Origin of the sequence: Agrobacterium sp. NPDC090273, from assembly GCF_044772305.1 — a bacterium.
Taxonomy (GTDB): Bacteria; Pseudomonadota; Alphaproteobacteria; order Rhizobiales; family Rhizobiaceae; genus Agrobacterium.
Map to the genome: position 1 here is coordinate 57,672 of NZ_JBIVYN010000004.1, position 53,267 is coordinate 110,938.

A 53,267-nucleotide genomic window follows, 5' to 3' on the forward strand; every position below is an offset into this window, starting at 1 on the left:
GCTGCGAACAACCGGGATAGGAGTGGGGAACCCATATGGTCCGCAGCTTGAGGATATCGGCGAAGATGTCATTGGGCAGGGAGCCGCCAAGATTGGGCAGCAACGCGGGCTTCTTGCCGGAGCTCAATGCGATGGAATCCACCGCCCAACCGACCCACGGATCATTCGGGTCGAGCCGGGTTGCACGGAAAATCTCGTCACCTGCAGCGACGATCTTCACCATGGGAAACCCCTGTCGATCGAGATGCCGGCGCACGGCCGGGACGACAGCTTCGGGATCGATGCCGACAACGAAACGCAGTTGCAGTCGCGCCCATGCCCTCGGCGGGATTGCGTTGACGGGCGAACGCGGATTACCGGTCTCGAAAGCCAGCACTTCCAGTGCACACCAGCCGAAAACCCGCTCTGCCGTGGAAAGACCGGGCTCTCCCCAATCCGCATCAATCGCGGGCCCGTCTGGCCCGCCGTCGATTTCACAATCGGCCAGAGCATCACGCACCGCCTGCGGCAAGGCGTCAGGCACCAGTTCCGGCACGCGGATCTGCCCGGTCGCGCCGACAAGGCTCGCGATGGCGTGGGCAAGTTGCACGCCCGGATTGGAAAGCGCCCCTCCCCAATTGCCGGAATGATGTCCGCCCTCTCGGGCCTCGATCACCAGATCGAACGTGATACCGCCACGCGCACCGAGAAAAATGGTCGGCCGCTCCGCGTTCAATCGCGGCCCGTCGGAAGCGATCAGAAGATGGGCCTTCAGCCGCTCACCATGGTCGCGGCAGACCTCCCTGAGCCCCGGCGAGCCGCGTTCCTCCCCCATTTCGATCAAATATTTGGCGTTGAAGCCCAGCTTTCCACGCGTCTCAATGACAGCTTTCAGTGCTGCCATATTGATGGAATGTTGCCCCTTGTTATCGGCCGTGCCGCGGCCGTACCACTTGCCGTTCAGCTCGGTCATCCGCCACGGTGAAAGTCCATCTGCCCAGCCTTCATCCAGACCGCGCACAACATCGCCATGGCCGTAACCCAGCACTGTCGGCAAATTCTCTCCCTCGAAGCGCTCAGCCATCAGAAATGGCAGACCGGAGGCAGGATCGATGACAATTTCGCTGGTAAATCCCATGTCGGTGAAAGCGGGCTTCATTTCGGCTTCGAGATAGAGTGACAGGATGTCGGCGCTCGCTTCGTTCTGGCTTTCCGTGCGCAAGCCAACCCGCCGGGCCAGGTCCCGGACGAAGCCGCCCTCATCGAAATAGGCGGTTGCGTGGTCGATTGCGGCCTGTCGCGTCATCATGAAGTTCCCGTTTCCGTTGATTTTTACTGAGACTAGACAAGCCCCGGCATTTTCCAAAGGGGGAATCAGTGATAACCCTCGACCTGTTCAAAAACAGGAAGACAGCGTGTTTCGAGTTCCATTCCTCGTCGGTATCGCCCTTCTGATCGCTTTCGGCGGCGGCATCGCGTCAACGCTGGTTGCGCTCGAAGCCACCTCCGGGTTCGGTTCGATCCGCATCGGCCCATGGGATGCGTTCCCCGAAGCACAGACGATCGAGGCCGACCCCTATGCCAAATCGCATCGCGCCGATGCAGGCAAGTTGCTGTACGGCACTGCCGAGGGGCTCAGCTTTACCGCCTCGGTCGACAGCGAAGGTCAGCGCCTGACGGGTGAGTGCCGCTACCGTCTGGCTGGCACCGTTCCACCCTCCCGCTTCTGGACGCTTTATGCGGCGGATCAACAGGGCAACGTACTTGCGGATGCATCCGGTCGGCCGTTCGCGCTCAACTCCCGCACGCTGTTGCGTGAGCCTGAGGGCGGGATTGATGTCGCAATCGCTGCAACGGCTCAGACCTATAACTGGCTTTCAGTGCCGCAAGGCCAGACCTTCAAACTGGTGATGACACTGCTCGACACGCCTGTTGCCGGAAGCTCAGGGCTTATCGATATCTCGATGCCAGAAATCCGCAAGGTGGAGTGCGGCAATGCTTAGGTTCCTGCTTGCCATTGTGACCGGTCTGGTGGGAGCAGCGGCGCTGCACCTCGTCATCCTGCTGTCGATCCCGCACTTTTCCAACCGCGATGCCAATACGCGCGCGGTGGCCGAGGGCAAGCTTCATGATTTTCATCTCCTGGAAGAGACGGTGGAAAAGCCTTCGCTAGGCAGCGGTGATCCCTTCATGCGGGTCGCGGTATGCACCTTCGACATCGAAGAAAAACCAGTGCGGCTCACCGCCATCGGCGCTGTGCCTTTCTGGTCGGTCGCTGTTTACGACAAGGCTTCCAATGAGGTTTTCAGCATGAACGACCGTACGTCAGCGGGTGGCGTTATGGACATTCTTGTTGCCGATGCGGTTCAGATCGCAGCCATCCGCAAGGCGCAACCGCCAGCGTTGTCACAGGCCATTCTGGTGGAAGCGGATCAAACCGAGGGCTATGTGGTGTTGCGGACGATGGTGCCGCAGCCGAGCTTTGGGGAAGAAGCGGAACGCTTTTTGAACGAGGCAAAATGCCAGCCGACGCCGTGGAAGTGACGCCAATAAGAGATGCGATCAGGATTTAAGCGCGGTCTCGGTGTTTGACTTGCTTTTACGCGCTGCTTTCTTCGGATGCGTATCGCGCTTTTCATAGTGCACGCCGGTAAACAGCAACACTTTAGCTGGACCGATGCCCCGCGTCCCTGCATCTACGCCGGAACGTGAACTTCGACGGGCTTCGTCCAGCGGAATAATCTCTGCCATGCTCATCTCCTCTTCGGGACATGATTGTTGTTGCTACTGGGAACCGCGCAAGCCTCGTCTTGCATCGGGAATTTCATCACCATTCACATATCAGCGCATGCCATTCGGGCTTTTTATTCCGGCGTCGAGGATAACATGGAATCCTAATATTGCCCATGAAATTACAAACACGGACAGGTTAATGATCCGTTAACCTTAATTTACGACCAATCGTTTCATCTCGGCCGCATTTCACCCGTTGGAAACCCTGCAAATCCCGCAAAGTTCCACGATTTCCGGCAATTTCAGCAGCCTTAAAATTTCGTTGTTGATAAGCATCAAACATCTCTTGCTCCCCTCCATAGTTAACAGGACGTCAACGGATTTGCTCTAACTTGAACGGATATTGTGTTCGCGTTTTTGTTGGGTAGTGCGTTGACCGACCGGTTTCGAGAACTTGAGAGGCCAAGAGCCGTGAGGAAGAAAGATGTGGTGCTGATGGCCACCGTGACGAATTTTGAAGGCGTAGCTCGTCCGTCTAAATCCGATCTGCGGCAGTTTGCCGAACTCTTCATGCCGCTTTTCAACGCCTCTACCGATGAGGCGAAACGGGAAGCGATTGCCGCCCTCTCCCAGCATCCTATGATACCATCGGCTGTCGCTTTCTTCATTGCCAGCCAGCCGATTGCGCTTGCTGCGCCTTTCCTCATTTCGTCGAAATGCCTTGACGACGATACGCTGATTACTATTGCCCGCACGCAAGGAGCAGCGCATGCGCGTGCCATCGTGCGTCGCGACGATCTTTCACCGACGGTGATCGATGCACTGGTTGGCCTGCGTCATACGCGCGATGTCACGCGGCAGACCAGCGACAACACGTTGCCCGCGGAGGAACCGGCCGCGGCCGTGACTGAAGCCGATATCGAGAAGCAGGTGGTTTCCGATCTGGAAGAGCAAATGCGTCGGCAGATCCGGGACATGGCACGCCATCTCAACCGGCCGGAACACGATGTTCTTGGTCTGCGCCGACTGACCGAGGTGCAGGAAGCGCTGCTCATCCGTTTTGCCCGTGAACGCGATGCGCGTCAGTTTGCCATTGCGCTGGCGGATTCACTGTGTTCCAGCTACTGGCTTTCCGAACGCATCATGCTCGACATCTCCGGAAGCCAGCTTGCCACGACGCTGACGGGTCTTGGTATGGAGTTTTCCGAGGCAGCCTTTGTACTGCAATGCTTCTATCCGCACCTTGCTGCCGCTGAAGGCGACATGAGCCGTGCGGAAGCGCTGATCGACCGCCTTGATATCGTGGAGTGCGAAGAGCGCGTTGAAAACTGGCGACGGGCAGACAGTTACACCCATAGCCAGCGCGGCGAACGGCAGTTCACCCCTGCCCCGCGCAAGACGGCGGCAAGTTAAGGATCAAGGGCGGTCTGACCGCCCTTATTTTTTGGGTTGATCCACCAGGGTCAGAAGTCCGGAAATGTCATCGGTCTCAAGTTCGACGATCCACAGGTCGCTGTCAAAACGACGTTCACGGTCCAGCAACGTACTGCTCTCCAACGCGTCGACGCCCGAAAGCCTGGTTTCGAAACGTCGCTCAGCCCTGATCTCGTCATCTTCCGCAAAGCTTTGCGGCGCGGGGCCATAGAGGTTTTCCGTACCGTCACGAAAACGCTGGCGGATAAAGATGGCCCCCGCTTCCTCCGCGCCTTTTTTCTCAACGGCTGCAAAACCGCCAGACGAGAAAACGCGCCGGACCAGAGCTGAAACGAATAGTTCGGATTTCAGGCGCATGATGCGAAGCCCCTTGCAGCCGTCGACGCTTACAAGGCGCCGATGGATTTCAGCTTTTTCAACACGGCTTCGCTCGGCTCACCGGTTTCGGGCAGCCGATAATGCTTTTCAAACTGACGGATGGCCATGCGGGTCTGTTCGCCAGCAAAACCGTCAACCTTCACGCCAGCATAAGCGATATTGACCAGGCCCTGCTGAATCTTTGCGACCATTTCTCGCGAGACCGGTTTTCCGGCAGGCGCCTTGCTTGTCAGCGACACCGGTTCGGCTTTGGGCGTTGATGTCTGCGCCTTGCGAATGGCGGCAGCGACCGGATCAACCTCGACCCCACCGCTTGCGACGTTATCAGAGGGGCGGTCCTTCGGAATGGCGGCGACCGTCGCACCATCGATCTTCAAGGCGGACAAGACGCGGCTGGTCGGTTCGCCGGTCTGTTCCATACCGACGGTTTCCTCGAAAAACATGATGGCGGCGGCCGTTCTTGGCCCCATCAAACCGTCTGCCTCGCCGTCATAAAGACCGCGCCGTTTCAACTCTGCCTGGATGTCGGCGACGATCTGCTGGCGTTGATGAGCAACTGGGGCTGTCTGTTGCACCTGTTGCTGCACGGGGTCTGCCCCAGCGACAGGCTGTGTCGCGGCAGCCGTTTCTTCCGGCCGTTCAATGCGGAAGGTCGTGACGTTGCCCTCGGTGCCGAGGGTTTGCGCCATACGGTAACCGGCAATGCCATTCGGATCGGCTGCATCGCGCGTTCTGAGAAATGGCGAGGGATGGACACCCGGCTGATACCAAAGTGCATTGGCGGCGACGAAACCAAAGACGACAGAAAACGCGCCTATACCGCCAACCAGTTTTGGACGACGCATGATCTCGCGCCCGATGGCCGAAACCACCAAGTAAACAACGCCTGCCCCAGTCTGGGCGGCTGTTTTCTTAGGCGATTTTCGCTTTCGCGGGGCCATCCTCAACATCCTTCTTCATAACTTCGGCAAGGTCGCCAAGCTGCCTGATACGCGGCGGAAACTCCACCATGCGGCCAGCGTCGGCGCCTTCACCTCCACCTGAGACGCCGGAGCCATCCGCAGGGAGCATGATCGTTACGACCGTACCTTCGCCCGGCTTGCTGGCGATGACGAACGTACCGCCATGCAATGCCACCAATCCCTTGACCAGCGAAAGTCCCAGTCCCGTGCCTTCATAGCGACGGGTGTATTCGTTCTGGACCTGCATGAAGGGCTGGCCCAGAAATTCTATCTTGTCGGCCGCGATACCGATACCGGTGTCGCTGACTGTCAGCTTCAGCATAGCGCCTTCGCGCGCCGCGTCCATCGAGACGACACCACCGGCGTCCGTGAACTTGATGGCGTTGCCGGCCAGATTGATCAGAACCTGACGAATTGCGCGCTGGTCAGCCGTGACCTCGCCGATACCGCGCTGGATGCGAGTGGTCAACGTGACCCCCTTCTCCTTTGCCTGAAGACCGAGCATCGCTTCACAGGATTCGATCGATTCAGCGATTGGGAAGGCTTCCATCATCAGTTCGTAGCGACCAGCTTCCAGCTTGCTCATATCAAGCATGGTGTTGACTACCGACAGGAGATGCGCGCCGGACTGACGGATGAGCGCGACATACTCGCGCTGGCGGTCATTCTCCAGCCTGCCGAAATATTCGCCGGCCAGAATATCGGAAAAGCCTAGAACCGCGTTGAGTGGCGTGCGCAGTTCGTGACTTACAGCCGCCAGAAACCGCGATTTGGCGTCGTTGGCAGATTCGGCTTCCGCCGTTTTGCGTACGGCTTCGCAGCGAAGCTCTTCAATCTCAGTGACGTCCGAAAGCTGCGCGACGATGCGGCGTAGACGTCCGGCTGCATTGCGTACGGCAGTCATTTCAGCACGCAAATGCATGAACTGGGCCGTGTTGCGTGATTTCGATCCGATTTCGACCCGCAGTTCGGCGCTCGCACTGTCTTCGCCCTGCCGAAGCAGATCGAAAGCCTGCATCAAAGCGATGCGGTCGGAGACGTAAATATGTTCGGCGAAAATCTGCCCTGCACAATCACGCAGGTAACCAGGAAAGCTTTCCCGGTCTCTGCCGGATACGCGCTCGACGATACCGTTCTCATTCAGGAAAATGAGAAGACCCGGTACCTGCGAAGCCAGAACGACATCACTCTCATCGCTGCTGGAGGCGACCGACGGCGCGCGTGCCGAATGGGAAAATGCAATCAGCAGGGCAGCGGCGGCAAGAAACAGCGCCAGGACCAGAGCAGCACCAATGGGCATGGCCAGCGCCGGTCTGAACACCAGGCTAAAGACAGCGGGAACAACCAGAAGGCCGGCGCCTGCAAAGGCGATCAGTCGGCGCAGTTGCGCAACTGTTGCGGCACGACGTTCGGCGTCCTCTTCCATGCGGGCGAGCCATCTGCCTGCAGCATGGTCAACAAATGCGACCGCTTTTTCTGTAATGTTACGCAATACCAGCACACCGAATCCCTGAGACGGATCTAACGGTGCCGACAATAGAAGAGGGCGGCTTAAGGAATGGATAAAATGAAAGCCGCCAAACGGTCGCAAATGCCTGACGAGTCCCATAACGGGGCATTCGGAACAAGCTTTGGAATTCATGGTTAATGACGGGTAAGCGACGGATTTCGCTTTATTTTTGCCGTCATGTTAACCTTTAAGGCAAACGCGCCTGCTGCTTTTGCCGACATTCTATGGCAAGCGTCGCAATTATGCTTAACATCAGTCGTTAAAATGCGAACGAATTGGCTGGCGGCACAAGGCTGCGAGGAGAATAGATACAATTTGAATTAAATTGCGCCGCTTTTTGCAATCGCACGTTCGCCGGTCGCAGGTAGCTTCTTCCCAAGCCCAAAAACGGGGCAAACGCCGATGATTCGAAATGAACGGGGCGGTAAAACAGGTTCGTCTGGCAGGGTAGTCTGACATGTGGTTTCTGATTAAAGGAACATTCTGGTTTTCGCTGGTGCTGGTAGCGCTGTCCTATTTTGGCGGCAGCAACGATGCATCCAAGGAACCGTCGACATTCGACATTACCAGTGCCGTTTCGGCCGCAGGCGACGCCTACCGTTATGTCAGTGCGATCTGCGCTGAAAAGCCCGATGTCTGCGTCAAGGGCGCAGAAACCTTCCACGCGCTTGGCGAACGGGCTCGCGAAGGCGCCAAGGTTGCCTATCAACTGATCGATTCACAGCTTGCAACCGAGGACAAGCCTGACGCCGTTGCCGCAGCCATCCAGGCCGAAGCGGAGCGTGCCGAGACACCGGTTGCCAGCGCCGAATTCGAAAAGAACGCCGACGCGGTCAAAACCGGAACGATCATTCCCCTGCCGCAGAAACGCCCCGCACTCTAAGTTTTCAGTCTGCGCCTGGCGTTCTGTTGTTCAAATCGCTTTTTCATATCAGCCACGGTTCAATTTTCGCCGCGCTTCGCCTATATGGTGCTTGATAGACCACAATGGCGGATACCAATGACCTCGCTTGAAACGATCCTCGATGATTTTTCCTTCCTCGATGACTGGGAAGACCGCTATCGCTACGTGATCGAACTGGGCAAGGCATTGCCGGAACTTTCAGATGACAAACGTACTGCCGAGAACAAGGTTCAAGGTTGCGCCAGTCAGGTTTGGCTTGTCAGCCACCGGGATGGCGCTGACGATCCGGTCATGACTTTTGAAGGCGATTCCGACGCCCACATCGTGCGGGGCCTTGTCGCCATTGTTCTTGCCGTCTACTCCGGCAAAAAGGCATCCGATATCGCTGCCCTCGACGCGATCGAAGTCTTTGACAAAATCGGTCTTGTCGAACACCTGTCCTCGCAGCGCGCCAATGGCTTGCGCTCGATGGTCAATCGTATCCGTAGCGAGGCACGGCTTCTCACTGCGTGATAAGCGTGTTCTAACGGTCCAAACCAAAACATATCCGTGACAACAAAAAAGCCGGTCGAGAGACCGGCTTTTTTCTGTTTCGATGCCTGCTGATGTTAACGGCTGGACTTGCGACGCTGGCCCAAACCCATTTCCTTTGCGAGCCGCGAACGGGCTTCAGCATAGGCAGGCGCAACCATCGGATAGTCGACCGGCAGGTCCCACTTCTCGCGATATTCCTCGGGTGTCATGCTGTGATGCGTTGTCAGATGGCGCTTGAGCGACTTGAACGAGCCACCGCATTCGAGACAAACGATGTGATCGTCCTGTACCGACTTGCGGACAGAAACGGCAGGCTTCTGCTTTTCGACATTGATCGCAACCGATGCCGGAGCAGAGGTGCCGCTGAGCGCTGTATGGACATCCGAGATGAGGCTGGGAAGTTCAGTTACCGGAACGACGTGGTTGCTAACATAGGCAGCCACAATATCCGCAGTCAGTTCGACCAGCAGATCCTGGGCGTTACCGTATGCAGTTTCCGTCATTTAAGTATCTCCTGTTCATTTACCCCTAGAAGTAGCGGAAGACGCCGCTTCGAGTGATGTGAAGTTACTCGATCCCCCTACCTTCGCCGCGTTGGAACCAACGTGAAACCCACCCCTAGATTTCTGGCGAAAGACTGAACGTGAATTCAGCGCAATTTTACATTTGGTCATGAACACAGACAGCAATGGCCAATTGGGCCACAGTTTAGCCATCAATAAAATGCCTAAGCTGACTATGAAAAGATCAAATGCAAATCGCGATCAGCAATCTTACACTTGTTTTGGATAACATTAAAACAACGAAAGTCAAATTGCTATTTACTGCTTTTCCAGTTCAAAACAGTCTAACTGCAATACAAAAAATAACGGGTAATAAAATAATCACCCGTAGTATAATTAAAAATAAGTACCCCTGATTATTTGGGGTAAATTCAACTTTGCATTTTCTTTAAATCATCGACAACCGAGTTCTTATCAAGCAAATAACCTGCCTTATGCGCCGCCATTGCAAGAAGATGTGCCGAAACTGGTGCTGTCAGAACAAAGAAAAGAAAACCCGCCAAAGATCGCGCCAGAGTTGAAAGCTCCATGGAGTGGATGCCGACAGCCAGAAGCAGCAGTCCCGAGCCGACAGTGCCGGCCTTCGAAGCTGCGTGCATGCGCGTATAGAGGTCTGGCAGCCTGTTGATGCCAATCGCGGCGATCAGCGAAAAGGCAGCGCCCAACATCATCAGAACAACCACCAGAACAGCGATAATCCAGTCCATCAGTTTCTGCCCCTTGCCGTGTTGCCCTTCGGCTTGCTACGCCCGTTCGCGCCAGTTCCGATGTCACTCGCCTTCGTGGACTTGTCGGGTGTCTTTTCCCCGTCGAGCGGTGTGTTGCTGCGACGTCTTCCGTCCGGGCCACGTGACAGAACGAAACGCGCAAAGGCGACCGTTGCCAGAAAGCCGACCAGTCCAAGCGCAATGGCGATATCCACATAGAGATTGAAGCCGGTGCGGATGGCGATGACAGCGATGAAACCGATGGCGATACCCACGAGCATATCGAGCGCGATGATGCGGTCAGGTAGCGTCGGCCCGACAACGACCCGATAGACCGTCGCGAGAAAGGCAACGGACAAAAGGCCGGAAGCCAGGATCGTCGTATAGGAAACAAGCAGTTCGGGCGTCATCAGTGAAACGCCTCCATGATTTTCTTTTCGAAACCGTTTCTGATGTCGTTTTTGGTCGCCTCGATATCAGCACAGTCGATCGCGTGAACAAAAAGCGTCTTTCGGTCATCAGAGACGTCAACGGAAAGCGTTCCGGGTGTCAGAGTGATGAGATTGGCAAGAAGCGTGATTTCGAAATCGCTCGTCACCGTCAGCGGATAGGCAAAGATACCGGGTTTTACGTCCAGCTTCGGCTTGACCACCATGACGGCGACCTTCCATGCGGACAGCGCCAGTTCCTTGAAGAATAGTATGACCAGCGACAGAACACGCACCAGCCTGATCCAGTAATTGCTGCCACCAGGGATCTGGTGGCGGATCAGGCCGAGTGCCAGCGTCGATACGACGAGGCCGAAAAGGATATTCGCCAGGGTCAGGCTGCCAGTCACGGCAAGCCAGACAATCACGAACAGCAGTTGGACAACGTAGAGGCTCATGGATTGCCCCCCTGTGGGAAGACGGACTGGATATAGCGCGCCGGATTACCGAGCCCCTCCGCCGCCTGCTGGCTGAGGTCCAGGAGTGTTTGCGGGAACAACCCGAAGAACACGACGAGCGCGGTCAGGATCACCACCGGTGCGAAGGATGGCGGTTTGGGCGGGGGTATTGACGGAACGGGCGCTTCCACGGTTTGCGGACGCCAGAAGCACAGAATGAACACCCGCCCAAAGGCAATGGTGGCGATAAAGCCGGACAGGAGGATGCCGGCTGCAAGCCACCACGCTCCAATATCGAGCGCGGATTTCACCAGGACGGCCTTCGGCCAGAAACCTGAAAATGGCGGCAGACCAGAACCGGCAAAGAATAGCGCCAGTGCCGCGGCAGAGAACCAGGGCGCACGCTTATAAAGGCCACCCAATGCCGTCAACGTCCAGCCACCGCCCAGACGGGCGGCATGACCGGCAACAAGATAAAGCGCGGTCATCAGCACGACTGAATGCAATGCGTAGAAGATCGCACCACCGACGCCGGCCGGCGTGCCTATCGCCACACCCGCCATCATGTAGCCGATGCCCGAAATGACGATGTAGCCGAGCATACGGCGAATATCGTTCTGGGCGAGCGCTCCCATCGCGCCAAGCACCATGGTCAGAACGGCGGAAATGGCGATGACCAGGCTGAGTTCCTCCCGCTCCACGGGGAACAACATGACCATGACGCGCAGCAGCGAATAGATGCCGACCTTGGTCAGCAGACCACCGAACAGCGCCGACACGACGATACGTGGTGTATGGTAGGAAGCAGGCAGCCAGAAATTCACCGGGAAGGCCGCAGCCTTCATCGCAAAGGCGAGCGCGAACAGGGTGGCCAGTGTCATCAGCGGCGCCGTGGCGCGCAACTCGGTGGCCTTGAGCGCGATATCGGCCATGTTGAGCGTACCGAATATGGCGTAGAGATAACCAACAGAGATCAGGAACAGCGTTGTGCCGATGAGGTTCAGGATGGCGTATTTCAGCGCGCCATCGATCTGCTCACGCGTCGAACCGAGCACGATCAGGCCGAAAGACGAGATCAGCAGCACCTCGAACCAGACATAGAGATTGAAGATGTCGCCGGTGAGAAAGGCGCCGTTGACGCCCGCCATCAGCAACATCAGGAACGGAAAAAACCCATAGCGTCGGCCGCTATTGTCGATATCGACGCTGGCATGGATGGCAGCAGCAAAGGCTACAATGGAGGCGGCCAGCGCCAGAAGCGCGCCTGTGAGATCGGCAGTGAAAGCAATGCCGAAGGGCGGCAGCCAGCGTCCCATGACCATAGTGAATGGGCCGTCGAAAACAACTTTGCGCAACAGCGCCGCATTCAGGAAGACCAGAAGGCCGAGAGATGAAATGGCGATCGTCGCATGCAGGCGAATGGATTTTCGCAACATCATCAGCACGGCACCCGTGCCGATGCAAAGCGCGATCGGCAGGATGACGAGCCAGTCGGCAAGCGGCACCTTGTCGAGAACGAGCGCGACGGAAAGATCGGAAATGACAGTGGTCGTCGGTGAAGCCATCTTTTTATTACCCTGCCTTGCTCAATAGCCGAGCGGCGGCAAGGGCTCGCCTGCGGGTTCTGCGGTGCGCATCTCATCCGTATCGTCGGTGTTCAACTCCTGGAAAGCGCGCCAGGTAAGGACGAGAAGGAAGCAGAAGAACGAAAAGGAAATGACGATAGCCGTCAGGATCAATGCCTGTGGCAAAGGATTGGCCGTGCCTGCGGGCAAGGTGTCCATTCCAGCCGGAATGATTGGCGGTACTTCGCGCGTCAGCCTTCCGGCCGTGAACAGCAGAAGGTTCACAGCATTGCCGAGAACCGCAATTCCCAGCAGGATACGGATGCTGTGGCGCGACAGCATTAGGTAGATCGCCACCGAAAAGAAAATGCCGACGAGAATAGAGAAGATCGCTTCCATCAGTCGCTCTCCCTTTCTTCCAAAGCCAGCGCAATGGAGGTGATTGCGCCTACCACGACAAGGTAGACGCCGATATCGAACGACATGACGGTCGAAAGCGGAATCTCGACGCCGAACACTTCCGGGTAAATCCACAGACCAGTCATGAAGGGAACACCAGCGACAATCGAAATGACACCTGAAAGCAGCGATAGAAGCAGCCCTGCACCGGCAATCGACAGCGGATGGAAGATGATCGCGCGTCTGACCGCGACAACGCCATAGGCAATGCCATAGATTGCCAGCGCTGACACGGCGATCAGCCCACCGATAAAACCGCCGCCCGGTTCATTGTGACCGCGCAACAGCACGAAGATCGAAAACAGCCCCATGAGGCTTGTAATGACGGGTGCGACGGTGCGCAGGATCAACGTGTTCATGCGCGTGCTCCCTTCTTCGAGGTCTTTTTCGTTTTGCCTGGTATCGCGGCAGCCGGGCGGATGCGGATCAGGGCAAGAATAGCAAGACCGGTAATCATCACCACTGCGATCTCGCCCAACGTATCCGTTCCACGGAAGTCGACGATGATGACGTTCACGACATTGGCGCCGTGAGCGATGATCTTGGAATAGGCGTTATAGAAATCGGTCAGGCGGTTGTCGAAACTCGCTTGCGTGGCGCGTAGCAGAAACAGCGCGAAGCCCGTTCCGCAGGCAATGGCAATACTGCTGTCGAGCAGCTTCTGGCCAAGACCGCGATGATCGGAAAGCGACAGACGCAATCGCGTCATCACGAGCGTGAGGATAACGACGGACAGCGTCTCGACCATGAACTGCGTGAAAGACAGATCCGGTGCGCCAAACAGCAGAAAGATCACGGCGACCGCAAACCCCTGAATGCCAAGCGCAATGATTGCCGTCAGGCGGCTCGACGCTGTCAGGACGGCAACAAGACCGGCCACAGCAATCACCACGAATGTCAGTTCATGGATGAGAATGTCATGCGGCCAAGCCGGCATGGCCGGAAGCTCGCCATACACGAAAAGCGGCACCAGCAAAGCAGCCGCCACCACCGCGAATGTCGCGGTGACATAGAATTCCAGCCGGCCCGGCTGCAGGAACCGTGTCACATGAAACGACAGTTTTAAGAGTGCAGAGATAAAAGCGTCGAAACCTCTGTCCGGCCCGGGGCCGATGGCTTCGAGCGAGCGGGCCACCAGACCGCGCATTGCATCCAGTTTCGAAAAAATCAGTATGCCTGCCGCAATGGTCAGCAGCGACAGACCAAGCGGCACACCAATGTGTGGGATGAGCGAGATATCGACCTCACGCGGTTTGGCAGCGATGGCACTCGCCATCGGCGTCGAAATATAAAAATGTGCGATGCCCGAAAACAGAGCGATAACCAGTCCCTTGACTGCCAGGAGCGCGGGCCCGAGCCATAGCAGAACCGGACCTTCATGGGCGTGTTTCGGGGTTTTTACCGGCTTGCCGAGGAAAGGCTTGAGGGCTACCGCGAAAGCCACAGCAAACATCAGCGCATTGCCAAGAATGGCAACACCGGTAAACAGCACACTGCGTGGATCACCGTGGGCTAGTGCGTAATAAATCTCTTCCTTGGCGAGAAAGCCAAAAAACGGCGGCAGTCCCGCCATGGAAATGGCAGCGCCCAGCGCGGCAGCAAAGGTAATCGGCATTGCCTTGCGCAAACCACCGAGCCTCCTCACGTCGCGGGTTCCCGTTTCGTGGTCGATGATACCGGCAACCATGAACAACGCACCTTTGAACAGCGAATGCGCCACGAGATAGAGCACCGCTGCTTCGATGGCGTGTTCCGACCCGAAACCTGTCAGCATGACGAGAAGGCCAAGCGACGAGACCGTGGTGTAAGCCAGCATCAGCTTGAGATCAGTCTGGCGCACCGCAAGCAACGCACCGACCAGCATCGTCAGGCCACCGAAGAAAGGCAGAAGGATTTGCCAGGCGGCCGTATCACCAAGCACCGGGTTGAGGCGCATCAGCAAGTAAACGCCCGCCTTCACCATGGTTGCCGAATGCAGATAGGCCGAAACCGGTGTTGGCGCTTCCATGGCGTTGGGTAGCCAGAAATGGAATGGAAATTGTGCAGATTTGGTGAAAGCGCCGCCGAGGATCAAAAGCAGCGCAGCCAGATAGAAGGGGCTTTCGCGCAGGACGTCGCCCCCATGCACCAGGATCGACAGTTGCGTTACGCCGCTGATGTTCCAAATGAAGATCAGACCGGCGAGCAAAAGCAGACCGCCGCCCCCGGTGACGACAAGCGCCTGAAGAGCGGCGCGACGGGAGGCAGCACGTTCATGATCGAAGCCGATCAACAGGAACGATGTAATCGAGGTCAGTTCCCAATAGACGAACAGCATCATCAGACTGTCAGAAACCACGACGCCAAGCATCGCGCCCATGAACAGCAGCAGGAAAGACAAGAACCGACCCTGCTGCGGATGGCCTTTCATGTAACCACCCGCATAAAGCACGATCAGCAGGCCGATACCGGTAATCAGCAGCGCGAAGGTGAGCGACAGACCGTCGATGAACCAGGAAAAACTGAGATTGAAGCTCGGGACCCAGCTATAGCCGCCGGTCACGACGCCGCCCGCGGCAATCTCCGGCAGCATTCCGACGAAGTTCAGGAAAGCCAATGCAGGCGCTATCGCCAATATCCATGCCGCGTTGTGGCCCACCTTGCGAACAAGAGCAGGCGCAGCAAGCGCCGCCAGAAATGGCAGAAATAGCGAAATGAATGTCAGCGACGTGACATTTTCGGTCATTGTATCTCCCGGCCCCTGTGATCCAGCTTCGACATTTGCATCCATTCGCAGCCTGCGCGAGAGCAAATCTCGAAATCTCAAGGACCACTAACAAGTTCATGTTCCCGGTGGCATATTCGAACCTGATTGTCGGTGAGATCGCCGCCAGCAGCACAATCCAACCTCAGATTCGACCCACCGCGCCAGTCTCTGGCGACTCCCTTAAAATCGAATGTCCCAGTTAAGGCAAAGGACGTACCACCTCAACCCAAATCGGTTCCAACAAGCCGCCATAACGCGTTCGTTATGAGTGGCGTTGTGTCTTCCCCCTCTTTCAACTTGCCGTCCGAATGCCTATTTCTGGCGAGAACAGAAAGGATCATTCCATGAGCGATCTCAAATCCCCCAAAGTGAACAAGACGGATGCCGATTGGCGCGAACAATTGACGCCCGAGCAATATCACATCCTGCGTGAACACGGCACGGAGCGCGCCTTTACCGGCCCTTACTGGAACAGCTTTGAAAAGGGTCTTTATCGCTGTGCCGCCTGCGACGAGCCGCTCTTCCTGTCTGACACCAAATTCGATGCGGGTTGCGGCTGGCCGAGCTATTTCGAGCCGGTAAAACCGGATGCTGTGACAGAGCACCGGGATGCGAGCTATGGCATGGTGCGGACTGAAATCCGTTGCGCCAATTGTGGTGGGCACCTGGGGCATGTCTTCCCCGACGGCCCGCCCCCGACAGGCCTTCGCTATTGCATCAACGGCCATTCGATGGTGTTCGAAGCAATATAACGGTTTACGAATTTCTCTCCAGCATGCCGGAGCCAATCCGGCATGCTACAGGCGATCTGCTCTTAAAGTTTCAGTTCCATGCAGGTGAGGTCCAGCCAGCGGCCAAACTTGGTGCCAACTTCCGAAAAACGACCGACTACGCGGAAGCCAAGGCTTTCGTGCAAACGGATGGACGCCATGTTCTCCGCTTCGATTGCCGCAATCAGCACATGAACGTCATTGCCTGATGCATGATCGATAACTGCCTGCATCAGACGTTTGCCGATGCCGTGGCCGCGGGCATCCTTGTGCACATAAACCGAATGCTCACGGGTGTGGCGATAACCGTCGAATGCACGCCAGTCGCCGTAGGACGCATAACCGGCAACCTTGCCATCAAGGATCGCGACAACCACCGGAAAACCGCGCGACTTGCGTGCTGCAAACCACTCCTTGCGGTTTTCGAGATCGACCAGCGTTTCGTTCCAGATCGCCGTCGTGTTCAACACCGCGTCGTTATAGATCTCCATGATGCTGGAGAGATCGTCTACCGTCGCGTCACGCAATTCAACCGTCATTATCCGTCCGCCCTTTTGCTTCCGGGCCATAAAGCCCTGATCCTGCGTATGGTCACGGCAGGCCGAAACATGGTTTAGGCGACGTACGGGACAACTGTCCAGCAGACGTTTTGCGTCGCCATCAGGAAATGACCGGCGCGATGGAGAAGGATGTCAGCACCGCTACATAGTGCACCATGGCAGCAGAGACCACGAACCCATGCCAGATGGCGTTCTGGAACCGCAATTTTTCCCAGACGTGAAAAATGACGCCGAGCGAATAGATGATGCCACCAATAACGATCAGCCATAGCGTGACGGGAGCAAGGTGTGTCGACAGCGGCTCCGCCACCATGACACCGCTCCAGCCCATGCCGAGATAAAGCAGGATGGCAACCTTGTCGTAGCGGCCGGGGTAAAGACACTTGAGCAACACGCCACCAATAGCCGCAAGCCAGATCAGCGCCAGCGTTACGGCGATCAGCGGCTCGTGGATGCCGCGTTGCAAAAACGGCGTGTAGGTCGCGGCGATCAAAACGAAGATAGCCGAATGATCAAAGCGCCTTAAAACCCATTTCACTTGGGAGTGCGGCCAGATGTTATAGGTGAAGGAAACCGAGAGACAGGCAACGAGCCCAAGACCATAAATCCAGGCAGCGGCAATGGCGCTCACACTGTCCCAAACGGTCGCATAGAAAATCAGCGCCGTTGCGCCAATCAGCGCAAAAACGATGCCAACGCCGTGGACAATGCCATCGGCGACAATCTCGTGAAAATCATACTGGCGTCCGAACCGCCAAACGTCACTCATAGTCTGTTCCCGTCTGCCTGCTTTTGTTGAAGCATGACGGCAATATTCGACGGGAACAAGACAACGGCCGGTTAACCGCAATCAAATTGCGTTCACAATTGTTGCAAAAGCGGAAGTCACACGTCTGTCAGAGCTCGGATGCACACTTCTGGCAGAAAGGCGTATAGGGCACGGCTTTCAGCCGGTCTTCGGAAATCTGCTTGCCGCATCTGACGCATTTGCCGAACGTGCCTTGAGCAACACGGTCGAGGGCGGCGTCTATGGCGCGCAGTTCGTCCTGCCCCACCTGGCCGAGTTCGTCCAGCACTTCGTCATTATTGCGCTCAACGGCCCGGTCTTCGTCGTCGGGGTTGCGTGGCTCTTCGAAATCAGCCTCGATCCGGTGAAGGCGTCGATAGAGTTCACGCTGGCGGTCGCGCAGAATTTTTTCGTAGGTCTCAACGTTCATCTGTTTTTCCTCCGGCAGGCTGTGGACGATGTCGACCACAGCCCCGTTTTCACGGCACGTTCAACGATCAACCAGCACCGAGCATTTCGCATGACGGACAACGCGATCAGCAGTCGCGCCGATGAAATAATTGCTGAAGTCCGGTGTGTGCGAGGCAATGATGATAAGATCGGCCTTGTGGTCTGCGGCAGCGGCAATGATCTCGCGTGCCGGCGCGCCGCTTCTGATCTCTTCCTTGCCCTGGAAGGATACCTTTGCTTTCAGGGCGGCAAGTTTCGCCTTGGCGTCCTTGAGCGCATTCTCGATCAGGTCGACGGGAAGATCGACAGCCAGATAGCCGGGCAGTTCCTCGACAACATTTATGAGAACAATCTCGCCGTCGACATCGAGAAGCGACTTGGCCTTGTCGAGGATTTTCTCGCCTTTTTCGATGGCGCTCAAATCGACGGCTACGATGATCTTCTTATACATGGTGTCTCCTTCTTTCGGCGAAATGCGCCGTTTCAGTTATCGGACCAGTTCATACTTCCCTAGCGGTGCCCTCCGCGCCTTGATCGAAGTCAAAGTCGTGAAGGGGTATTGTCAACAAATAATGGACGGTCAATCGCCAAACGGCGATCTTTGCTGAACGACGAAAAGCCTTCATATTCCCTATCAACAATCGCCGCGAAGCGGCGTTCCGTGACCCGGGAGAAAAACTCGCATCGTCAGTGCGTCACAATCAATATGGAGATTATGATGAGTGAAATCAAACAATTCGCCCTGACGCGACCAGCCTATGTGGGGCAGGCCCATCTGGTCGTGCACGATTTGCCACGCGTCTCCGATTTCTACCAGAAAATGATCGGTCTTTCCGTGCTTGAACGGAGCCCGAGCGGCGAAATTCTGGGCGCGCATGGTCAACCACTGTTGACACTTGAAACCTCCGATACCGCGGAGCGGGCACCACGCAATGCAGCCGGCCTGTTCCATACCGCTTTCCTGTTGCCCAGCCGAAAGGACCTGGCTCATTGGCTGGCGAATGCAGCGCATAACAACGTTCAGCTTCAAGGCGCATCTGATCACCTTGTCAGTGAAGCCATCTATCTCGCCGATCCCGAAGGCAATGGCATCGAGGTCTATCGCGACCGCGCGCCAATGGAGTGGAACTACCAACAGGACGGCACAGTGGAGATGGCAACCCTCGGGCTCAACCTCCAGGAGCTCTATAACAGCGCACCGAAAACGGCATGGGAAGGCGCTCCCGAAGGTACGGCAATCGGCCATATCCATTTGCAGGTCGGCAATATTCCACAAGCTGACGCGTTCTATCAGGACGTTCTCGGCCTAAAGATCATGGCCCGCTATCCCGGCGCCAGCTTCTTCGGTTCGGGTGCCTATCACCACCATGTTGCTGCGAATATCTGGAACAGCCGGGGCGCGCAGGCGCGCAAGGCAAACATGACCGGGCTCTCCGGTTACTCCTTGAAATTCAACGAGCAGGGAAGCCTGGATAACGCAATTGCAGCGCTCGACCGGCTGGAGATCGCAACGGAACGCCAGAGCGACGGTATCGCGATCCGCGACCCCTGGGGCATCAGCCTCAAGCTTTCGGCCTAATGTTTTGCCGAGGCGCCGCAAAATTTGCGTCGCCTCGGAACCTGCACATTCCTCGAACGTTTTTGTCCTGATTTGGGGGACCGTTTGATGAATGAAAATGCCAAGCCCGGCCATGGTGTCGCGGCATCTATCCCGGGTGTGAAACCCGACATGCCGCAAGCGACGTCAAAACGCGACGACGCACGAAGCCAGCAACCTCTCGGTCGCGAGGCTCTGGATGTGGCCGTTGCCTGGTCAATCATCGGCATCTTCATCATCATGATGATGGCGATCATTCACGAACTTTCGCTGATCCTCATTCCGGTCGTCATGGCGATCGTCGTTGGCATGATCCTTGGTATTGCGGCTGAAAAACTCGGTTCGTACGGTATTCCGGGTTCCGGTGTCGCGCTTATCCTCTCGACACTGGTGGCGGCCGTTATCTTCTTCGTCATCAATTCCCTTGTTGACCCGCTGTCGTTGCTTGCATCGGAAGGTCCAGCCCTCATCGAACGCAGCATCGATCGCTTTCTCCCTTATCTGCAGCGACTGAGTTGGCTGAACATTTCGGCCGCGACCTTCAGCATGGGGTCGATGTCGATGGAATCGCTGCTGGCGAGAAGTGGCGAAATCATTTCCGTACTTGGCGCCAACGTCACTCCAGCGATCATACAAGGACTGATTTTCTTCGCCGCACTTTTGATGTTTCTCTACAGCCGCACGCGCCTGCGCAAGGCCCTCATCATGGCCTTTCCGGCCCGCCACCAGCGGCTTAGGACCATCCGGGTGATTGCCTCTATCGAGGAAGTGCTCGGCACTTATTTTGCCACGGCGGCGCTGATCTACGCGGGGCTTGGCGTGACGATGGTGGTGATTGCCTATTTCGGTGGACTGGCCATGCCGCTGTTGTGGGGGCTGTTTGCCTTTCTCTCCAGCTTCGTGCCATTTCTCGGCATCACGGCCATGACCATAGCGCTGACTGTCGCCGGCATCATCACCCACGACAATCTTTTCTTCGCCCTGCTCCCTGCAGCCATCTTCTTCACCATTCACCTGCTGATGGAAAACCTCGCCTTTCCGGCGGTGGTGGGCCGCAACATGGAGATCAATCCCTTCCTCGTCTTCGTGATGATTATCTTCTGGACGTGGATGTGGGGCGCGGCTGGCGCCATGCTGGCGCTGCCGCTTTCACTGATCGCCATGACGGTGAGCCGCGACCTGTTTCCGTCACGCCGGATCGTACCGCACCTGCCGGATTGATGTGATTCAGGAGGCCAGAGCAACGGCCTCTTTCTCCACGACACGGCGCTCGTGCTCAAGCAGCCATTTCTTGCGCCATAATCCGCCGCCATATCCGGTCAGGCTGCCATCTGCGCCGAGGACACGGTGGCACGGAATGACGATGGCAATCTGGTTTGCACCATTGGCACGGGCCACGGCGCGGAAGGCGGATGGCTTTTCCAGTCGTTCGGCAATTGCCGAATAGCTGGCAATTGCACCGGATGGAATTCTCCGCAACTCATCCCAGACCGTTCGCTCAAAAGGTGTGCCGTGACCAGCAAGGCGCGTTTCAAACGTCGTCAACCTCCCGGCAAAGTATGCGTCAAGTTCCTGGCCGATCGCATCGGTGACAGGTGTGCGACCTAGAACCATATCCGCGCCGGTTCGCGCAGTCAGCCGCTTGAGTTCCGCGGGCAGTGCTGGCCTGTCGGCGAATTCAAGGAGATGCAGCGCGTGGTCGTCGGCCACCGCCAGCATTGGGCCGATCGGCGTTTCGATCCAGTCGCCTTTCAAAAATGCCTTGCCCTTGAGTGCAGCCGGCGACGTGCCGAAAAACTGGTTGATTGCCGAGCGGAAACCGCTGCCTGATTCATATCCGGCGTCAAGCTGCGCGCCGATCACAGCATCGCCTGATGCGAGGCTTGTCGCCGCGTCACCCACCCGGCGCAATCGTGCGATCTCAAGGAAGCTCATGCCGAAACGGCGCTTGAATACCCGGCGTACCGTCGAGGTATCATAACCCATGTCAGAGACATCTTCCTCGCGCCAACGACGCTGCGGTTCTTTTTCAAGCGCAGTCAACAGATCGGTGACTGTGGCATCGGCCGAGCCGTAAGCCAGCATCGGCTTGCACCGCTTGCAGGGGCGGAAGCCAGCCTCCAGGCACTGCGCAATGTTATCCTGAAACAGGCAGTTTTCCGGCTTCGGCTTGCGCGCTGTGCAGGTGAAACGACAGAAGATCTTCGTCGAGGTGACACAGACATAGGCCACGCCCTCATAGGCGGGGTCCTTGTTCACAAGGGCAGAATACAGGGTTTCGGTGTCGGGGCGTTTGAACAACATGAGAGGATGCTAGCGCAAATCGAAACGACATGCCGCCGAAAAACGGGCATCGATGTGGGAACCGTCACGCGTCCCTGAAGTGTCAGTTACCGGGTGGAGCGAAGGCCGGATCATCCAGCCGTGTAAAGATCACGCCGCGGGCTTTCAAAGCCAACAGACCCTTCACAACGCCCTCACCCGCCTCATGGGTCGGCTGGTTGATATGCGAGATAATGACATCTCCATCTCTGGCGGACGCAATATGTTTTGCAGTTGCGGCAGCACCCAGCAGCGAGCCGCCATCGCCATTGACCGAGTACCCCGCGACGCGCATGCCCAGGCGGTTGATTTCAGCCATCGACGATGCCGTGTATTTGGCGGTTGCGCCTCGGAACCACTGAGGCTGTATGCCGGTTGCGGCAACGATGGCCAGGCGGCCGCCCTCCACTTCCTGCTTGACGGCCTCAGCCGAACCGGCCGCAGCTATGCCATAGATCGAAACCGGTTTGTCGACGGCAGGAACATGGTTCTCGCCGTGGTTTTCGATTTCAAACAGATCCGGATGCGACTGCATTACAGCCAGCGCATCCGCATTGTGCTTGAGCCAGCGTGCGGTGACGAAGATCGTCGCCGGTATTTTTTCATTGACCAAGGTATCCAGAATACGGTGATCGGTCTTGCCCATGCAGGCATCGAGCGTGATCGCCACATGCACGGCGCCGTCGCGATGCGGTGTCATTTTCAGCGTCGGCTCGACCAGGCCGGAACCGGCGTAAGCAGATGTCGAGGCTGAAAAAAGCAGGGCGGCAATGAGAAGGCGGCGGGACATGATTGTATTCCAGAAAGAGGCGGTATCGGCATCGGACCGCAAAGCGCCTGAATTATGGCAAATCTTCCAGGCCAGACAGCACGTTCAACGCCTCTTCAACCCGCTGACGTTCCGCGCTGGTGAGTGGCAGGATCGGACGTGGCGGCTCCATCAAGGTTACCGACATCAGATTTGCGGCCGCATAAACAACCCGGAAGCTGCCAAACTCCTTGAACAGCGTCCACAAGGGCTGGAACGCCGCATCGACCGGCTGCACCTCATCGACGTTGCCAGCTTGCGCAGCACGCATCAGCTTCAGGGCTGGAACGGGCAGCAAACCGGCAACAACGCTGTACCAGGCGTCACCACCCGCAAGAGTAGCCGCAGCACAGCCCCAGTCGCCGCTATAACCGATGGCAAAATCGTCAGGCAGTTTCGGCCGTAACCGCTCAAGTTCTGCGGCGAAATCCTGATCGGCCGGCAACGGCATCTTGATGGCACGAATGTTCGGGATATAGGCAAGACGAACCAGGAGTTCGTCGCTGAATAGGAAACGCGTGGTGCCTGGATTGTTATAGATCGCCAGTGGCAACGCAGTCGCTCCCGCAACCGCTGCAAAGTGATGATAGGCCTCTTCCTGCGTCAGCGGTGTATAGGACACCGGCGCTAGCAAAAGGGCGTCAGCCCCGGCGGCCTCGGCATCCTTCGCCAGCGTCACGGCCTCATCCGTTCGCAACGCGCCAACACCCGCCATCAGCGTACGCTTACCCTTGAGGACGGAGGCCGCAGTCTCCACTGCACGGCGCTTTTCTTCCCGAGACAGATACATGTAACTGCCGGTGCTGCCGAGAATGCCAACGGAATCGACTTCGGCGGCAGCAAGACGTTCCAGCAACGCCGAAAACGCCTCGACGTCAACACGACCGTTTTCGTCGGCCGGCGTGATCGGAAATGCCGAAAGTCCCTTGAACCGTGATGGCATGCTGCTTCCCCTCGCATTCGCTTCCGAACAAGGGGTACAAGTCAAAGACCGCCCCGACAAGCGAAGCGGCCAACAAAAACCGGTAGTCGTGAAAATATCAGCGGTCAGTCATAAAGATACAACTTCTTCCACTGTCCCTCGGGAATCTTGTCACCGACGCGGTAGTCGAAAGACTGGATGCTGAGAGAATCAGACTTGAGCTGGCACTTGTATTTCAGCTTGTACCATTCCCCAGAACTCCTGAACGCGGCACCCGGCGCCTTTATCGAGTTCTTGCCAACCTGCGGATCGCCGAAGGTGTAGGCGATTACCTTGTCCGGCCGCATGCCTTTCTGTTCCGTGGCGATGCGTTCCATCGCCTCGATATCGCAGCGCTGCTCAAGACGCTCCTCCGGCGCAAGTTTGTTCAACTGGCGCATGACGCTGGCGTCGATTGCAAAGGCTGGGGACAAAACAGACAGGGAGGCAAACACGGTAGAGAAGACAAGTGGGAAAAGCGTTCGCATGGGTTCAGTCAGATTCTTTCGTTTCTTCTTTCGACTCACGGCGACCCGAGAGGCCTTGTTTGCCGCATATTGCCAAAATGTGATCGAAAACTGACGAAAATGTGCCCACCACTCCAAAGGCCTGTGGAGATTTGAAACTTGATCGGCCTTGAGGCGCACTCTACATCTTGGCCAACGCAGACTGATTTTTGTTACGAAAGCGAGTTTCCCTTGTCGATTTTCAAGAACCTGCCCGCCGCGCCGATCGCTGAAAAAAAGCCGGTCAGCGACACGCATCACGGCATTACCCGTACTGACGACTATGCCTGGTTCCGGGCTGACAACTGGCAGGCGATGTTCAAGGACCCCAGCCTTCTGGACCCGGCCATCCGCGCCCATCTGGAAGCGGAAAATGCCTATATGGAAGCGGCAATGGGCGATACGAAGCCGCTGCAGGAAAAGCTGTTCGAGGAGATGAAGGGACGCATCAAGCAGGACGATTCCTCCGTCCCGGTCAATGATGGCCCCTATGCCTACGGAACGCTGTTCGTTACCGGCGGCGAGCAGCCGCATTATTTCCGCACCCCGCGCGACGGGGGCGAGAAGCACATTCTGCTTGATGGTGACAAGGAAGCCGAGGGGAAGGACTATTTCCGTCTTGGTGGCCTCGACCAGTCGACCGATCACAATCGCGGCATCTGGAGCTACGACGACAAGGGCTCGGAATATTTCACGCTGCGCATCCGCGATCTGGCAACAGGTCAAGACCTGACCGACGTCATCGAAAACACCGGTGGCGGTGGTGCCTGGGCACCCGATGGCAAGAGCTTTTTCTATACGCTGCAGGACGAAAATCATCGCCCTTCCAAGGTCTTCCACCATATTATCGGCGAACCGCAGTCAGCCGACCGTCTGGTTTACGAAGAGAAAGATCCAGGCTTCTTCATGGGCGTGGGTGCCTCGGTGCTCGATGACTTCATCTTCATCGATATCCACGACCATGAGACAAGCGAATATCGTCTTCTCTCCACGAAAGACCTTCTTGCAGAACCGAAGATCGTGGCGGAGCGCGAAGAGGGCATCGAATATTCGATGGCTGAAGGCGGTGACGTCTTTTTCATTCTGACCAATGATGGCGATGCCAAGGATTTCCGGATCATGGAGGCGCCGATCACTGCCCCCGGCAAGGAAAGCTGGAAGGAAGTCGTTCCGCATGAAGCAGGCCGCCTCATTCTTTCCGTCGATGCCTATGCTCGTCACCTGATCTGGCTGGAACGCCGCGACGGCCTGCCACGCATCATCATCCGCGATCGTCAGAGCGGTGAAGAACATTCCATTGCTTTTGCTGAAGAAGCCTATTCGCTTGGCCTGCACGGCGCGGCGGAATACGATACCGACGTCATCCGTTTCTCCTACTCCTCGATGACGACGCCGTCGCAACTCTTCGACTACAACATGGTGACACGTGAGCGCACGCTTCTGAAAACCCAGGAAGTGCCTTCGGGCCATAACCCGGATGACTATGTGACGCGACGCGTCATGGCCACATCGCATGACGGTGCGCTGGTGCCGGTGTCTCTGCTCTATCGCAAAGACACCCCGCTCGACGGCTCGGCACCTTGCCTGCTCTACGGTTATGGCGCCTATGGCATCACCATTCCCGCCTCCTTCAGCACCAACAATCTGTCGCTGGCAGATCGCGGTTTCGTTTATGCGATCGCGCATATTCGCGGCGGCAAGGAAAAGGGTTTCGAATGGTATGAGACCGGCAAGATGGAGCACAAGCAGAACACCTTCAAGGACTTCATCGCGGCTGCGGATTATCTGGTACAGGAAGGTTTCACCGCCTATGCCGGTATTATTGCCGAGGGTGGTTCGGCAGGCGGCATGCTGATGGGCGCCATCGCCAACATGGCACCGGAGAAATTCGCGGGCATTATCGCCGCAGTGCCCTTCGTGGACGTTCTCACCACAATGCTGGACGACACCCTTCCGCTGACACCGCCGGAGTGGCCCGAATGGGGCAACCCGCTGGAGTCGGAAGAGGAATATCAGTGGATCGCCGCCTATTCGCCGTATGACAATGTCGCTGCGAAGCCCTATCCGCCGATCCTTGCCATTTCCGGTCTGACCGATCCACGCGTCACCTATTGGGAACCGACAAAGTGGGTGGCGAAGCTGCGCGAAAAAACCGTTGGCAGCGCCCCGATCCTGCTCAAGACCAATATGGCAGCGGGCCATGGCGGTAAATCCGGCCGTTTCCAGCGGCTTGAAGAAATAGCCTTCGAATATGCCTTCGCGCTGAAGGTGGCGAACAAGACTGCCATCTGACGAAAAGAGTGGCGGACGGCCGAAACGGGCCGCCGCCACCGCGCTATCGGAGAAAAAATTCCGATGTGCGGCGATTTACGAGACAATTTTTCCAAATAATTTTACTACTTGCCGGACATTAAACACGCTATTCTGGACGGTAGAATTTTTATTCTTTTGTATTTATAGATCAAGAAAATAAAAAGAATAAATCACCAAAATTCAAAGTATAATCGAATCCGAAAAATGTTCCGCCAATCATGTGCATGGCAGCAATGCGGCGTTTCGGGTTGCAATATCACGTTTCAGCCGTATTATTCAGCTCGTCGACATACTTATGCGCATTTTCGCCGCTGGTTTCGCGGCGCTCTCGTCGCTTGCCTTGCGACTATTCTTTCAGCTGGTCTTTTCCAGCTTTTCCAGCGCCATGTCAGTCTGCCCTGGAGCACCGGCATGAACGGTTCTTCGTGGGTTTCGCAATGCATCGCGCTTTTCGAAAATCATCGTGATTTTCGCGCCGATGTTCTGGCAGGCCGGGCTTTGCAGTGCCCCGGTATGCCTGTTGAAAACACTGCATTAGACTTGGGGGTCTTATAACCATGAAGAAACTCCTCGCCTCGACCATTCTCGTAACGGGCTTTTTCGTCGCTGCCGGTGCAGCAAGTTCCGCCAACGCCGCCGAAGAATGCGGCTCAATCTCCATCGCCGAAATGAACTGGGCATCGGCCGGTGTCGCAGCGTATGTCGACAAGTTCATCATGGAAAACGGTTACGACTGCACGGTCAACATCGTCAGTGGCGATACCATGCCGACCTTCGCTTCCATGAATGAAAAGGGTCAACCGGACATGGCGCCGGAACTGTGGGTCAACGCCGTTCGTGATCCGCTCGATGCAGCCATCAAGGAAGGCCGCCTGGTTGAAGCCACCAAAATCCTGACTGACGGCGGCGTTGAAGGATGGTGGATCCCGAAATTCGTTGCAGACGCAAATCCTGAGATCAAGACTGTCGAGGACGCACTGAAGCATCCCGAACTCTTCCCTGCCCCGGAAGATGCGAGCAAGGGCGCCGTCCACAATTGCCCGTCTGGCTGGAATTGCCAGGTGACGACGGCTAACCTCTACAAGGCGCGCGAAGGCGACAAGAAGGGCTTCACGCTCGTCGACACAGGCTCAGCCGCAGGTCTCGATGGCTCCATCGCCAATGCTTTCGAGAAGAAGCAGGGCTGGCTAGGTTACTATTGGGCACCGACTGCCATCCTCGGCAAATACGAGATGGTAAAGCTGGATGACGGCGTGGAACTCGACCGTGCAGCTTTTGATGCCTGCACGGCCAAAGTGGATTGCGCCGATCCGAAGCCGAACGCCTACCCGGTCGCCGATGTGTTTACCGTCGTGACCAAGGACTTTGCCGAAAAGGCCGGCGCCTCTGCCGACTACGTCAAGGCGCGCCAGTGGGACAACACCACCGTCGCCGAAATCCTTGCCTGGATGGATGAAAACCAGGGCACCAACGAAGACGGCGCACAGTACTTCCTCGAAAACCACGAGGAAATCTGGACGAAGTGGGTTTCGCCGGAAGTCGCCGAAAAGATCAAGGCATCGATCTGAGCCTGAACAGACAAACCATGCAGCCGCCGGGAACACCACCCGGCGGAAGCCTTCGTTCGCCCCTATCCCTTCAAACCGCCCGTGGTTTGAGCGGCTATGGGCATGTCCAAGACATGCCGCCCCTCTGGCGGCCGCTACTCCGCTCCCGTGAGCGACAATAAGGAAAACAACAATAATGGCCTTATGTGATTACATGCCGGACATGCTGTGCAAGTTTCCGGCTATTGGCAACAGCACCATGCGCGTGGCGCGCAAAACAATCGATGACGGGTTCCGCGACATCGTTCGCAATTATGGCGACATCATCGATACGGTCGTGCACCCGCTGCAGCTCTTCCTGAACGCATCGGAACGGTTTTTCATCCAGACGCCATGGATCATCATCTTTCTCTGTATTCTCGCCCTTGTGCATCTTGCAGGTCGCAGTTTCCGCATCACCACCGGCACCGCTCTCTCGCTCTGCCTGATAGGCGCGGTTGGTCTGTGGCGTGATGCGATGACGACGCTTTCCATTGTCGCCATCGCCACCCTCATCGCCATGGTCATTGGCCTGCCACTTGGCATCGTCATGGGCCGCTCGGATCGCATGCAGCGCATCATCAATCCGGTGCTCGACGTGATGCAGACGTTGCCGAGTTTCGTTTATCTCATCCCGGTCGTGGTGATCTTCGGCATCGGCAAGGTGCCCGGCCTGATCGCGGTTGTCATCTACGCCATTCCGCCAGTCATTCGACTGACGAGCCTCGGCATCCGGCTGGTGGATCGTGAAGTGCTTGAGGCGGCCGATGCTTTCGGTTCGTCAAACCGCCAGAAGCTGTTCAATGTCCAGCTTCCGTTGGCGCTGCCCACGATCATGACCGGCATCAACCAGACCATCATGATGGCACTTGCCATGGTCGTCGTGGCCTCCATGGTCGGCGTCGGCGGTCTTGGCAAAAACGTGCTGCAAGCCATCAACAATCAGTTCTTCACAATCGGTTTCCTGAACGGTTTCGCGCTGGTGGCCATCGCCATCATGTTCGACCGCGCCAGCCAGGCATTCGGCAAACGTCTCCAGAAACATCGCGAGGTCAGCCATGGCTAAAAGCATCGAAATCAAGAATCTCTACAAGATCTTCGGCAAGCATCCTGAGAAATACCTCGAAGCGGTTCGCGCCGGCATGGACAAGACCGAGCTGAACGACAAGCACAACCACGTGCTCGGTCTGAACAACATCAACATCACGATGCCGGGCGGCAAGATTACCGTTGTGATGGGGCTTTCGGGTTCCGGTAAATCCACTCTGATCCGTCACATCAACCGGTTGATCGACCCGACCGCCGGCGAGGTACTGTATGACGGGGAAGACATCTGCTCGATGAATGCCTCGGCGCTACGCCAGTTTCGCCGCCACAAGACGGCAATGGTGTTCCAGAAGTTCGGCCTGCTACCGCACCGTACCGTGCTGGAAAACAGCGTCTACGGGCTCGATATCCAGGGCGTGCCGCGCAAGACGAGCGAAGAGAAAGGCCGTTACTGGCTGGAGCGGGTCGGCCTGGCCGGATATGAGGATTACTACCCGAACCAGCTTTCCGGCGGCATGCAGCAGCGCGTTGGCCTTGCCCGCGCACTGAGCAATGACGCCGACATTCTGCTGATGGACGAAGCCTATTCGGCGCTTGACCCTCTGATCCGTGTCGACATGCAGACGATGCTGCTTGAACTGCAGCAGGAACTGCAAAAGACGGTGGTCTTCATCACCCACGATCTGGATGAAGCGCTGCGTCTGGGAGATCACATCGCCATTCTGAAAGACGGCGAAGTCGTGCAGCAGGGTGACGGCCAGAGCATCATCCTTTCGCCGGCCGACGGCTATGTCAGCGACTTCGTGCGTGACGTCAATCGTGGCCGTGTGTTGCAGGCGACGACGGTAATGGAGCCGCTGGTGGCCAAGCCGGAAGGCATGCCGGTGCCGGAAACGGCAACGCTGGAAACCATTGCTCGCGATCTTTCCGAAGCCAATGAAACAACCGCGCACGTGGTTGACGAAGATGGCAAGCCGGTCGGCACCATTGGCATCGAAACCCTGGTGGCTGCGATGGTAACGCCTGCAGTGCAGGAACCGGAAGCAGAACCGGATCAGGAACCAGAAGAGCAGGCCGTGGCAGACGACAAAACCCCGGAGAAAGCGCCGGAAAAACAACTGGCCTGATTGGCCCATCCGTGGCGTATTGCGATGCGCCATACGCGACTATTCAAGTGCCGTGCGTTCGAAAGGACGCGCGGCGTTTTTTGAGGGAATCGGTCCGGCTCACGTCTTTTTGCTGTTTTGCAAGCCCCGGAAACGCAAAAACGAAGCAGCACTTCCTCTGCTGTCAAGCCAATACGTCGCTGCAACGCAGCATCTGCAAGCTTCGCACAAGCTGTCCGCGTTAACCATTTGTTAACTTATAAACGCGGAATCACTGCCATGCAGATCGATAGCAGCCTCAGCGGATACAATTATCAAGGACGTGTCCGGGACATAGACAAGGGCGGCAGCCAACAGAATGCCGCCGAAGAACAGGCCGTGAAGCGCGGCCCTGGCAACCCCACCGTTTCCAGTACAGTGCTCTCCACCTCGCTGGCCAATGTGCTGTGGGCCGTGGGCAGTGCCAACGCCCCCACCTATCAGGACAGCCCCACGCCGGCCTCCGCCGAGGACAAGGCGGAAGCACAGGTCCAGTGGGTTCGAAGCGCCTATTCCGAGTACGACGACTAGGTCGATTCTTTTCAGGCCGTTAGCGGACTGACTTCGACCGTTATGTGCGAAAGCTCATCTATCGCCGCAAGCTTCTGTTTGTAGAAGGCAGGCGCCTGTGGTGCCTCGGAACGAATGGCGACGATTGCGGCATGATGCCCCGGCCCGACCTGCCAGACGTGCAGATCGGTAATCCGGTCTTCGGCCGTCTCTACCTTCTCTCGAATTTCCTTCGGCAGATCTTCCGTCACCGGCACGGCATCAACAAGTGTCGCCGCCGTGACGCGGATCAGACCCCACGACCAACGGGCAATCACCAACCCGCCGACGATGCCCATGGCAGGATCGAGAAACGACCAGCCATTCCACTTGCCAAGCAGCAACGCAACGATGGCCAGAACAGAGGTCAGTGCATCGGCCAGCACATGCAGATAGGCGGCGCGCAAGTTGTTATCCTTGCCGCCATGATGCGCGTGTTCACCGTGATGGGCATGATCCCCATGATGGGCGTGACTGCCGTGATGCGCATGACTTCCATGATCGTGGTCATGACCTATGTGATGGTGATGATCGTCCTTCAGCAACCAGGCACTGACAAGGTTGACGATGAGACCGATGATGGCGACGAGGATCGCCTGATTGAAATCGATCTCGACCGGAGAGACAAACCGCAGGGCGCTTTCCCAGGCAATCATCAGCGCAACAACGGCCAGCACGACCGCGCTGGCAAAACCTGCGAGATCACCGAACTTGCCGGTCCCGAAGGTGAAGCGCGGATTTTTGATCTCGCGGCGGGCATACATATAGGCCAGTGCAGAGATCAACATGGCACCGGCATGGGTCGACATGTGCCAGCCGTCTGCGGTCAGCGCCATGGAACCGAACCAGTTGCCCGCGACGATTTCGGCCACCATCATCACCGTCGTCAACGCGATGACCATCCAGACACGCTTTTCGTTGCGCTCGTGATTATCGCCAAGAAAAACGTGCTCGTGTGAAGCTGTTGTCAATGTGTCTGTCGTCATCGTCATGATGCAGCGCCCCGTCTTCAATTACCGGATATAGGTCTTGAGCACCGCAGCCAGCTCTTCCGCCGCCTTTGCCCGCTCGTCTTCATTTTCAGCATGCACGACATGCTCATGCAGGTGCTCCTGCATGATTTCCCCTGTCAGACCGGTCAGGGCACCACGCACGGACGCCAACAGTTGCAGGACGTCACCGCAGGGTTTGCCCGCCTCAAGCGCTCGTTCCACGGCCTCCATCTGCCCTTTGAGGCGGCGGATGCGAGCCAGAAGCTTGTCCTTGTATCTGATCGTGTGGGACATCGTCACCCTCCATATAGCATAGGGGGGTATACTATAAGGATATCGGAATGAGAAGCTGCATTCTCTTGCGCTGCGCCGGTGGGACGCAACCCTCGCGAATGCTTCGGAATCTACCTGTTGGTCATTCGGGTCGCAGGAAGGAGAATCGCAGTGACCACCATCTCGACTTCAGACAGCTACTATCTGACACGATACAGAACTCGTGAGTCGATAGCCGATGCCGGGTTCACCTCTCCCAGCGTGTCGACGGCGCAACCGGCCACCGCCGGCCAGTCCGCATCCGACAGTGGCGACAGCATCGCCAGCATCAGCTCTTCGTCTCTTGCTTCTGCACTTTGGGAACTGGACAGCGCGAATGCGGTCCGCACCACGCTCTCTGGCGAGGCGGCAGACACCTCTTCCGACGACCGCCTGCTGGCCGAACTGCAGGAATGGTCGCAAATGACGCCTGCCGAAATGATCCGCGCAAGAGCTCTTGAGCAGATGGGCATTTCGGAAGACGAACTTGCGGCAATGCCGGCTGACGAACGCAAGGCCATCGAGGACAAGATTGCAGACGTGATCAAGCGCTCGCTCGACCCTGACAATCAAAAAGCCGAGCAGGCCGGTGAAGAACAGCGGACGGTATTGTCGCTGTAATATTGCAATTCTCCAGGAAAAACCTATCTCTCCAGTCACTAGAGCTCTGGAGAGATAGATGTATTCGATCGGTGAACTTTCCAAACGCACCGGCGTCAAGGTGCCGACCATCCGCTATTACGAACAGATGGGACTTATCCGCGAGGCGGATCGCTCCGAGGGCAATCAGCGCCGTTACGAAAAGACCGATCTGGAACGTCTGGCCTTCATCCGCCATGCCCGCGATCTCGGGCTTAATATCGACGCCATTCGCGAACTCATTGCGCTCAGCCAACACCGCGAAATGCCCTGCGAAGGTGCGGACCGTATCGCCGCCGAACATCTCGCAGATGTCCGAGAAAAAATTGCACGGCTGAAAAAGCTCGAACACGAGCTTGAGCGCATCGTCTCGCACTGCGACGGCCATTCGATCGAGGATTGCTATGTGATCCGCGCGCTCTCCGACCACGGCATGTGCCACGGCGAGCACTGATCGATAGATGACCTTGGCTGGTGACACGCAACTGTCACTCACCGCATGTTACTGCGCTCCTCTCCCCTCAAAGAGATACGCTGCATGACCGACATCTTCCCCGCCATCGAACCCTATGAAACGCGGTTCCTCGACGTTTCCGATGGACACCGACTGCACCTGACCCTGTCTGGTACGCCAAAGGGACTTCCAGCTCTCCTGCTGCATGGCGGTCCTGGTTCCGGCATGTCGGCATCAGCGCGGCGATATTTCGATCCGTCGCGTTATCACATCATACAGTTCGACCAACGAGGATGCGGGCTCAGCACCCCGAACGCAGCGAAGAGCCTCGAACATAATACGACTCATCATCTGATCGACGATATGGAGGCCATCAGGGCATCCATCGGCATTGAAAGCTGGATGGTGTTTGGCACGTCGTGGGGGTCGACCTTGGCGCTGGCCTATGCCCAACGCTTCCCCCGACATGTCCGCGTCATGGTGCTGGCTGGCGTCACCACAACGCGAAAAATGGAAATCGAGTGGCTCTACAAAGGCCTATCGATGTTTCTCCCCCGGCAGTGGCAGCGATTTATCGCCGCCATACCGGATGCGGAGATGCAGTGCGATCCGGTTGCAGCATACTACAAACTCCTGACCGATGCCGATGTCGCCATTCGCGAAGCCGCCGCGCTGGAATGGCACCTTTGGGAATCCGGCTCGATAACATCCTCGGCCGGGGCTGCCTTTCCTGCGAAATGGCGCGACAATAGTTACAGGCTGACCCGCGCGCGCCTTTGTGCGCATTATTTCCAACACTCCGCCTGGATTGAGGACGGGGCCTTGATCCGAGAGGCAGAGGTGCTCGCGGGCATCCCTAGCGTGCTTGTTCAGGGCACGCAGGATTTGCAGGGTCCGCCGGTGACCGCCTTTGAAATTGCTGCCGCCTGGCCTGGGAGTGAACTCGTTCTCATTGACGGCGCGGGGCACGCAACGAGTGACACGGGGATGGAAGCTGCCATTCTTTCAGCGACCGCACGATTTGCATTGTAAACGGACTTGACAGATTTCCGATTCGAGAGCATCCATTGCGCATGATCAACGAACGTGCACCCATCTCCTGCTCGTACTTTTGGGCCTACCTGTAAAGGGCGGCTCGACAGATCATATTGTCAACAAGCCGCCGTCAGGCGGCTTTGTTGTTTTCAAGCGTCCTGACGGCAAAAATAGAACCGAAGGACCAGAAAAATGACCGAAGATAGCGCCCTTACACTGCCCAGACCGCCCGTCGTCATCATTCGCGGCGCGCGCAAGACCGATCTTCCCGAACTCAACGAAATGATCACCTTGCTTGCCGCTCATCACGGTGATGCATCTGTGATGACACCCGAAAAGCTGGAACGCGATCTGTTTGGCGCCCTTCCCTGGGTTCACGGTCTTGTTGCTGAAGCGGACGGCGAGCTGATCGGTTACGCACTGCTTCTGCCGCTCTACAGGGCGCAGGAAGGTCGACGCGGCCTTGAACTGCACCACCTCTTCGTGCGTGACGGCCATCGCGGCCATGGAACCGGGCAGCACCTTGTATCGCGGGCTCGCGATATCGCCAAGCGCCTCGGATGCGACTACCTTTCCGTTGGTGCGGCTACCGGCAACGTCGCTGCCCATCGTTTCTATGAAAACATGGATTTCGTGCCGCGCCCCGTCACCGGCATGCGTTACATGCAATCCATCGCCTGATTATCCTCAACGGAGAAGGCCATGACTCGGATCGCTATCGCCTTGGCGCAAGACTTTGCCGACTGGGAGCCCGCACTGCTCACTGCAGCAGCCCGAAGCTATCTGGGCGTGAACATCGTTCATGCGTCGCCAAGCGGACAGCCGGTGGTTTCCATGGGCGGGATGCACGTCGTACCCGACATGCGCTACGACGCGCTTGATCCAGATAATATCGATGCTCTGGTGATCGCCGGTGGTCTCAGTTGGGAAAAAGGCGAGGCCGCGGATATCAGTGCCCTTGTGCACCGGTTTCGAAACAAGGGGCGTGTGATCGGTGGGATCTGCGCCGCCGCAAGCGCACTTGCGGGAACCGGCATCCTCAACGATGTCGCTCATACCGGCAACTCGCTGGCATCGCATCGTGCCTATCAAGCCTATCTGGGTGAAGGTCTTTATCGCGATCAACCGCAAGCCGTCAGCGACGGCGGTATCGTCACGGCGCCGGGCAGCGCACCGGTCAGTTTCGCAACGGAAATTCTCAAAGCCCTTGGCCTCTTTGGTCCGGAGGCCGAAGCGGAATTGAGAATTTTCGCAGCGGAACACACGAAGTAGGACAGAAGCTATCTGCCGCGATCCAGAACGCGGCAGATGCGAGGGTTAACAGCGTCGCCCTCGCCAGCTAACACGCGACGAATATCGCGGCTGTTGAGATGCAGACTGCGATCGAGAGGAAGGTCCAGGCGGGCGATCTTGGCCTTTGCAGCGGCAATGAACGCGACGCTGTGTTGCTGAAAATAATCAAGAACGGCCATCTGATCCGGCTCGCCCTTCAACAGGGCCTTGAAGGCCAGGCGGTGCACGGCGCAGGTCGCGCCGTGACCGGGAACGGCGAAACGCAGCGCGTCGAGTTCGTCGCTCCATTCTGCCGCGTCCCGCATGTTGTCAAACCGACTGGAAACGCTTCAGGAAGAAGGCGCTTAGCGTTCCAATCAATGCCCAGAAGACGAAACTCGTCACCGTCGCGGCAACGATGAACTGACGCTCCAGCGGCAGAGGCGCCAGCGCATGTTCACCTTCCGGCGGAAGCGGCGCACCCACCACATGCGGCGCGACAATCAGCACCAGAGCCAGAACCGCCGCCCAGGGTTCACGTCGGAAAGCGATCAGTGCAATACCGCCGCCAGTCGCGGCAACGGTTGCGATCCACCAGGTTTGACGAGCGGCGAGTGCGGCAGCCGGGCTTCCAGGCAGTTCTGGCGGAAGACCGATCATCGGTGCCAGCATGACGGCAGCAAACCCCGCCACACCCCACAACAGGCCCTCACGCCAACCGCCGTTGGTGCCGCGCAACGACAAGAGACCGGTCAAGACGAGTGCATAACCGATGGCCGTCAGAACATTGGCTGCGACTGTATAGGCCGCACGTTCGAAACCATCAGCCGGAGCCCAGGCGTCTTCGTCATGTTCATGTGTGTGGGCTGGAGCCTGTGCGGTCGTTTGCGCATCGGTTGCCGGCGCCGTGTCATGGCTGTGTGGAGCTTCACCACCAGCGCTTTCGTAGGTTTCCGCCTGCAGGATCAGCGGTGTGGTGCCAACGGCCTGCATGGCCGAAACGGCGACACCGCCAATCAAGCCGACCAGCACCGACGTAAAAACAATATTGCGAAAAGACGACATGCAATTTCCCCCTCAGGAGCATGAACCCGAAAGCGTCAGTGGCTTTCGAACGTCATCATGCCCTGTTTCCTCAAATTCTGGAGCAGCTTCACGTTCAGGGTGCAAAGTCCCCGAAATCATTCAGCTTTAGTGGCAGGGAAACGCATTGGCGTGGCGCGTATCATGCGCTGCGTTGTGAACAGCTTCGACATGCGAGAAGCCGACGAAACCGACGACGAAAAGGCCGAGAACGATCGCTGTCAGCGATTGGGCAATGCTGCTGCTTTTCGCTGTTACAGCGGCATTGGCGGTATTCTGATTGATAATAGACATGGTGAGCCTCTCCCGGCGCATCAGCGCCATTGTGAACGGGCAAGCGTCCAATCCAGGCGCAGGACCGCATCGATACAATTCACCACGGGGAATGCGAGACTGACACAGGCGCAGTCACCTGCCCCTGTAATCCTGCTGCTCCGGACACCCCGCCGGCATAAACATTTCCGTGAGGGCAGGTCTCCTGGCTCGCGGGTCAAAACCTGAAACACCTTCCCGGCCGGGTTATCCCCCGCATGAGCCCAACCTTTCGGTTCCAGCCATGCAGCCGACCAGTGGTATTTCCGTTTCAGGCTCTCCGCTCACAGTTGCGGGGGCAGCCACGAATGGGGATTGCTCCTTATCGTGTTCCCTTTTCACCTTCCGGATTTCCGGAAGGAACCATCACAGTTTTGTTATCCGACGGCGATAGTGGAGAGTCAATGCCTCTCCACCTCAACGCGCCGGAACAGCCTTCAGATAGGCGGCAATCGCGTCCCGGTCGTCCGCCGTCAACCGTGCCATGTTCTGCTGGACCTTGACCATGGAGCCGCCGACGCTGTCGAACTCCGGTGTAAAGCCGGTCTCGAGGTAGCTTGCGATATCCTCGGCTGCCCAACCGCCGATGCTTTCCGATGCTGGCGTAATGTCAGGAATTCTGCCCTCACCTTCCGGATTGGGACCGCCCGCCAGCCATTTGTCCGCAAGGAAGCCGCCAAGCGCATTGCGCGGCGTATGGCATTCGCCACAATGGCCAGGGCCCTCCACCAGATACTGGCCACGCAGCAGTTCGGCATCGGCATTGGCAAGTTCGACACGAGGGGCGCCTTTATCGAAATAAAGGAATTTCCAGCCACCCAAGGTGACACGCATGTTGAACGGGAATGGCAGGTCGTGTCCCGGTGCATCGTTCTGGCTCGCGGGAAGCGCCTTGAGATAACCGAAGAGATCGTTGATGTCCTTGGAGGTCATCCTGGCATAGGATGCATAGGGGAAGGACGGATAAAGATGTTCACCATCCCTGCCGACGCCCCGTGTCATGGCGTCGCCAAACTGCGCCAGCGTCCACCCGCCAATACCGTGCTGCGGATCAGACGAGATGTTCGGCACACGGAAGGTTCCGAAAGGGCTCGGCAGATCCTGACCGCCGGCAAGCGTCAGAAGTGCATCACCTGTTACACCGGGCGCAGCATGACAGCTTGCGCAGCCGCCTGCCCAGAACAGCGTCTCGCCGTTGGCGAGGTCCGGCTCTCCAAGGCTCGCCCAGTGGCTTGGCGCCTGCCGCTCCGGCGCCGTAACGACCATAAAAATACCGAAACCAGCGGCTGCGGCCAATACGGCGCCGCCCGCAAGTTTCGTCCAGATGGAAGGCATACCCCTCTCCCCTCTCAGACCAATCGACATTCACATTTGCACTGAGCGCACCGGATCGATCCGACGCCTCAAGAGAAAGCCACCCGAAGGCGACTTTCCCGATGCGATGAACATCACTTCTTCAGACGGTAGGTCTGATGGCAGGTACCGCAATCGGCGCCGAGTTTCTGCATGGCGGTTGCGACGCCGGCCTGATCCACGGGCAGGCTGGCGAGAATCGCGTCCGCATCTTCACCGAGCTTTGCAGACTTGGCCTTGAAGTCCTCGAAATTTTCCCAGATGGCGGGTGCTGCCGCACTGCCAGCTTCGGAGCCAGCCGGGAACTGGTCCGGGAAAGCCTTGGCGTTGGTGCTGATTGTCGTCACGGCAGTCTTGACCGCCTCGGCGTCAAAAGGCTTCTGCCCCTTGGAAATGGCGGCGAGCGACCCCATCGCGCCGCCAATCTGCTTCATCATGCCTTCGCGCTTTTCGACTTCGCCGGCTGCGTAAACCGCACCGGCGCACAGACAGCCGAACAGCATCGCTGCCGTGATGGTTTTCAGTTTCATGAACTCTCTCCTTGATCCCGACAGGTAACGGGCTTGATACGAACGGGGCGAGGATGCCCGTTCCGTCAGGCAAAAAGAAGTCACATTGAAGTGAAATTTCGCGTGAAAACAGAAGCCTAAGACAACCCTTCCCAGAGTGTCAGCAATGCGACTGCAACCAGCATCACACCCGCAGCGCGACCGATGAAAACAGTGGTAGCAGGCGAGGAAACAAGCCATGCCCTGCTTCTGTCCGCCGTTAATGCCAGCCCGCCATAGACCGCAAACTGGGTTGCCGCGACCATGAGGCCCATCACCGCGCCCTGCATCCAGATCGGCCCATAGGCGGGTTTGAGAAATTGTGGATAGATCGCCATCATGAAGAGATAGGCTTTGGGGTTCGACAGGCAGGTGAGCATGGCGCGCCAGAACGCTTTTCTGGCCGAGACGCTGGCATCCGCTTCGCCACCGTTCACGACGATGGAACTGCGCGCGAGGCTGATTCCGATCCAGACCATATAGGCTGCACCGGCGATCAACAGCGGTTTGAACAGCGATGGTATCCAGACAGCAAGCGCCCCCACACCAACGGCACCATACAGGGAATGCACAATGCCGCCCGCACTCATGCCACTTGCCGCCGACAGGCCGGTTCGCCTGCCGCCCGTCAACGCGCTCGCCAGAACGAACAGCATGTCCATGCCCGGCAGAATGACGATGCCAAAAAGCACCAGAAAGAAAAGCCAGAGATTTTCCGCGTAACTCATGTCAGTATCTCCCGATATCGGATCAATGCGCATCAAGAAAACACCCTGTTTCTCAATGTGTTTTTCCGTTTATAGGGAATGGCAACTGACAACGTTATGTCAGTTGAGTGAGCAAGAGCTTCAGGAAAACGGCGATGCGCAAGGCGTCGAGACTGTTCGAAATCATCCAGATCCTGCGTGTGGCCCGCAAACCGGTAACCGCACAGCAGATCGCCGACACGCTGGAGGTCACCGCACGCTCCGTCTATCGTGACATCGTCGCGCTTCAGACCATGCGCGTGCCGATCGAAGGCGAACGCGGGGTCGGCTACATCCTGCGGCCCGGCTTCAATCTGCCGCCGCTGATGTTTTCGATCGAGGAAACGGAGGCGATTGTTCTGGCCCTCGCGCTGATTGGCAGAACGGCGGACACCGAGTTGCGACAGGCGGCCAAAAGGGTCAGCGACAAGATCGCCGCCTCCGTGCCCGAGCCATTATCGCGGACGCTGACGGCCAACGCTCTGCATGCCTGGGGCAGCGTGGCGCCAACCCCGAGCGGTATCGACCTTGCTATTGTCCGGCGGGCAGTGCGGGACGAAGAAAAACTGGATATCGCCTATCGCGATGAGAGCAGCACACAGACGCATCGACGTATCAGGCCCATCGCCGTCATTTATTACTCCGAGACGACCAACATCGTCGCATGGTGCGAACTGAGACAGGCGATCCGCAATTTCAGGTCCGACCGCGTGGTCACATGCGGCCAGACAGGCACCTTCTTTCGAAACGAAGGCGAAGCGCTGCGTCAGCTCTGGATCAGCGGCTGGGACATCAATCAGCCGAAAAACGCCACGTCAAAACCCTAGCGACCGGCTTTCTTCACGCCCGAAGCCGGTGATCTCGATGCGATCGGCATAGACCTCGGCAATGGCAAAGGCGTTCTCATCGGGCGTGTCCACCATGCCTTTGAAATTGACGAAATGCTTGCCGTTCAGGAGACCGTAATTGCCCTCGTGATTATGACCGCAGAACCAGGCGCCGACACAGACATGGCGCGTAAGAAGGTCGATGATGCGAGGCGCATCCCACATGTTATGGGCATTTTCGGGAAACAGCGGGTAGTGGCAGAAGATCACCACGCGTTCGCCCGCCAGATCGGCCTTTTCGACCACACCTTCCAGCCATTCGAACTGAGCGTTGCTCAACGATGCGTTCCAGTCCTGCGCATTGATCGCACCAACTTCGCGCAAGGCGTCCAGCCGTTCTCTTGCAACCCTGCGACGCGGATCATCGAGCGGTGGTGCAAACAGGCTGACGTCGTTGCCATCCAGTACGACGAAACGCACCTTACCGATGGCAAAATCGTACCATGGCGACGGCATCCCGAGCCGCGAATGGATTTTTGGCAGATGCTCGACCGAAACGGCGAAATCGTGATTGCCTGGCAGCAGGATCGAACGATGGCGCAAGCCTTCGTAAACCGCCAGCATCGTGTCGTAATTTTCGAAACCACGATCGATGATGTCGCCGAGCGTCACGACGAACGCAAGGTCCCGGCCGTTAAAGACCTCAATAGCCTGCGCCAGTTTTCGCGGACTTTCGGCATAATACCTGCCCATTTCGGGACGCGGATCAATGTCGGCATATTGGGGGTCGGCAACAATGCCGAAGGAGAACAGCGGGGGCGTGATATCAGTCATGATGGGCCGCGATAAACGGGCCCCATGACAGGCTTGTGACAGGCACAGCACAAAAACAAAACACCCGGCACGAAGGCCGGGTGTTCGAAGAAAGTAGGGTGCGAAGCTTACTTGGTAGCGGCTTCGTAACGCTCGAGAACGTAGTCCCAGTTGATGAGGCTATCGACGAACGCTTCCAGGTACTTCGGACGCAGGTTGCGATAGTCGATGTAGTAGGAGTGTTCCCAGACATCGACGCCGAGGATCGGCTCTGCACCGTGAACCAGCGGGTTTTCGCCGTTCGCGGTCTTGGAGATTTCGAGCTTGCCGTTCTTGACGGAGAGCCATGCCCAGCCGGAGCCGAACTGCGTGGTGCCAGCGGCAATGAAATCAGCCTTGAACTTGTCGTAGCCGCCGAGGTCCGATGCAATGGCGCTTTCCAGCTTGCCAGGCAGCTTGTTGCCGCCGCCGTTCTTCTTCATCCACTTCCAGAAATGAACGTGGTTGTAATGCTGGGCAGCGTTGTTGAAGAGACCTGCATTGGTACCAAAGGACTTCTTCACGACCTCTTCCAGCGACAGGTCAGCCAGACCGGCTTCCGCCGCCAGCTTGTTGCCGTTGTCGACATATGCCTTGTGGTGCTTGTCGTGGTGAAACTCAAGCGTCTCGCGCGACATGTAAGGGGCAAGCGCATCGTAGTCGTAAGGGAGTTCGGGAAGTTCAAAAGCCATGGTTTTTACTCCTTTTTGCAGCGGACAACCGCTCCTAGAAACCGTGTGAGCGGACCATAGGAGCGAAGATCTGTTTGGGCAACCTGCGAATTATCAAAATGTTCCAACAAAAGAGAAAATTCCTCTCAACACCCTTTCGACCACAATTGTTTCACAAGCCAAGCGTACCGTTTTTCGCTCATCCGTTCGCCCGTCCAGCATCGCAATAGAAAAGGAATCCCATGATGAAAACCAGCGCCGTCGCCGCCACCCTGTTTTTGCTTGCCGCAGGCGTTGCATCCGCGTCATCGGACGAGGCATGGAAAGAGTTCGTCGGGGACGTACAGGCGAAGTGCCTTGCCGCAAGCGAGGGAATGATCGAGGACGCCAAAGCCGTTGTCGATCCGATCGGCAGCGAGAATTTCGGCCTTGCGATTCTGACCGGCAAGGCCAAGGGTGCGGATGCCACGATCAGTCACATCTGCGTCTATGATAAGAAGACGAAGTTAGCAGAACTGGGCAGCGAGCTTGCCGGTGACACGCTGAAGGTCGAAATTCCCGGTTCGACCAAACCCTGACGATCAAATTTTACGGCGCCTCAAAAACGGGGCGTCGTATCGCTCTCTCCCAGCGGGCGCTGCATCAGCACGGTATCCAGCCACTGCCCATGTTTCCAGCCGATGGAGCGGAATGTGCCGACGTGCTCGAATCCGGCTGCGCGGTGAACACCAATGGAAGCAGTATTGGCCGAGTCGCCGATAATGGCGATCATCTGCCGATACCCGCGTGCTGTTGCTTCCTCGATCAGAGCGTCCATCAGTCTGCGCCCGATCCCCAGCCCCTTCATGGCTGGATCAACATAGACTGAATCTTCAACCGTTGCGCCATAGGCCGGGCGAGCCCGGTAGGCGCCGGCATAGGCATATCCCGCCACCTGCCCTGCCATTTTTGCGACGATGTACGGAAAGCCACCCGACACCAGTGCGGCGCGACGCGCCAGCATATCGTCCACGGTCGGCGGATCAATTTCAAAGCTGGCTCGACCATTCAGGACAGCATCGCGGTAAATCATCGTGATAGCGGGAATATCCGCCTCCTCACAGGGGCGGATGGTGAGGCTTTGCGCTTTCGGAAGTGTCATTCAATAAGTCCTGCAATCATTCACGAAACCATTGTGCATCGCGGCTGAAACAAATTAAAGATTATAGAACTTATACAAACGATAAGGTTTTCTTTTATCATGGACGTCGATCTGCGGCAGGTTCGCAGTTTTATGGATGTGGCCGAGCTCGGCAGCTTCTCGGCAGCAGCCGATAAGGCTGGACTGACGCAGCCCGCCATCAGTCTGCATATTCGTCTGCTCGAAAAACAGCTCGGTGTGCGTCTGATCGAACGCGTCGGACGCCGGGCACAGCCGACAGCGGCGGGTCTCGATTTTCTCGTTCATGCCAGGCGGATTGCCGAGGAGGTCGCCCATGCGCTAGACACCGTCGCACCGCACCGCGACGGTGCAAGCGGGCGACTTCGTATCGGCACCGGAGCAACCGCTTGCATCTATCTCCTGCCGCCTGTTCTCGGTAAAATACGAAAGGCCATGCCCGGCCTCGATATCGAGGTTCAGACAGGAAACACTGCCGATATTCTGCGGCATCTGGAAGCCAACACCATTGATGCGGCAGTGGTCGCGCTACCTGCCAGCGGTCGAAGCCTTGATATTCGCGAGATCTATCTGGATGAGATGGTCGCGGCGTTCCCACTCGACAGCTTCCCGGCCGATCAGGCAATGGACGCGTCCTTCCTTTCCGCACAACCGCTCCTACTTTATGAGGGCGGCAATACCCGCAAGCTTACGGATCAATGGTTTTCAGCAAGTGAGCGTGCCGTGCAGCCTGCCATGCAGCTTGGCAGCGTCGAGGCCATCAAGAAATTGACCGAAGCCGGCCTCGGCATCGCCATCGTGCCGCGCATGGCGGTCGAACAGAAGGACGAGTTTTCGGGGCTGGCATGGCGCTCCCTGGCGCCGCCCGTCGAGCGCCGCATCGCACTAGCACTTCGCCGCGATAAACACATGACGGCGCCGCTGCGGGCCCTTGCCGCTGCACTACCGGCTTTGGCGAAAAAATAAAGCCCGCGCTTGTTGGCACGGGCTTTATTCGGTGTTCGAATTTCGAATCCGGCTTATACGTCGCTGCCGAGACGTGCCCAGTCCATGTAAAGGTCGAGCGCCTTGCGCGCGACCGGTCCGGCCTGCAATTCACGATCATCGAGCTTGGTGACCGGCGAAACCTTGGAATAGTTGCCGGAGCAGAAGATTTCATCGGCTGCGCGGAAATCATCAACCGACAAAGTGGTTTCGCGGACGTCGAAACCTGCCTGGCGCAGAAGACCGATAACGCGCGAACGGGTAATGCCTGCGAGGAAGGTGCGGTTCGGGACCGGCGTCATAACAACGCCGTCCTTGACCATGAAGATGTTCGAGGCCGCCGTCTCGGCAACATTGCCATTCATATCGCGCATCAGCGCATTGTCGAAACCACGCGAACGGGCCTCAAGGATGGCACGACCGCTGTTGGGATAAAGGCTGCCAGCCTTGGCATCCGTCATCGCGGTTTCCGGAGACGGACGACGCAGCGGCGAAACCGTCAGTGTCAGGGGCTTGCCGGCATCCATCGGGGCTTCGAAAAGGCAAAGCGCAAAACGCGTGGAACCCGCGTCAGGCGCAACCACGCTGCCGGGTGTGCCATGTTCGGCCCAGTACATCGGCTTGATGTAAATAGCGGTCTTGCCATCGAATTTCTTCACGCCTTCCAGCGCCAGAGATTCGATCTCTTCCGCCGTCATCGTCGGCGTCATGCCCATGTTGGTCGCGGAGCGATTGACGCGCTGGCAATGCAGGTCGAGATCCGGAGCAACGCCGTCAAACCAGCGTGCGCCGTCAAACACCGTCGAGGCCAGCCACATGGCATGCGAGGTCGGGCCGATAAGGGGCGGGTTGCCCGGCAGCCATTGACCGTCAACATAGGTCCAGGTGGTTGATCGGGGTGCGGTATCGACGCTCATAACGGTCTCCTGTCTTGAAAGTGGCCGGAGTGAATGCCTCTCGCCCCTCAAGGTCAAGTTTTTATTTCCACGATGTATGATTTTGATGGAAAATTACTCCAGCAAGCCTTGGCGATGATATTTTCCAAGCTGGAACAATCGGTTGATGAATATATCCATCACAAGAATTCATGAATTAGCCGGTGGTGACGAGGCATGGCGCATGCGATGTTTCAGCCCCATTCGGCTTTCAGCAGGAGGACATCATGGTCTGGTCGGCGCAACAATATCTGAAATTCGAGGATGAGAGGACCCGTGCAGCACGCGATCTCCTGGCGCAAGTGCCGCTCGAACGCGTCATGAACGGCTACGACCTTGGCTGCGGTCCCGGCAACTCTACGGAACTTTTGACCGATCGTTTCGGCGTCAATGTCATCACGGGCGTCGACAGTGATGACGACATGCTGGCCAAGGCTGCTGACAGGTTGCCCAACACGCAATTCGGCAAAGCTGACCTTGCGCAGTGGAAACCGCCGCAACCGGCTGATCTTCTCTATGCCAACGCGGTTTTTCAATGGGTGCCCGACCATCTGTCCGTTCTGGAGAGGTTGATGGACAGTCTTTCACCCGGCGGCGTGCTTGCCGTGCAGATGCCGGACAATCTGACCGAACCGACGCATGTGATGATGGAGGAAACAGGTGCGGCCGGCCCGTGGAGCGAGGCATTTGCTGGGGGCCGTCTGCGCCGTAAGCCGCTACCGTCGCCATCAGCCTATTTCGACCGGCTGATCCCGAAATCCGTGCGGGTCGATGTATGGCACACGATCTATAATCATCCGATGGCTGATGCGAATGCCATTGTCGAATGGGTGAAGGGCACCGGGCTTCGTCCCTACCTTGCCGCAGCGGGAGACGAACACCAGGCGGCTTTCCTGAAAGACTACACCGCCCGGATCGCTGCGGCCTATCCGCCCATGGCGGACGGCCGATTGCTGCTACGGTTCCCACGCATTTTTGTGGTTGCCGTAAAGAAGTAGGCCGTCAGCCCGAAAACGCATAGACGCGCAAACGATGACCATCGGGATCGGCAGCGGTAAAAGTCCTGCCGAACTCCATCACCGTCGGCTCCTGCAGAATAGCCAGTCCCTTGGCCTTCCAGGCAGCGTGGGTTTCCGCCACGTCTGCGTCATTGGCAACCCTGAACGCCAGTTCGCCACCACCGCCAGCAGCCGCGGCCTTCGGCTCCACCGCATGGCGGGACCAGAGGCCAAGCTTCATGCCGTTGTTGAGAATGAACAGGGAAAAGGTCGGCGAGGCTTCGACCGGTTCAACACCTAGCAAACCCTTGTAAAAACTGCTGCTTGCAGGCGGATTGTCGACATAGAGAATGGTGAAATCGGGGTGGGTCATGGCTATCTCCTTTGTTGTGGATGAGCCCTTTTTAGACCCCCATGCTGTCAGTTTTTGTCAGCATGCTGTTGGCGCCGTTGTTCTTTTTCGCGTTCACGCCATTGCTTCAGCAAGGTCTGGCGACGACGCGGATAACGCTCTCCCATCGTGCCGAAGCCCTCAATGCGATCTGTGCGAAAACTGCGGAAATCCTGACGCGTCTCACACCACGCCAACACCACCCTCACCAGATCGAAAAAAGCCAGGGCGAAAGGCCAGACCACACGCTTCGTCAGATCTCCCTTTTCGTCGCGGTAGGTCAAAACCACCTTCGTCTCGACGCGGATGGCGTTTCGCACGTCGGCCAGATCGATGCGCGACGCGACCAGTGTTTGACCGGGGCCGACAAGCAAAGCGGAATTGTCCAGTTCCTCGCGCAACGTGTCGGGAAGTACGGCCGCAATCTTGACGAGGGCGGCACGCGCAGCATCCGCCAGCCTGTCGTCTGCCCGGCCCGCCACCCATCTGGAGCCAAGGACCAGCGCCTCGATCTCCTGTTGCGAAAACATCAGCGGTGGCAGCATGAAACCGGGACGCAGCACATAACCGACACCCGCCTCTCCCTCGATATCCGCCCCTTGGGCCTGCAATGTCGCGATATCCCGGTAGAGCGTGCGCAGGCTGACGCCGGTTTGAGCGGCGAGTGTCGCACCACTGACTGGCATACGGTGGGAACGCAGGACCTGCAGCAGATCAAGAAGGCGTTGTGAACGCGACACGCGACTTTCCTCCCTGCCCGCCCTCGACCATGTGGCGTTTTGACCTTGTGGTTGTTACCCCTTCACCACTGTTCGTCGCAAGCCCAACACACACTTCAGCTCAACAAGGTCGAAAGGGGATTTTCCCGGCAAGGACATTGCGGCAATATGTCCCGTGCCGGCGCGCGAATGAGGACTGGCAAATGTCATTTTTCAGGCGCGAATAGGCGCCAGCCAGATTCCTTGGCCACAGCCCCTTTTTCCATTCGAGTTCCATCCATGATCGTCCGTCCCCGTCCGAGTCTTCTTCAACTGTTCTTCATCCTGCGCGGCTCCATCGTCGGCCGTATATTTCCGCAGGTACTCGCTGTTTTTCTCCTGTCCGCGCTTGTCGTCTGGGCGCACAAGGATCGCCCGGATGTTATTCCGGCGTTCAACGGTGCACCGTTTTCTTTGCTGGGTATTGCGCTCTCCGTCTTCCTCGGCTTTCGCGCCAATGCCTGTTACGACCGCTGGTGGGAAGCACGCAAACAGTGGGGCGTTCTTATCATGGCGGCGCGGACCTTCGGGCGACAAAGTGAAATGCTGGAGATGCGCAAGGATGTTTCCGATCCCGTCGAACGCCGCAGGGTCATCGACGTGACGATTGCCTTCTGTCACGAGATGGTCAGCTTCCTGCGCCCCAGCGGCAACAAAAGCGCCATCATCAAACTCATTCCGGCCGATCTTTCCGAGCGTTATGCCCAAAGCCGCAACAAGCCGGAAACCTTGCTGCGGGCGCTCTCCTCGGACCTGTTCAGCGCAAATGCGAAGGCACAAATCAGCGATATCCAGCTCCAGATGCTCGATAGCACCGTCCAGCAGATGGGCAGCGCGCTGGCCTCATGCGAGCGTATCCGCCACACGCCGGTTCCTTTCGGATATTCGCTGCTTCTCCATCGAACAGCGCATCTCTTCTGTCTGTTGCTGCCGTTCGGCTTCACCGACCTACTTGGTTGGGCAACACCTTTCACCAGCGCCCTTATTGCCTACACCTTCTTCGGGCTCGACGCACTTTCGGACGAGCTGGAAGAACCGTTCGGTGAAGGCTTGAACGCACTGCCGATCCGTGTGCTCGCCAGCACCATCGAAATCAACCTGCGTGAAGGCATGGGCGAAACCGATCTTCCAGCCTATCCTCGCCCGGTCGACTACGTGTTGATGTAGGGTTTGCGGAAGAAAGACATCTTTTGCTTGAAACTCGTGCCGTTTGCAGCCGTTAATAGGGGGAGGCTTTCCAGGCCTTCCCCGCCAGACAATCCCGTTTAGACAAACCGAAAGACGATGGAGACGACAGATGTACGTTGTAAACGCGAACGGCGCGAATATCCCAGCACTCGGTTTCGGCACGTTCCGTATGCCGGAAGACGATGTGAGACGCGTCCTGCCGGAAGCGCTGAAACTTGGTTTCCGCCATGTCGACACGGCGCAGATCTATCAGAATGAAGCGGCCGTTGGTGAGGTCCTGGCCTCTTCAGGTGTTCCGCGCGCTGATCTTTTCGTCACGACCAAGGTTTGGGTCGACCGCTATCGCCACGCCGATTTCCTGGCTTCGGTCGATGAAAGCCTGCAAAAACTGAAAACCGATCATGTCGATCTTCTGCTGCTGCACTGGCCGAAAAGCGACGTGCCGCTGGCTGAGCGTATCGGCGCGCTCAACGAAGTTCGCAAGGCCGGAAAAGCCCGCAACATCGGCATTTCGAACTTCAACGTGGCCCTGACGGAAGAGGCCGTAAAACTCTCCGATACGCCGCTCGCCACCAACCAGGTCGAATACCACCCCTACCTCGACCAGACGAAGGTGATTGCCGCTGCCCGCAAAAACGGTCTCTCCATCACCGCCTATTATCTGATGGCAAACGGCGCTGTGCCGAACGATCCAGTGCTGAAGGATATTGGCGCGCACCACGGCAAAACCGCCGCACAGGTCGCTTTGCGTTGGGCTGTGCAGCAATCAGATGTCATCGCGCTTTCCAAGACGGCCACTGAAAGCCGTCTCAAAGAGAATTTCGACATCTTCGATTTTGCCCTGACGCCAGAGGAGATGCAGGAAATCCACGCATTGGCGAAGCCGGACGGCCGCATTGTCAGCCCCGGCCATCTGGCGCCGGAATGGGATAACTGAGACCCGTTTTGCGCTATCTCTGCGTCAAGGCAAGCTTGGCGCCGAGTGCAACAAAGGCTGCGGCGAAACTGCGCCGTAGCCAGGTAAGCACAGCAGGGCGTGAAACCACCTGCTGTCTGACGGAAGCGGCAAAACAGCCGTAGAGTGCGAAAACCGCAAAGGTCATGGCCATGAAAACCAGACCACGGACGGTCATCTGCGAGGTGGGCTTTACTGTCTCGGCGGCGATGAACTGCGGCAGAAACGCGAAAAAGAAGATAGACAGTTTCGGGTTCAGAAGATTGATGAGCACCGCTTCGCCCACAATCTTGGTGACACTTTTGCTCTGCCGCTGCTCGTCCACACGCAGCGCGCCATTTTCCCTCAATGTGTTCCACGCCATGTAGAGAAGATAGGCGACGCCGAGATATTTGATGACGCTAAACGCAGTCGCGCTGGCATGCAGGATTGCGGCAAGGCCTGTAACCGCCGCCAGCAGATGCGGCAGGATGCCGAGCGTGCAGCCAAGTGCCGCAACAATACTTGCCCTTGCACCCTGAGAAAGTCCGGCAGCGAGCGTGTAGACCACGCCGGTTCCGGGTGAAGCCACGACAATGAGAGAGGTGAGCAGGAATTCGAACGTCATGAGGCTATCCTTTTGAAGTGAAAGCCAAGAATGACGATGCGGCTTTGCGCCGTCTTGGACGAAATTGCAGATATGAACTTAGGAAAGAGCGGCACGATAGGCGGCTGGCGTGACGCCGAAATAGCGCACAAAAACCCTGTTCAGATGACTCTGGTCGGAAAAACCTGAAGTCAACGCGGCCTCAGCCGGCGCCATTCCCTGCGCCAACAGTCGTCGCGCAGCCTGAACGCGACGTTGTAGCAGATAGTTATGCGGGGTCAGGCCCGTCACATGCGCAAAAGACCGCAGAAAACGAAAACGGCTCATACCAGCCTCACCAGCCAGGTCGGCAAGAAGAAACTGCCTCTCCGGGCTGTCGTCGATCATCTCTCGCGCCCTGTTCATTGCCTCGGGTGCCGCTCTGACATACAACGGCCGTGGTTTCTCGAAGACTGCGCTCATCAATGTGAGCAGGGTTTCTTCGCATCGCATCGCATCGTCGCGTGCTGTCATCGCCGCAAAAAGTAAGCGGAAACGATTTGCGAGAGGACGCACATCAACGGGATAGACGAATTCAAAACCGCCGTTCTGCTTTTCCTCAATGTCGGAAACCGCCGCGTGAACGACTTCAGGATCGAGATAGAGCATCGTCCAGGAGCGACCGCCCTGCCCCAAGGGAATACCATCGTGAACTTCGCCGGGATTGACGGTAATGAGGTTGCCCGCCTGAGCTTCGACCTGACCGCGACCGCTCTGGGACTTCTGCGCGCCACGCTCCACCAGACCGATACCGAACTGGTCATGCATGTGCCGGGGGAAAGAACGGTCGCTGTCCGCAATGACTGCAGCAACGCCTGGCATCGATGTTTTCGGCATAACGAATTGCCTGCTGCCCATGAACCACACTCCCGGAAAGGATGGCGAGCCTATCATGGACAGGCTCGCAATGACATCCATTTGCCGTCAGGGGTGCATGCCATTGATCATCGAGAAGACCTGATCGAAATTGCCATTCTGAGCGGCAAAACGCAGTGGCTTGCAGCGCTCCACCACCACTTCCTTTTCATCCGAACGGTTTGTCAGGATATCCATGACCTCGGAGATGAATGCCTCGAGCGGCATGGCCCGTTCATCGCTGGCCTGGCCCTCGCCCATCAATGTCGTCTGGACATAGGGCGGAACAATCTCGATCACCTCAACCGCAGTGTCTTTCAACTGCTCCCGCAGCGTTACAGAGTAGGCATGGATGGCCGATTTGGTGGCGCTGTAGGTCGGCGTCAACACCATCGGCACGAAGGCCAATCCTGAGGAGACGGTAAGTACAGTCGCACTCGGCTGTTTGAGAAAATGCGGCAGCAGCGCCGCCGTCAGCCGGATCGGCGCCAGCAGGTTGGTGGCAATCGTCTCCTCGGCAATGGCGAGATAATCCGGCGCCGTAGTGATGTCTTCGGGTTTCATGATGCCGGCGTTGTTAATGACCGCGTTAAGGGATGGATGCTCCTTCACCAGCGCATTCGCAAATGCGTTGATACCCTCGGCGTCGGTCGCGTCCATTACCATTGACGCCATACCAGGGTTCGCGGCAGTCACCTCGTCCAGCACCGCCTTGCGTCTGCCGGAGATGATGACCCTGTTGCCCAGATTATGAAAGGCTTCGGCAAGCGCGCGACCGATACCTGAACCGCCGCCCGTGATGAGAATGGTGTTGCCTGTCGTCTTCATGGGAAAATCCTTCCTTCGTGGCTTTCCTTGTTGGATGAAGAAAAACTAGCTATGATACTCTCCATTCGAAAGTAGGCACCCAAAAGATTTATACTTACCAAAAGGAGAGTGTCGACGTGAAAAGGCATCTGGCCGATCCGGACATCGAAAACAGACGACAGCATCCGCCACCGGATCACACCGATCCGGTGATCGAAGCGCTTGTTCAGGACATCATTTCCAAGGTGGCCGACAAGTGGACCATGCTGATCCTGGAAGCGCTGGAAGAAAACGGCACGCTTCGCTTTACCCAGATTGGCAGACTGGTCGGCAATATCAGCCAGAAGATGCTGACCAAAACTCTACGACAGATGGAGTGTGACGGGCTGGTGCAGCGCACCGTGCATCCGGTTATCCCGCCGCATGTCGATTATAGCCTCACGCATCTCGGCAGGACGCTTGGCAGTGCATTTTGCGGCGTGTGGATCTGGGCCGAAACCCATCATGCCGAAATAGAAAAGGCGCGGCAAATGTTCAAAGAACATCCACCACGCCCGATAGCGGAGTAGCGTGCCGGATCAGATCAGACGAACTGGCTGAGGCCGGGAACGGAAGCAACCACCTGATCGACAACCTCATCGCCTGCGTACTGGCGAGCGACCGAAATGGTTTCCTTGGCGAGAGCGGAAATTTCGCCCATGCCAAGGCCCTGGCTCATCAGTTGCTGGCCGAGACCCATGATGCCGCCACCACCAATGGCGCTCATCAGGCCGCCGAGAAGACCGCCGCCGCCGGAACCTTCGCCGTTGAACTGCGCGACGAGTTCGCTGGCACCAGGGATCGCTTCGATCATGCGTGCAACCGGGCCGTCCTCGGCTTCGCGTTGGAGAAAACCAAGCATCATACCAAGCGATTTTTCGGCCAGTTCCGGGCTGATTCCCACCTTGTCAGCGATCTGGCTCACGACTTCGTTCATTCTTGCCTCCTGTTGAAAAACGACGTCAACATCGAATAATGACGTTAACGTCAACGTAAAACAATACACACACTGGTTCAAGTCCACGTCAGGCTTGGGAACAACTTTAGAGGCGGTTTTTATCCATCGCCATCAAGCAGTTGTTGCGCCTTCAAACTGTCCTTATAAGATCATCGCAACCAAACTATGAACAGGTTACAATTCGCGTCGGGAGAAACCAGTCAATGTTGCAGGACGGACAGCTCTATATCGGGACCAGCCGCAATCCGGACGACAGCCTGAACAAGGGCGAATATCTGGAGCTGAAATTCGGCAACCGCCACGGTTTGATTACCGGCGCAACCGGTACGGGCAAGACCGTATCGCTGCAGGTTCTTGCCGAGGGCTTTTCCAAAGCAGGCGTTCCGGTCTTCTGCGCCGACATCAAGGGCGACCTTTCCGGTATCGCCGCTGAAGGTGAACAGAAAGACTGGGTCGCGAAGCGTGCCGAGCAGATCGGCTTCACAGATTTCGCCTATGGCAAGTCGCCAGTGATCTTCTGGGATCTCTACGGTGAAAAGGGCCATCGGGTCCGCGCCACCATCGCCGAAATGGGGCCGCTGCTTCTGGCGCGGCTTATGGATGCCTCGGAAGCACAGGAAGGCGTTTTGAACATTGCCTTCAAGATTGCCGATCAGGGCGGTTTGCCGCTGCTTGACCTCAAGGATCTGCAATCGCTGCTGAACTACATGGGTGAGAATGCATCCGAACTTTCAAACCAGTTCGGCCTGATTTCCAAA

At 57.4% G+C, this 53,267-nt stretch carries 66 protein-coding genes and 1 riboswitch (2 of these 67 cut by a window edge); of the genes, 26 read left to right on the forward strand and 40 right to left on the reverse strand.

Going from position 1 to position 53,267, the window contains the following annotated elements; translation table 11 throughout:
- On the reverse strand, window positions 1-1,285 hold the 5' portion of the coding sequence (locus ACIQT8_RS12255) for a M20 family metallopeptidase (RefSeq protein ID WP_400966335.1). 104 nt of this gene lie to the left of the window's left edge; 1,285 of the gene's 1,389 nt are visible here — the first part of the coding sequence; the start codon lies at window positions 1,283-1,285; its stop codon lies beyond the left edge, outside the window.
- Window positions 1,286-1,394: 109 nt separating this feature from the next.
- On the opposite strand from ACIQT8_RS12255, the gene ACIQT8_RS12260 reads away from it, so the two are divergent.
- The gene (locus ACIQT8_RS12260) at window positions 1,395-1,982 is read left to right on the forward strand and encodes a DUF1214 domain-containing protein (RefSeq protein ID WP_400965536.1); all 588 of its coding nucleotides are present in this window, start codon (window positions 1,395-1,397) and stop codon (window positions 1,980-1,982) included.
- Entirely contained in the window at window positions 1,975-2,523 is a 549-nt protein-coding gene (locus ACIQT8_RS12265; RefSeq protein ID WP_138794876.1) for a DUF1254 domain-containing protein, read from the forward strand. Before ACIQT8_RS12260 ends, ACIQT8_RS12265 begins: the two co-directional genes overlap by 8 nt.
- An 18-nt stretch (window positions 2,524-2,541) precedes the next feature.
- On the opposite strand, the gene ACIQT8_RS12270 is transcribed toward ACIQT8_RS12265, so the two are convergent.
- The gene (locus ACIQT8_RS12270; protein ID WP_262525009.1) at window positions 2,542-2,730 is read right to left on the reverse strand and encodes a hypothetical protein; all 189 of its coding nucleotides are present in this window, start codon (window positions 2,728-2,730) and stop codon (window positions 2,542-2,544) included.
- 178 nt (window positions 2,731-2,908) lie between these two features.
- Window positions 2,909-3,055 carry a hypothetical protein gene (locus ACIQT8_RS12275; RefSeq protein WP_400965540.1) on the reverse strand — a complete coding sequence of 49 codons (147 nt, stop codon included), beginning with the start codon at window positions 3,053-3,055 and terminating at the stop codon, window positions 2,909-2,911.
- A 152-nt stretch (window positions 3,056-3,207) separates the two neighbouring features.
- On the opposite strand from ACIQT8_RS12275, the gene ACIQT8_RS12280 reads away from it, so the two are divergent.
- Window positions 3,208-4,125: a DUF2336 domain-containing protein gene (locus tag ACIQT8_RS12280; protein WP_400966337.1), complete on the forward strand. Its 918-nt coding sequence runs from the start codon at window positions 3,208-3,210 to the stop codon at window positions 4,123-4,125.
- Window positions 4,126-4,149: 24 nt separating this feature from the next.
- Here the strand turns inward: ACIQT8_RS12280 and ACIQT8_RS12285 are convergent, their stop codons facing one another.
- The 3 genes from ACIQT8_RS12285 to ACIQT8_RS12295 are packed head-to-tail and all read right to left on the reverse strand — an operon-like array spanning window position 4,150 to window position 6,969.
- Complete coding sequence (locus ACIQT8_RS12285) at window positions 4,150-4,503, reverse strand: DUF1491 family protein (RefSeq protein ID WP_262525007.1); 354 nt, start codon at window positions 4,501-4,503, stop codon at window positions 4,150-4,152.
- Window positions 4,504-4,532: 29 nt separating this feature from the next.
- Complete coding sequence (locus tag ACIQT8_RS12290) at window positions 4,533-5,465, reverse strand: peptidoglycan-binding protein (RefSeq protein ID WP_400965543.1); 933 nt, start codon at window positions 5,463-5,465, stop codon at window positions 4,533-4,535.
- Entirely contained in the window at window positions 5,437-6,969 is a 1,533-nt protein-coding gene (locus ACIQT8_RS12295; protein WP_400966340.1) for a sensor histidine kinase, read from the reverse strand. The genes ACIQT8_RS12290 and ACIQT8_RS12295 overlap by 29 nt, the downstream gene beginning before the upstream one ends.
- Window positions 6,970-7,453: 484 nt before the next feature.
- Here ACIQT8_RS12295 and ACIQT8_RS12300 point away from each other — a divergent pair, with 484 nt between their 5' ends.
- A complete protein-coding gene (locus ACIQT8_RS12300) occupies window positions 7,454-7,879 on the forward strand; it encodes a DUF5330 domain-containing protein (RefSeq protein ID WP_138794872.1) in 426 nt (141 codons plus the stop codon).
- Window positions 7,880-7,996: 117 nt separating this feature from the next.
- A complete protein-coding gene (locus ACIQT8_RS12305; RefSeq protein WP_138794871.1) occupies window positions 7,997-8,413 on the forward strand; it encodes a SufE family protein in 417 nt (138 codons plus the stop codon).
- Between the two features lie 95 nt (window positions 8,414-8,508).
- Here the strand turns inward: ACIQT8_RS12305 and ros are convergent, their stop codons facing one another.
- From ros to ACIQT8_RS12345, 8 genes are all read right to left on the reverse strand, one after another.
- A complete protein-coding gene (ros, locus tag ACIQT8_RS12310; RefSeq protein ID WP_138794870.1) occupies window positions 8,509-8,937 on the reverse strand; it encodes a MucR family transcriptional regulator Ros in 429 nt (142 codons plus the stop codon).
- Between the two features lie 431 nt (window positions 8,938-9,368).
- Complete coding sequence (gene mnhG / locus ACIQT8_RS12315) at window positions 9,369-9,707, reverse strand: monovalent cation/H(+) antiporter subunit G (RefSeq protein ID WP_400966343.1); 339 nt, start codon at window positions 9,705-9,707, stop codon at window positions 9,369-9,371.
- Window positions 9,704-10,114, reverse strand: a complete 411-nt coding sequence (locus tag ACIQT8_RS12320; protein ID WP_400965547.1) for a cation:proton antiporter — start codon at window positions 10,112-10,114, stop codon at window positions 9,704-9,706. Before ACIQT8_RS12320 ends, mnhG begins: the two co-directional genes overlap by 4 nt.
- Window positions 10,114-10,590 carry a Na+/H+ antiporter subunit E gene (locus ACIQT8_RS12325; RefSeq protein WP_138794867.1) on the reverse strand — a complete coding sequence of 159 codons (477 nt, stop codon included), beginning with the start codon at window positions 10,588-10,590 and terminating at the stop codon, window positions 10,114-10,116. The genes ACIQT8_RS12320 and ACIQT8_RS12325 overlap by 1 nt, the downstream gene beginning before the upstream one ends.
- On the reverse strand, window positions 10,587-12,155 hold the full coding sequence (locus tag ACIQT8_RS12330; RefSeq protein ID WP_400965550.1) for a Na+/H+ antiporter subunit D: 1,569 nt from the start codon (window positions 12,153-12,155) through the stop codon (window positions 10,587-10,589). The genes ACIQT8_RS12325 and ACIQT8_RS12330 overlap by 4 nt, the downstream gene beginning before the upstream one ends.
- Before the next feature lie 21 nt (window positions 12,156-12,176).
- Complete coding sequence (locus ACIQT8_RS12335) at window positions 12,177-12,554, reverse strand: Na+/H+ antiporter subunit C (RefSeq protein ID WP_138794865.1); 378 nt, start codon at window positions 12,552-12,554, stop codon at window positions 12,177-12,179.
- Window positions 12,554-12,973, reverse strand: coding sequence for a Na(+)/H(+) antiporter subunit B (locus ACIQT8_RS12340; RefSeq protein WP_400965554.1), 420 nt, complete (start codon window positions 12,971-12,973; stop codon window positions 12,554-12,556). Before ACIQT8_RS12340 ends, ACIQT8_RS12335 begins: the two co-directional genes overlap by 1 nt.
- Window positions 12,970-15,339 carry a putative monovalent cation/H+ antiporter subunit A gene (locus ACIQT8_RS12345; protein WP_400965557.1) on the reverse strand — a complete coding sequence of 790 codons (2,370 nt, stop codon included), beginning with the start codon at window positions 15,337-15,339 and terminating at the stop codon, window positions 12,970-12,972. The genes ACIQT8_RS12340 and ACIQT8_RS12345 overlap by 4 nt, the downstream gene beginning before the upstream one ends.
- Window positions 15,340-15,704: 365 nt before the next feature.
- Between ACIQT8_RS12345 and msrB the strand changes: the two genes are divergently transcribed.
- The gene (gene msrB, locus ACIQT8_RS12350) at window positions 15,705-16,112 is read left to right on the forward strand and encodes a peptide-methionine (R)-S-oxide reductase MsrB (RefSeq protein WP_400965560.1); all 408 of its coding nucleotides are present in this window, start codon (window positions 15,705-15,707) and stop codon (window positions 16,110-16,112) included.
- A 62-nt stretch (window positions 16,113-16,174) separates the two neighbouring features.
- On the opposite strand, the gene ACIQT8_RS12355 is transcribed toward msrB, so the two are convergent.
- From ACIQT8_RS12355 to ACIQT8_RS12370, 4 genes are all read right to left on the reverse strand, one after another.
- On the reverse strand, window positions 16,175-16,669 hold the full coding sequence (locus ACIQT8_RS12355) for a GNAT family N-acetyltransferase (RefSeq protein WP_262524992.1): 495 nt from the start codon (window positions 16,667-16,669) through the stop codon (window positions 16,175-16,177).
- A gap of 121 nt (window positions 16,670-16,790) precedes the next feature.
- Entirely contained in the window at window positions 16,791-17,459 is a 669-nt protein-coding gene (locus ACIQT8_RS12360) for a hemolysin III family protein (RefSeq protein ID WP_138794860.1), read from the reverse strand.
- Window positions 17,460-17,586: 127 nt separating this feature from the next.
- Window positions 17,587-17,907 (reverse strand): TraR/DksA C4-type zinc finger protein, encoded by a 321-nt coding sequence (locus ACIQT8_RS12365; protein ID WP_138794859.1) that lies wholly within the window; start codon window positions 17,905-17,907, stop codon window positions 17,587-17,589.
- Between the two features lie 60 nt (window positions 17,908-17,967).
- Window positions 17,968-18,378 carry a universal stress protein gene (locus ACIQT8_RS12370; RefSeq protein WP_138794858.1) on the reverse strand — a complete coding sequence of 137 codons (411 nt, stop codon included), beginning with the start codon at window positions 18,376-18,378 and terminating at the stop codon, window positions 17,968-17,970.
- Window positions 18,379-18,645: 267 nt separating this feature from the next.
- Here ACIQT8_RS12370 and ACIQT8_RS12375 point away from each other — a divergent pair, with 267 nt between their 5' ends.
- Together ACIQT8_RS12375 and ACIQT8_RS12380 are read left to right on the forward strand one after the other, a co-directional pair.
- The gene (locus tag ACIQT8_RS12375) at window positions 18,646-19,506 is read left to right on the forward strand and encodes a VOC family protein (protein WP_400965565.1); all 861 of its coding nucleotides are present in this window, start codon (window positions 18,646-18,648) and stop codon (window positions 19,504-19,506) included.
- An 87-nt stretch (window positions 19,507-19,593) separates the two neighbouring features.
- Complete coding sequence (locus tag ACIQT8_RS12380) at window positions 19,594-20,745, forward strand: AI-2E family transporter (protein ID WP_138794856.1); 1,152 nt, start codon at window positions 19,594-19,596, stop codon at window positions 20,743-20,745.
- 6 nt (window positions 20,746-20,751) lie between these two features.
- Here ACIQT8_RS12380 and ACIQT8_RS12385 read toward each other — a convergent pair whose 3' ends face one another.
- From ACIQT8_RS12385 to ACIQT8_RS12400, 4 genes are all read right to left on the reverse strand, one after another.
- Window positions 20,752-21,828, reverse strand: a complete 1,077-nt coding sequence (locus ACIQT8_RS12385; protein ID WP_400965568.1) for a bifunctional transcriptional activator/DNA repair enzyme AdaA — start codon at window positions 21,826-21,828, stop codon at window positions 20,752-20,754.
- An 82-nt stretch (window positions 21,829-21,910) separates the two neighbouring features.
- The gene (locus ACIQT8_RS12390; RefSeq protein ID WP_262524978.1) at window positions 21,911-22,636 is read right to left on the reverse strand and encodes a polysaccharide deacetylase family protein; all 726 of its coding nucleotides are present in this window, start codon (window positions 22,634-22,636) and stop codon (window positions 21,911-21,913) included.
- 52 nt (window positions 22,637-22,688) lie between these two features.
- Window positions 22,689-23,597: a dihydrodipicolinate synthase family protein gene (locus tag ACIQT8_RS12395; protein ID WP_400965572.1), complete on the reverse strand. Its 909-nt coding sequence runs from the start codon at window positions 23,595-23,597 to the stop codon at window positions 22,689-22,691.
- 104 nt (window positions 23,598-23,701) lie between these two features.
- The gene (locus tag ACIQT8_RS12400; protein WP_400966346.1) at window positions 23,702-24,103 is read right to left on the reverse strand and encodes a DUF930 domain-containing protein; all 402 of its coding nucleotides are present in this window, start codon (window positions 24,101-24,103) and stop codon (window positions 23,702-23,704) included.
- A 210-nt stretch (window positions 24,104-24,313) separates the two neighbouring features.
- Here ACIQT8_RS12400 and ACIQT8_RS12405 point away from each other — a divergent pair, with 210 nt between their 5' ends.
- From ACIQT8_RS12405 to ACIQT8_RS12425, 5 genes are all read left to right on the forward strand, one after another.
- Window positions 24,314-26,413 carry a S9 family peptidase gene (locus tag ACIQT8_RS12405; protein WP_400965575.1) on the forward strand — a complete coding sequence of 700 codons (2,100 nt, stop codon included), beginning with the start codon at window positions 24,314-24,316 and terminating at the stop codon, window positions 26,411-26,413.
- A gap of 578 nt (window positions 26,414-26,991) precedes the next feature.
- Complete coding sequence (locus ACIQT8_RS12410; protein ID WP_400965578.1) at window positions 26,992-28,002, forward strand: ABC transporter substrate-binding protein; 1,011 nt, start codon at window positions 26,992-26,994, stop codon at window positions 28,000-28,002.
- Between the two features lie 175 nt (window positions 28,003-28,177).
- On the forward strand, window positions 28,178-29,086 hold the full coding sequence (locus tag ACIQT8_RS12415; RefSeq protein WP_400965581.1) for an ABC transporter permease: 909 nt from the start codon (window positions 28,178-28,180) through the stop codon (window positions 29,084-29,086).
- Window positions 29,079-30,194 carry a glycine betaine/L-proline ABC transporter ATP-binding protein gene (locus ACIQT8_RS12420; RefSeq protein WP_262524969.1) on the forward strand — a complete coding sequence of 372 codons (1,116 nt, stop codon included), beginning with the start codon at window positions 29,079-29,081 and terminating at the stop codon, window positions 30,192-30,194. Before ACIQT8_RS12415 ends, ACIQT8_RS12420 begins: the two co-directional genes overlap by 8 nt.
- A gap of 258 nt (window positions 30,195-30,452) precedes the next feature.
- A complete protein-coding gene (locus ACIQT8_RS12425) occupies window positions 30,453-30,743 on the forward strand; it encodes a hypothetical protein (RefSeq protein ID WP_138794848.1) in 291 nt (96 codons plus the stop codon).
- Window positions 30,744-30,754: 11 nt separating this feature from the next.
- On the opposite strand, the gene dmeF is transcribed toward ACIQT8_RS12425, so the two are convergent.
- Both dmeF and dmeR read right to left on the reverse strand, forming a co-directional pair.
- The gene (gene dmeF / locus ACIQT8_RS12430) at window positions 30,755-31,753 is read right to left on the reverse strand and encodes a CDF family Co(II)/Ni(II) efflux transporter DmeF (protein WP_400965585.1); all 999 of its coding nucleotides are present in this window, start codon (window positions 31,751-31,753) and stop codon (window positions 30,755-30,757) included.
- 21 nt (window positions 31,754-31,774) lie between these two features.
- A complete protein-coding gene (gene dmeR, locus ACIQT8_RS12435; protein WP_400965588.1) occupies window positions 31,775-32,047 on the reverse strand; it encodes a Ni(II)/Co(II)-sensing transcriptional repressor DmeR in 273 nt (90 codons plus the stop codon).
- Window positions 32,048-32,197: 150 nt separating this feature from the next.
- Between dmeR and ACIQT8_RS12440 the strand changes: the two genes are divergently transcribed.
- From ACIQT8_RS12440 to ACIQT8_RS12460, 5 genes are all read left to right on the forward strand, one after another.
- Window positions 32,198-32,686 carry a hypothetical protein gene (locus ACIQT8_RS12440; RefSeq protein WP_400965591.1) on the forward strand — a complete coding sequence of 163 codons (489 nt, stop codon included), beginning with the start codon at window positions 32,198-32,200 and terminating at the stop codon, window positions 32,684-32,686.
- 58 nt (window positions 32,687-32,744) lie between these two features.
- Window positions 32,745-33,158 carry a helix-turn-helix domain-containing protein gene (locus ACIQT8_RS12445; RefSeq protein WP_262524961.1) on the forward strand — a complete coding sequence of 138 codons (414 nt, stop codon included), beginning with the start codon at window positions 32,745-32,747 and terminating at the stop codon, window positions 33,156-33,158.
- An 84-nt stretch (window positions 33,159-33,242) separates the two neighbouring features.
- The gene (pip, locus tag ACIQT8_RS12450) at window positions 33,243-34,190 is read left to right on the forward strand and encodes a prolyl aminopeptidase (RefSeq protein ID WP_400965595.1); all 948 of its coding nucleotides are present in this window, start codon (window positions 33,243-33,245) and stop codon (window positions 34,188-34,190) included.
- Window positions 34,191-34,385: 195 nt separating this feature from the next.
- Window positions 34,386-34,874, forward strand: a complete 489-nt coding sequence (locus tag ACIQT8_RS12455) for a GNAT family N-acetyltransferase (protein ID WP_138794842.1) — start codon at window positions 34,386-34,388, stop codon at window positions 34,872-34,874.
- Window positions 34,875-34,895: 21 nt separating this feature from the next.
- Window positions 34,896-35,465: a type 1 glutamine amidotransferase family protein gene (locus ACIQT8_RS12460; RefSeq protein WP_400965599.1), complete on the forward strand. Its 570-nt coding sequence runs from the start codon at window positions 34,896-34,898 to the stop codon at window positions 35,463-35,465.
- 8 nt (window positions 35,466-35,473) lie between these two features.
- Here ACIQT8_RS12460 and ACIQT8_RS12465 read toward each other — a convergent pair whose 3' ends face one another.
- From ACIQT8_RS12465 to ACIQT8_RS12490, 6 genes are all read right to left on the reverse strand, one after another.
- Entirely contained in the window at window positions 35,474-35,791 is a 318-nt protein-coding gene (locus tag ACIQT8_RS12465; RefSeq protein WP_400965602.1) for a hypothetical protein, read from the reverse strand.
- A gap of 4 nt (window positions 35,792-35,795) precedes the next feature.
- Window positions 35,796-36,530 (reverse strand): CbtA family protein, encoded by a 735-nt coding sequence (locus tag ACIQT8_RS12470; protein WP_400965605.1) that lies wholly within the window; start codon window positions 36,528-36,530, stop codon window positions 35,796-35,798.
- Between the two features lie 126 nt (window positions 36,531-36,656).
- Window positions 36,657-36,842 carry a CbtB domain-containing protein gene (locus tag ACIQT8_RS12475; protein ID WP_400965608.1) on the reverse strand — a complete coding sequence of 62 codons (186 nt, stop codon included), beginning with the start codon at window positions 36,840-36,842 and terminating at the stop codon, window positions 36,657-36,659.
- Between the two features lie 156 nt (window positions 36,843-36,998).
- Window positions 36,999-37,243, reverse strand: a riboswitch (cobalamin riboswitch).
- Window positions 37,244-37,277: 34 nt separating this feature from the next.
- Window positions 37,278-38,195, reverse strand: coding sequence for a c-type cytochrome (locus ACIQT8_RS12480; RefSeq protein ID WP_400965610.1), 918 nt, complete (start codon window positions 38,193-38,195; stop codon window positions 37,278-37,280).
- Window positions 38,196-38,308: 113 nt separating this feature from the next.
- Window positions 38,309-38,743 carry a c-type cytochrome gene (locus tag ACIQT8_RS12485; protein ID WP_400965613.1) on the reverse strand — a complete coding sequence of 145 codons (435 nt, stop codon included), beginning with the start codon at window positions 38,741-38,743 and terminating at the stop codon, window positions 38,309-38,311.
- A 116-nt stretch (window positions 38,744-38,859) separates the two neighbouring features.
- Window positions 38,860-39,489, reverse strand: coding sequence for a LysE family translocator (locus ACIQT8_RS12490; protein WP_400965616.1), 630 nt, complete (start codon window positions 39,487-39,489; stop codon window positions 38,860-38,862).
- Between the two features lie 134 nt (window positions 39,490-39,623).
- Here ACIQT8_RS12490 and ACIQT8_RS12495 point away from each other — a divergent pair, with 134 nt between their 5' ends.
- Entirely contained in the window at window positions 39,624-40,334 is a 711-nt protein-coding gene (locus tag ACIQT8_RS12495; protein ID WP_262524939.1) for a YafY family protein, read from the forward strand.
- Here ACIQT8_RS12495 and ACIQT8_RS12500 read toward each other — a convergent pair.
- Both ACIQT8_RS12500 and ACIQT8_RS12505 read right to left on the reverse strand, forming a co-directional pair.
- Complete coding sequence (locus ACIQT8_RS12500; RefSeq protein ID WP_400965618.1) at window positions 40,323-41,168, reverse strand: metallophosphoesterase; 846 nt, start codon at window positions 41,166-41,168, stop codon at window positions 40,323-40,325. The genes ACIQT8_RS12495 and ACIQT8_RS12500 overlap by 12 nt on opposite strands.
- Window positions 41,169-41,275: 107 nt before the next feature.
- On the reverse strand, window positions 41,276-41,878 hold the full coding sequence (locus ACIQT8_RS12505) for a superoxide dismutase (protein ID WP_138794833.1): 603 nt from the start codon (window positions 41,876-41,878) through the stop codon (window positions 41,276-41,278).
- A 221-nt stretch (window positions 41,879-42,099) separates the two neighbouring features.
- Here ACIQT8_RS12505 and ACIQT8_RS12510 point away from each other — a divergent pair, with 221 nt between their 5' ends.
- Complete coding sequence (locus tag ACIQT8_RS12510) at window positions 42,100-42,435, forward strand: hypothetical protein (RefSeq protein ID WP_400965621.1); 336 nt, start codon at window positions 42,100-42,102, stop codon at window positions 42,433-42,435.
- Between the two features lie 20 nt (window positions 42,436-42,455).
- Here ACIQT8_RS12510 and ACIQT8_RS12515 read toward each other — a convergent pair whose 3' ends face one another.
- Complete coding sequence (locus tag ACIQT8_RS12515; RefSeq protein WP_400965624.1) at window positions 42,456-42,998, reverse strand: GNAT family N-acetyltransferase; 543 nt, start codon at window positions 42,996-42,998, stop codon at window positions 42,456-42,458.
- Between the two features lie 96 nt (window positions 42,999-43,094).
- On the opposite strand from ACIQT8_RS12515, the gene ACIQT8_RS12520 reads away from it, so the two are divergent.
- A complete protein-coding gene (locus ACIQT8_RS12520) occupies window positions 43,095-43,982 on the forward strand; it encodes a LysR family transcriptional regulator (RefSeq protein WP_400966349.1) in 888 nt (295 codons plus the stop codon).
- A 53-nt stretch (window positions 43,983-44,035) separates the two neighbouring features.
- Here ACIQT8_RS12520 and ACIQT8_RS12525 read toward each other — a convergent pair whose 3' ends face one another.
- Window positions 44,036-44,917, reverse strand: a complete 882-nt coding sequence (locus tag ACIQT8_RS12525; RefSeq protein WP_262524930.1) for a branched-chain amino acid aminotransferase — start codon at window positions 44,915-44,917, stop codon at window positions 44,036-44,038.
- A 245-nt stretch (window positions 44,918-45,162) separates the two neighbouring features.
- Here ACIQT8_RS12525 and tam point away from each other — a divergent pair, with 245 nt between their 5' ends.
- On the forward strand, window positions 45,163-45,933 hold the full coding sequence (gene tam, locus ACIQT8_RS12530) for a trans-aconitate 2-methyltransferase (protein WP_400965627.1): 771 nt from the start codon (window positions 45,163-45,165) through the stop codon (window positions 45,931-45,933).
- 4 nt (window positions 45,934-45,937) lie between these two features.
- Here tam and ACIQT8_RS12535 read toward each other — a convergent pair whose 3' ends face one another.
- The gene (locus ACIQT8_RS12535) at window positions 45,938-46,306 is read right to left on the reverse strand and encodes a VOC family protein (RefSeq protein WP_400965630.1); all 369 of its coding nucleotides are present in this window, start codon (window positions 46,304-46,306) and stop codon (window positions 45,938-45,940) included.
- A gap of 47 nt (window positions 46,307-46,353) precedes the next feature.
- Complete coding sequence (locus tag ACIQT8_RS12540; RefSeq protein ID WP_400965633.1) at window positions 46,354-47,064, reverse strand: helix-turn-helix transcriptional regulator; 711 nt, start codon at window positions 47,062-47,064, stop codon at window positions 46,354-46,356.
- Window positions 47,065-47,322: 258 nt separating this feature from the next.
- Here ACIQT8_RS12540 and ACIQT8_RS12545 point away from each other — a divergent pair, with 258 nt between their 5' ends.
- Window positions 47,323-48,249 carry a bestrophin family protein gene (locus tag ACIQT8_RS12545; RefSeq protein WP_400965636.1) on the forward strand — a complete coding sequence of 309 codons (927 nt, stop codon included), beginning with the start codon at window positions 47,323-47,325 and terminating at the stop codon, window positions 48,247-48,249.
- 130 nt (window positions 48,250-48,379) lie between these two features.
- The gene (locus ACIQT8_RS12550; RefSeq protein WP_138794826.1) at window positions 48,380-49,207 is read left to right on the forward strand and encodes an aldo/keto reductase; all 828 of its coding nucleotides are present in this window, start codon (window positions 48,380-48,382) and stop codon (window positions 49,205-49,207) included.
- Between the two features lie 13 nt (window positions 49,208-49,220).
- On the opposite strand, the gene ACIQT8_RS12555 is transcribed toward ACIQT8_RS12550, so the two are convergent.
- From ACIQT8_RS12555 to ACIQT8_RS12565, 3 genes are all read right to left on the reverse strand, one after another.
- The gene (locus ACIQT8_RS12555; RefSeq protein WP_400965640.1) at window positions 49,221-49,832 is read right to left on the reverse strand and encodes a LysE family translocator; all 612 of its coding nucleotides are present in this window, start codon (window positions 49,830-49,832) and stop codon (window positions 49,221-49,223) included.
- Between the two features lie 78 nt (window positions 49,833-49,910).
- Window positions 49,911-50,708 (reverse strand): helix-turn-helix domain-containing protein, encoded by a 798-nt coding sequence (locus tag ACIQT8_RS12560; RefSeq protein WP_400965643.1) that lies wholly within the window; start codon window positions 50,706-50,708, stop codon window positions 49,911-49,913.
- A 66-nt stretch (window positions 50,709-50,774) separates the two neighbouring features.
- Window positions 50,775-51,533, reverse strand: coding sequence for an SDR family oxidoreductase (locus ACIQT8_RS12565; RefSeq protein ID WP_400965646.1), 759 nt, complete (start codon window positions 51,531-51,533; stop codon window positions 50,775-50,777).
- 116 nt (window positions 51,534-51,649) lie between these two features.
- On the opposite strand from ACIQT8_RS12565, the gene ACIQT8_RS12570 reads away from it, so the two are divergent.
- A complete protein-coding gene (locus tag ACIQT8_RS12570; RefSeq protein WP_138794822.1) occupies window positions 51,650-52,081 on the forward strand; it encodes a helix-turn-helix domain-containing protein in 432 nt (143 codons plus the stop codon).
- Window positions 52,082-52,095: 14 nt separating this feature from the next.
- On the opposite strand, the gene ACIQT8_RS12575 is transcribed toward ACIQT8_RS12570, so the two are convergent.
- Complete coding sequence (locus ACIQT8_RS12575; RefSeq protein ID WP_138794821.1) at window positions 52,096-52,488, reverse strand: hypothetical protein; 393 nt, start codon at window positions 52,486-52,488, stop codon at window positions 52,096-52,098.
- 224 nt (window positions 52,489-52,712) lie between these two features.
- On the opposite strand from ACIQT8_RS12575, the gene ACIQT8_RS12580 reads away from it, so the two are divergent.
- A protein-coding gene (locus ACIQT8_RS12580) for a helicase HerA-like C-terminal domain-containing protein (protein ID WP_400965649.1) crosses the window boundary here: on the forward strand, window positions 52,713-53,267 show its beginning. Its footprint extends 1,026 nt past the window's final position; 555 of the gene's 1,581 nt are visible here — the first part of the coding sequence; its start codon is at window positions 52,713-52,715; its stop codon lies off the right edge, out of view.

Bases quoted from the DNA above. Each gene is read 5' to 3' on its own strand.
- ACIQT8_RS12455 (WP_138794842.1), top strand. From the start codon at position 34,386: ATGACCGAAGATAGCGCCCTTACACTGCCCAGACCGCCCGTCGTCATC.
- dmeR (WP_400965588.1), bottom strand. From the start codon at position 32,047: ATGTCCCACACGATCAGATACAAGGACAAGCTTCTGGCTCGCATCCGC.
- dmeF (WP_400965585.1), bottom strand. From the start codon at position 31,753: ATGACGATGACGACAGACACATTGACAACAGCTTCACACGAGCACGTT.
- ACIQT8_RS12395 (WP_400965572.1), bottom strand. From the start codon at position 23,597: ATGCCATCACGGTTCAAGGGACTTTCGGCATTTCCGATCACGCCGGCC.
- ACIQT8_RS12370 (WP_138794858.1), bottom strand. From the start codon at position 18,378: ATGTATAAGAAGATCATCGTAGCCGTCGATTTGAGCGCCATCGAAAAA.
- ACIQT8_RS12325 (WP_138794867.1), bottom strand. From the start codon at position 10,590: ATGAGCCTCTACGTTGTCCAACTGCTGTTCGTGATTGTCTGGCTTGCC.
- ACIQT8_RS12470 (WP_400965605.1), bottom strand. From the start codon at position 36,530: ATGTCGTCTTTTCGCAATATTGTTTTTACGTCGGTGCTGGTCGGCTTG.
- ACIQT8_RS12365 (WP_138794859.1), bottom strand. From the start codon at position 17,907: ATGAACGTTGAGACCTACGAAAAAATTCTGCGCGACCGCCAGCGTGAA.
- ACIQT8_RS12550 (WP_138794826.1), top strand. From the start codon at position 48,380: ATGTACGTTGTAAACGCGAACGGCGCGAATATCCCAGCACTCGGTTTC.
- ACIQT8_RS12525 (WP_262524930.1), bottom strand. From the start codon at position 44,917: ATGAGCGTCGATACCGCACCCCGATCAACCACCTGGACCTATGTTGAC.
- ACIQT8_RS12560 (WP_400965643.1), bottom strand. From the start codon at position 50,708: ATGGGCAGCAGGCAATTCGTTATGCCGAAAACATCGATGCCAGGCGTT.
- ACIQT8_RS12300 (WP_138794872.1), top strand. From the start codon at position 7,454: ATGTGGTTTCTGATTAAAGGAACATTCTGGTTTTCGCTGGTGCTGGTA.
- ACIQT8_RS12475 (WP_400965608.1), bottom strand. From the start codon at position 36,842: ATGTCTATTATCAATCAGAATACCGCCAATGCCGCTGTAACAGCGAAA.
- ACIQT8_RS12375 (WP_400965565.1), top strand. From the start codon at position 18,646: ATGAGTGAAATCAAACAATTCGCCCTGACGCGACCAGCCTATGTGGGG.
- ACIQT8_RS12345 (WP_400965557.1), bottom strand. From the start codon at position 15,339: ATGACCGAAAATGTCACGTCGCTGACATTCATTTCGCTATTTCTGCCA.
- ACIQT8_RS12545 (WP_400965636.1), top strand. From the start codon at position 47,323: ATGATCGTCCGTCCCCGTCCGAGTCTTCTTCAACTGTTCTTCATCCTG.
- ACIQT8_RS12500 (WP_400965618.1), bottom strand. From the start codon at position 41,168: ATGACTGATATCACGCCCCCGCTGTTCTCCTTCGGCATTGTTGCCGAC.
- pip (WP_400965595.1), top strand. From the start codon at position 33,243: ATGACCGACATCTTCCCCGCCATCGAACCCTATGAAACGCGGTTCCTC.
- ACIQT8_RS12320 (WP_400965547.1), bottom strand. From the start codon at position 10,114: ATGACGCCCGAACTGCTTGTTTCCTATACGACGATCCTGGCTTCCGGC.
- ACIQT8_RS12555 (WP_400965640.1), bottom strand. From the start codon at position 49,832: ATGACGTTCGAATTCCTGCTCACCTCTCTCATTGTCGTGGCTTCACCC.
- msrB (WP_400965560.1), top strand. From the start codon at position 15,705: ATGAGCGATCTCAAATCCCCCAAAGTGAACAAGACGGATGCCGATTGG.
- ACIQT8_RS12290 (WP_400965543.1), bottom strand. From the start codon at position 5,465: ATGGCCCCGCGAAAGCGAAAATCGCCTAAGAAAACAGCCGCCCAGACT.
- ACIQT8_RS12335 (WP_138794865.1), bottom strand. From the start codon at position 12,554: ATGGAAGCGATCTTCTCTATTCTCGTCGGCATTTTCTTTTCGGTGGCG.
- ACIQT8_RS12360 (WP_138794860.1), bottom strand. From the start codon at position 17,459: ATGAGTGACGTTTGGCGGTTCGGACGCCAGTATGATTTTCACGAGATT.
- ACIQT8_RS12425 (WP_138794848.1), top strand. From the start codon at position 30,453: ATGCAGATCGATAGCAGCCTCAGCGGATACAATTATCAAGGACGTGTC.
- ACIQT8_RS12415 (WP_400965581.1), top strand. From the start codon at position 28,178: ATGGCCTTATGTGATTACATGCCGGACATGCTGTGCAAGTTTCCGGCT.
- ACIQT8_RS12505 (WP_138794833.1), bottom strand. From the start codon at position 41,878: ATGGCTTTTGAACTTCCCGAACTCCCTTACGACTACGATGCGCTTGCC.
- ACIQT8_RS12305 (WP_138794871.1), top strand. From the start codon at position 7,997: ATGACCTCGCTTGAAACGATCCTCGATGATTTTTCCTTCCTCGATGAC.
- ACIQT8_RS12515 (WP_400965624.1), bottom strand. From the start codon at position 42,998: ATGACACTTCCGAAAGCGCAAAGCCTCACCATCCGCCCCTGTGAGGAG.
- ACIQT8_RS12485 (WP_400965613.1), bottom strand. From the start codon at position 38,743: ATGAAACTGAAAACCATCACGGCAGCGATGCTGTTCGGCTGTCTGTGC.
- tam (WP_400965627.1), top strand. From the start codon at position 45,163: ATGGTCTGGTCGGCGCAACAATATCTGAAATTCGAGGATGAGAGGACC.
- ACIQT8_RS12275 (WP_400965540.1), bottom strand. From the start codon at position 3,055: ATGTTTGATGCTTATCAACAACGAAATTTTAAGGCTGCTGAAATTGCC.
- ACIQT8_RS12535 (WP_400965630.1), bottom strand. From the start codon at position 46,306: ATGACCCACCCCGATTTCACCATTCTCTATGTCGACAATCCGCCTGCA.
- ACIQT8_RS12565 (WP_400965646.1), bottom strand. From the start codon at position 51,533: ATGAAGACGACAGGCAACACCATTCTCATCACGGGCGGCGGTTCAGGT.
- ACIQT8_RS12280 (WP_400966337.1), top strand. From the start codon at position 3,208: ATGGCCACCGTGACGAATTTTGAAGGCGTAGCTCGTCCGTCTAAATCC.
- ACIQT8_RS12285 (WP_262525007.1), bottom strand. From the start codon at position 4,503: ATGCGCCTGAAATCCGAACTATTCGTTTCAGCTCTGGTCCGGCGCGTT.
- ACIQT8_RS12385 (WP_400965568.1), bottom strand. From the start codon at position 21,828: ATGTTGTTCAAACGCCCCGACACCGAAACCCTGTATTCTGCCCTTGTG.
- ACIQT8_RS12270 (WP_262525009.1), bottom strand. From the start codon at position 2,730: ATGGCAGAGATTATTCCGCTGGACGAAGCCCGTCGAAGTTCACGTTCC.
- ACIQT8_RS12510 (WP_400965621.1), top strand. From the start codon at position 42,100: ATGATGAAAACCAGCGCCGTCGCCGCCACCCTGTTTTTGCTTGCCGCA.
- ACIQT8_RS12390 (WP_262524978.1), bottom strand. From the start codon at position 22,636: ATGTCCCGCCGCCTTCTCATTGCCGCCCTGCTTTTTTCAGCCTCGACA.
- ACIQT8_RS12340 (WP_400965554.1), bottom strand. From the start codon at position 12,973: ATGAACACGTTGATCCTGCGCACCGTCGCACCCGTCATTACAAGCCTC.
- ACIQT8_RS12420 (WP_262524969.1), top strand. From the start codon at position 29,079: ATGGCTAAAAGCATCGAAATCAAGAATCTCTACAAGATCTTCGGCAAG.
- ros (WP_138794870.1), bottom strand. From the start codon at position 8,937: ATGACGGAAACTGCATACGGTAACGCCCAGGATCTGCTGGTCGAACTG.
- ACIQT8_RS12400 (WP_400966346.1), bottom strand. From the start codon at position 24,103: ATGCGAACGCTTTTCCCACTTGTCTTCTCTACCGTGTTTGCCTCCCTG.
- ACIQT8_RS12460 (WP_400965599.1), top strand. From the start codon at position 34,896: ATGACTCGGATCGCTATCGCCTTGGCGCAAGACTTTGCCGACTGGGAG.
- ACIQT8_RS12410 (WP_400965578.1), top strand. From the start codon at position 26,992: ATGAAGAAACTCCTCGCCTCGACCATTCTCGTAACGGGCTTTTTCGTC.
- ACIQT8_RS12465 (WP_400965602.1), bottom strand. From the start codon at position 35,791: ATGCGGGACGCGGCAGAATGGAGCGACGAACTCGACGCGCTGCGTTTC.
- ACIQT8_RS12380 (WP_138794856.1), top strand. From the start codon at position 19,594: ATGAATGAAAATGCCAAGCCCGGCCATGGTGTCGCGGCATCTATCCCG.
- ACIQT8_RS12355 (WP_262524992.1), bottom strand. From the start codon at position 16,669: ATGACGGTTGAATTGCGTGACGCGACGGTAGACGATCTCTCCAGCATC.
- ACIQT8_RS12445 (WP_262524961.1), top strand. From the start codon at position 32,745: ATGTATTCGATCGGTGAACTTTCCAAACGCACCGGCGTCAAGGTGCCG.
- ACIQT8_RS12495 (WP_262524939.1), top strand. From the start codon at position 39,624: ATGCGCAAGGCGTCGAGACTGTTCGAAATCATCCAGATCCTGCGTGTG.
- ACIQT8_RS12330 (WP_400965550.1), bottom strand. From the start codon at position 12,155: ATGGCTTCACCGACGACCACTGTCATTTCCGATCTTTCCGTCGCGCTC.
- ACIQT8_RS12480 (WP_400965610.1), bottom strand. From the start codon at position 38,195: ATGCCTTCCATCTGGACGAAACTTGCGGGCGGCGCCGTATTGGCCGCA.
- ACIQT8_RS12575 (WP_138794821.1), bottom strand. From the start codon at position 52,488: ATGAACGAAGTCGTGAGCCAGATCGCTGACAAGGTGGGAATCAGCCCG.
- ACIQT8_RS12265 (WP_138794876.1), top strand. From the start codon at position 1,975: ATGCTTAGGTTCCTGCTTGCCATTGTGACCGGTCTGGTGGGAGCAGCG.
- ACIQT8_RS12490 (WP_400965616.1), bottom strand. From the start codon at position 39,489: ATGAGTTACGCGGAAAATCTCTGGCTTTTCTTTCTGGTGCTTTTTGGC.